Annotated in this window: 42 protein-coding genes and 1 pseudogene; 25 read left to right on the plus strand and 18 right to left on the minus strand. The window is 73.8% G+C overall.

Going from position 1 to position 45,063, the window contains the following annotated elements:
- Both LPU61_RS25530 and LPU61_RS25535 read left to right on the plus strand, forming a co-directional pair.
- Positions 1-2,237, plus strand: a 2,237-nt coding sequence (locus LPU61_RS25530; protein ID WP_229406402.1) for an ATP-binding protein, incomplete at its 5' end; no start/stop codon positions are given.
- The gene (locus tag LPU61_RS25535) at positions 2,234-2,788 is read left to right on the plus strand and encodes a two-component system response regulator (RefSeq protein WP_043961319.1); all 555 of its coding nucleotides are present in this window, start codon (positions 2,234-2,236) and stop codon (positions 2,786-2,788) included. The genes LPU61_RS25530 and LPU61_RS25535, both read left to right, overlap by 4 nt.
- A gap of 49 nt (positions 2,789-2,837) precedes the next feature.
- Here LPU61_RS25535 and LPU61_RS25540 read toward each other — a convergent pair whose 3' ends face one another.
- On the minus strand, positions 2,838-3,350 hold the full coding sequence (locus LPU61_RS25540) for a GbsR/MarR family transcriptional regulator (protein WP_229406403.1): 513 nt from the start codon (positions 3,348-3,350) through the stop codon (positions 2,838-2,840).
- 87 nt (positions 3,351-3,437) lie between these two features.
- Here LPU61_RS25540 and LPU61_RS25545 point away from each other — a divergent pair, with 87 nt between their 5' ends.
- Together LPU61_RS25545 and LPU61_RS25550 are read left to right on the plus strand one after the other, a co-directional pair.
- The gene (locus tag LPU61_RS25545; protein ID WP_043961321.1) at positions 3,438-4,355 is read left to right on the plus strand and encodes an ABC transporter ATP-binding protein; all 918 of its coding nucleotides are present in this window, start codon (positions 3,438-3,440) and stop codon (positions 4,353-4,355) included.
- Entirely contained in the window at positions 4,352-6,001 is a 1,650-nt protein-coding gene (locus LPU61_RS25550; RefSeq protein ID WP_229406404.1) for an ABC transporter permease, read from the plus strand. The genes LPU61_RS25545 and LPU61_RS25550 overlap by 4 nt, the downstream gene beginning before the upstream one ends.
- A gap of 86 nt (positions 6,002-6,087) precedes the next feature.
- Here LPU61_RS25550 and LPU61_RS25555 read toward each other — a convergent pair whose 3' ends face one another.
- Positions 6,088-6,423 carry an STAS domain-containing protein gene (locus LPU61_RS25555; protein ID WP_043961324.1) on the minus strand — a complete coding sequence of 112 codons (336 nt, stop codon included), beginning with the start codon at positions 6,421-6,423 and terminating at the stop codon, positions 6,088-6,090.
- Between the two features lie 176 nt (positions 6,424-6,599).
- On the opposite strand from LPU61_RS25555, the gene hemL reads away from it, so the two are divergent.
- From hemL to ccsB, 6 genes are read left to right on the plus strand one after another with little or no spacing between them, the layout of a single operon-like run.
- Positions 6,600-7,934 carry a glutamate-1-semialdehyde 2,1-aminomutase gene (hemL, locus tag LPU61_RS25560; protein WP_043961326.1) on the plus strand — a complete coding sequence of 445 codons (1,335 nt, stop codon included), beginning with the start codon at positions 6,600-6,602 and terminating at the stop codon, positions 7,932-7,934.
- Between the two features lie 3 nt (positions 7,935-7,937).
- Positions 7,938-8,585 carry a histidine phosphatase family protein gene (locus tag LPU61_RS25565; RefSeq protein WP_043961327.1) on the plus strand — a complete coding sequence of 216 codons (648 nt, stop codon included), beginning with the start codon at positions 7,938-7,940 and terminating at the stop codon, positions 8,583-8,585.
- Positions 8,585-9,160, plus strand: a complete 576-nt coding sequence (locus LPU61_RS25570) for a TlpA disulfide reductase family protein (protein ID WP_043961329.1) — start codon at positions 8,585-8,587, stop codon at positions 9,158-9,160. The genes LPU61_RS25565 and LPU61_RS25570 overlap by 1 nt, the downstream gene beginning before the upstream one ends.
- Positions 9,160-10,068 (plus strand): cytochrome c biogenesis CcdA family protein, encoded by a 909-nt coding sequence (locus LPU61_RS25575; RefSeq protein ID WP_229406405.1) that lies wholly within the window; start codon positions 9,160-9,162, stop codon positions 10,066-10,068. The genes LPU61_RS25570 and LPU61_RS25575 overlap by 1 nt, the downstream gene beginning before the upstream one ends.
- Entirely contained in the window at positions 10,068-11,789 is a 1,722-nt protein-coding gene (locus LPU61_RS25580; RefSeq protein ID WP_229406406.1) for a cytochrome c biogenesis protein ResB, read from the plus strand. Before LPU61_RS25575 ends, LPU61_RS25580 begins: the two co-directional genes overlap by 1 nt.
- The gene (gene ccsB, locus LPU61_RS25585) at positions 11,789-12,778 is read left to right on the plus strand and encodes a c-type cytochrome biogenesis protein CcsB (protein ID WP_229406407.1); all 990 of its coding nucleotides are present in this window, start codon (positions 11,789-11,791) and stop codon (positions 12,776-12,778) included. Before LPU61_RS25580 ends, ccsB begins: the two co-directional genes overlap by 1 nt.
- A 46-nt stretch (positions 12,779-12,824) precedes the next feature.
- On the opposite strand, the gene LPU61_RS25590 is transcribed toward ccsB, so the two are convergent.
- The 3 genes from LPU61_RS25590 to LPU61_RS25600 all read right to left on the minus strand — a co-directional run bounded on the left by LPU61_RS25590 (position 12,825) and on the right by LPU61_RS25600 (position 14,885).
- Complete coding sequence (locus LPU61_RS25590; RefSeq protein WP_229406408.1) at positions 12,825-14,186, minus strand: DNRLRE domain-containing protein; 1,362 nt, start codon at positions 14,184-14,186, stop codon at positions 12,825-12,827.
- 111 nt (positions 14,187-14,297) lie between these two features.
- Positions 14,298-14,486 carry a hypothetical protein gene (locus LPU61_RS25595; RefSeq protein WP_229406409.1) on the minus strand — a complete coding sequence of 63 codons (189 nt, stop codon included), beginning with the start codon at positions 14,484-14,486 and terminating at the stop codon, positions 14,298-14,300.
- 114 nt (positions 14,487-14,600) lie between these two features.
- Positions 14,601-14,885: a hypothetical protein gene (locus tag LPU61_RS25600; protein WP_043961339.1), complete on the minus strand. Its 285-nt coding sequence runs from the start codon at positions 14,883-14,885 to the stop codon at positions 14,601-14,603.
- A 236-nt stretch (positions 14,886-15,121) separates the two neighbouring features.
- Here LPU61_RS25600 and LPU61_RS25605 point away from each other — a divergent pair, with 236 nt between their 5' ends.
- Positions 15,122-15,910: a helix-turn-helix transcriptional regulator gene (locus LPU61_RS25605; RefSeq protein ID WP_229406410.1), complete on the plus strand. Its 789-nt coding sequence runs from the start codon at positions 15,122-15,124 to the stop codon at positions 15,908-15,910.
- A complete protein-coding gene (locus tag LPU61_RS25610; protein ID WP_229406411.1) occupies positions 15,901-16,089 on the plus strand; it encodes a DUF397 domain-containing protein in 189 nt (62 codons plus the stop codon). Before LPU61_RS25605 ends, LPU61_RS25610 begins: the two co-directional genes overlap by 10 nt.
- A 13-nt stretch (positions 16,090-16,102) precedes the next feature.
- Here LPU61_RS25610 and LPU61_RS25615 read toward each other — a convergent pair whose 3' ends face one another.
- Complete coding sequence (locus LPU61_RS25615) at positions 16,103-16,975, minus strand: alpha/beta fold hydrolase (protein ID WP_229406412.1); 873 nt, start codon at positions 16,973-16,975, stop codon at positions 16,103-16,105.
- A 191-nt stretch (positions 16,976-17,166) separates the two neighbouring features.
- Between LPU61_RS25615 and LPU61_RS25620 the strand changes: the two genes are divergently transcribed.
- Together LPU61_RS25620 and mqnP are read left to right on the plus strand one after the other, a co-directional pair.
- Positions 17,167-18,627: a menaquinone biosynthesis decarboxylase gene (locus LPU61_RS25620; protein WP_229406413.1), complete on the plus strand. Its 1,461-nt coding sequence runs from the start codon at positions 17,167-17,169 to the stop codon at positions 18,625-18,627.
- Positions 18,627-19,538 carry a menaquinone biosynthesis prenyltransferase MqnP gene (mqnP, locus tag LPU61_RS25625; RefSeq protein WP_077935625.1) on the plus strand — a complete coding sequence of 304 codons (912 nt, stop codon included), beginning with the start codon at positions 18,627-18,629 and terminating at the stop codon, positions 19,536-19,538. Before LPU61_RS25620 ends, mqnP begins: the two co-directional genes overlap by 1 nt.
- Positions 19,539-19,614: 76 nt before the next feature.
- On the opposite strand, the gene LPU61_RS25630 is transcribed toward mqnP, so the two are convergent.
- A complete protein-coding gene (locus LPU61_RS25630) occupies positions 19,615-20,622 on the minus strand; it encodes a terpene synthase (RefSeq protein ID WP_229406414.1) in 1,008 nt (335 codons plus the stop codon).
- A gap of 133 nt (positions 20,623-20,755) precedes the next feature.
- Between LPU61_RS25630 and LPU61_RS25635 the strand changes: the two genes are divergently transcribed.
- Positions 20,756-21,385, plus strand: coding sequence for a UbiX family flavin prenyltransferase (locus LPU61_RS25635; RefSeq protein WP_229406415.1), 630 nt, complete (start codon positions 20,756-20,758; stop codon positions 21,383-21,385).
- 108 nt (positions 21,386-21,493) lie between these two features.
- Here the strand turns inward: LPU61_RS25635 and LPU61_RS25640 are convergent, their stop codons facing one another.
- A complete protein-coding gene (locus LPU61_RS25640; protein ID WP_043961351.1) occupies positions 21,494-21,760 on the minus strand; it encodes a BldC family transcriptional regulator in 267 nt (88 codons plus the stop codon).
- A gap of 268 nt (positions 21,761-22,028) precedes the next feature.
- On the opposite strand from LPU61_RS25640, the gene LPU61_RS25645 reads away from it, so the two are divergent.
- Entirely contained in the window at positions 22,029-22,487 is a 459-nt protein-coding gene (locus tag LPU61_RS25645; protein ID WP_043961353.1) for an Lrp/AsnC family transcriptional regulator, read from the plus strand.
- A 43-nt stretch (positions 22,488-22,530) separates the two neighbouring features.
- The gene (locus tag LPU61_RS25650) at positions 22,531-23,622 is read left to right on the plus strand and encodes a PLP-dependent cysteine synthase family protein (RefSeq protein ID WP_043961355.1); all 1,092 of its coding nucleotides are present in this window, start codon (positions 22,531-22,533) and stop codon (positions 23,620-23,622) included.
- Between the two features lie 80 nt (positions 23,623-23,702).
- Here LPU61_RS25650 and LPU61_RS25655 read toward each other — a convergent pair whose 3' ends face one another.
- From LPU61_RS25655 to LPU61_RS25665, 3 genes are all read right to left on the minus strand, one after another.
- The gene (locus LPU61_RS25655) at positions 23,703-24,362 is read right to left on the minus strand and encodes a putative glycolipid-binding domain-containing protein (protein WP_229406416.1); all 660 of its coding nucleotides are present in this window, start codon (positions 24,360-24,362) and stop codon (positions 23,703-23,705) included.
- A 98-nt stretch (positions 24,363-24,460) separates the two neighbouring features.
- Entirely contained in the window at positions 24,461-26,707 is a 2,247-nt protein-coding gene (locus LPU61_RS25660; RefSeq protein WP_229406417.1) for a DEAD/DEAH box helicase, read from the minus strand.
- Positions 26,708-26,963: 256 nt separating this feature from the next.
- A complete protein-coding gene (locus tag LPU61_RS25665) occupies positions 26,964-27,332 on the minus strand; it encodes a hypothetical protein (RefSeq protein WP_229406418.1) in 369 nt (122 codons plus the stop codon).
- Positions 27,333-27,510: 178 nt separating this feature from the next.
- Between LPU61_RS25665 and LPU61_RS25670 the strand changes: the two genes are divergently transcribed.
- Positions 27,511-28,149 carry a hypothetical protein gene (locus LPU61_RS25670; protein WP_229406635.1) on the plus strand — a complete coding sequence of 213 codons (639 nt, stop codon included), beginning with the start codon at positions 27,511-27,513 and terminating at the stop codon, positions 28,147-28,149.
- A 713-nt stretch (positions 28,150-28,862) separates the two neighbouring features.
- On the opposite strand, the gene LPU61_RS25675 is transcribed toward LPU61_RS25670, so the two are convergent.
- Positions 28,863-30,347, minus strand: a complete 1,485-nt coding sequence (locus LPU61_RS25675) for a C40 family peptidase (RefSeq protein WP_229406419.1) — start codon at positions 30,345-30,347, stop codon at positions 28,863-28,865.
- Between the two features lie 240 nt (positions 30,348-30,587).
- Between LPU61_RS25675 and mqnE the strand changes: the two genes are divergently transcribed.
- The 3 genes from mqnE to LPU61_RS25690 all read left to right on the plus strand — a co-directional run bounded on the left by mqnE (position 30,588) and on the right by LPU61_RS25690 (position 32,550).
- Positions 30,588-31,757, plus strand: coding sequence for an aminofutalosine synthase MqnE (gene mqnE, locus LPU61_RS25680; protein ID WP_229406420.1), 1,170 nt, complete (start codon positions 30,588-30,590; stop codon positions 31,755-31,757).
- 22 nt (positions 31,758-31,779) lie between these two features.
- Positions 31,780-32,214 (plus strand): hypothetical protein, encoded by a 435-nt coding sequence (locus LPU61_RS25685; RefSeq protein ID WP_229406421.1) that lies wholly within the window; start codon positions 31,780-31,782, stop codon positions 32,212-32,214.
- A 69-nt stretch (positions 32,215-32,283) separates the two neighbouring features.
- Positions 32,284-32,550: a DUF4229 domain-containing protein gene (locus tag LPU61_RS25690; protein WP_043961364.1), complete on the plus strand. Its 267-nt coding sequence runs from the start codon at positions 32,284-32,286 to the stop codon at positions 32,548-32,550.
- 3 nt (positions 32,551-32,553) lie between these two features.
- Here LPU61_RS25690 and LPU61_RS25695 read toward each other — a convergent pair whose 3' ends face one another.
- Positions 32,554-33,894 carry a peptidase C39 family protein gene (locus tag LPU61_RS25695; RefSeq protein WP_229406422.1) on the minus strand — a complete coding sequence of 447 codons (1,341 nt, stop codon included), beginning with the start codon at positions 33,892-33,894 and terminating at the stop codon, positions 32,554-32,556.
- 217 nt (positions 33,895-34,111) lie between these two features.
- Between LPU61_RS25695 and LPU61_RS25700 the strand changes: the two are divergent.
- From LPU61_RS25700 to LPU61_RS25715, 4 genes and pseudogenes are all read left to right on the plus strand, one after another.
- Positions 34,112-35,422 (plus strand): annotated as a pseudogene (locus LPU61_RS25700) (M14 family metallopeptidase); the annotation flags it as partial.
- Positions 35,423-35,795: 373 nt separating this feature from the next.
- The gene (locus LPU61_RS25705) at positions 35,796-36,734 is read left to right on the plus strand and encodes an ABC transporter substrate-binding protein (protein ID WP_229406423.1); all 939 of its coding nucleotides are present in this window, start codon (positions 35,796-35,798) and stop codon (positions 36,732-36,734) included.
- A gap of 77 nt (positions 36,735-36,811) precedes the next feature.
- The gene (locus LPU61_RS25710) at positions 36,812-37,894 is read left to right on the plus strand and encodes an iron ABC transporter permease (RefSeq protein WP_043961370.1); all 1,083 of its coding nucleotides are present in this window, start codon (positions 36,812-36,814) and stop codon (positions 37,892-37,894) included.
- Positions 37,891-38,703, plus strand: a complete 813-nt coding sequence (locus tag LPU61_RS25715; RefSeq protein WP_229406424.1) for an ABC transporter ATP-binding protein — start codon at positions 37,891-37,893, stop codon at positions 38,701-38,703. The genes LPU61_RS25710 and LPU61_RS25715 overlap by 4 nt, the downstream gene beginning before the upstream one ends.
- Before the next feature lie 70 nt (positions 38,704-38,773).
- Here the strand turns inward: LPU61_RS25715 and LPU61_RS25720 are convergent, their stop codons facing one another.
- The 5 genes from LPU61_RS25720 to LPU61_RS25740 all read right to left on the minus strand — a co-directional run bounded on the left by LPU61_RS25720 (position 38,774) and on the right by LPU61_RS25740 (position 44,875).
- On the minus strand, positions 38,774-39,565 hold the full coding sequence (locus tag LPU61_RS25720) for a VOC family protein (protein ID WP_043961374.1): 792 nt from the start codon (positions 39,563-39,565) through the stop codon (positions 38,774-38,776).
- Positions 39,566-39,742: 177 nt separating this feature from the next.
- Positions 39,743-40,480 (minus strand): ABC transporter permease, encoded by a 738-nt coding sequence (locus tag LPU61_RS25725; RefSeq protein ID WP_043961376.1) that lies wholly within the window; start codon positions 40,478-40,480, stop codon positions 39,743-39,745.
- A gap of 13 nt (positions 40,481-40,493) precedes the next feature.
- Positions 40,494-41,414 carry an ABC transporter ATP-binding protein gene (locus LPU61_RS25730; protein WP_229406425.1) on the minus strand — a complete coding sequence of 307 codons (921 nt, stop codon included), beginning with the start codon at positions 41,412-41,414 and terminating at the stop codon, positions 40,494-40,496.
- 27 nt (positions 41,415-41,441) lie between these two features.
- Entirely contained in the window at positions 41,442-42,695 is a 1,254-nt protein-coding gene (locus tag LPU61_RS25735; RefSeq protein WP_374199719.1) for a serine hydrolase domain-containing protein, read from the minus strand.
- Between the two features lie 170 nt (positions 42,696-42,865).
- Positions 42,866-44,875: an AAA family ATPase gene (locus LPU61_RS25740; RefSeq protein ID WP_043961380.1), complete on the minus strand. Its 2,010-nt coding sequence runs from the start codon at positions 44,873-44,875 to the stop codon at positions 42,866-42,868.
- Positions 44,876-45,063: the final 188 nt, after the last annotated feature.

The following is a 45,063-nucleotide window of genomic DNA, read 5'->3' on the forward strand; positions in this document are numbered from 1 at the left end:
GGTCGTTCGCCGACGAGGTGACCCGGGTGGGCCGCGAGGTCGGCATCGAGGGCAAGCTGGGCGCGCAGGCCCAGGTGAAGGGCGTCTCGGGCACCTGGCGGGACCTCACGGAGAACGTCAACCAGCTCGCCTCGACGCTCACCACCCAGCTCCGGGCCATCGCCGAGGTGTCGACCTCGGTGACCCGGGGCGACCTGACCCAGCGGATCGCGGTCGAGGCGCAGGGCGAGGTCGCCGACCTGAAGGACAACATCAACCAGATGATCGTCACCCTCCGGGAGACGACGAAGAAGAACGCCGAGCAGGGCTGGCTGGACTCCAACCTGGCCCGCATCGGCGGCCTGCTCCAGGGGCAGCGTGACCTCGGCGAGGTCTGCCGGATGATCATGATGGAGGTGACCCCGCTGGTCGACGCGCAGCTCGGCGCGTTCTTCCTGGCGGACACCTCGGACGGCAGCATGCGGCTGCGGCTGACCGCCTCGTACGGCTACGTGGCGCGGGGGCACGACGTCACGTTCGGGCCGGGCGAGGGACTGGTCGGGCAGGCCGCGCTCTCCCGCCGGACGATCCGGGTGAGCGCCTCGCCGGACGGCCGGCTCACCCTGCGTTCCGGGCTCGCCAACACCCCGCCGGCCGACCTGGTGGTGCTCCCCGTCCTGTTCGAGGGCGAGCTGCTCGGCGTGATCGAGTTCGCCGGCGTGGCGGCCTTCCCCGACCTGCACCTGACGTTCCTGGAGCGGCTGGTGCTGACCATCGGCGTGGCCGTCAACACCATCCAGGCCAACCGGCGCACCGAGGAGCTGCTGGCGCAGTCGCAGCGGCTGGCCCACGAGCTGCAGGAGCAGTCGGCCGAGCTGCAGCGCACCAACGCCGAGCTGGAGGACAAGGCCCAGCTCCTGTCGGAGCAGAAGGCCAACATCGAGACCCAGAACCGGGAGATCGAGCTGGCCCGGCTCGGCCTGGAGGACAAGGCGCAGCAGCTCACCCGGGCGTCGGCGTACAAGTCGGAGTTCCTGGCCAACATGAGCCACGAGCTGCGTACGCCGCTGAACTCGCTGCTGCTGCTCGCGCGGCTGTTGGTGGAGAACTCGGAGCAGAACCTCACCCCGAAGCAGATCGAGTTCGCCCGGACCATCCACGGCTCCGGCTCGGACCTGCTGCGCCTGATCGACGACATCCTCGACCTGTCGAAGATCGAGGCGGGCCGGATGGACGTCGAGCCGACGGAGGTCCAGTTCACCGAGATCCGGGGGTTCGTCGAGCAGGCGTTCGCCCCGCAGGCGGAGGAGAAGGGCCTCGACTTCCAGGTGCGGCTGGCCAAGGAGCTGCCCCCGGCGCTGGTCACCGACGCGCAGCGGCTGCAGCAGATCCTGCGCAACCTGCTCTCCAACGCGGTGAAGTTCACCGACAACGGCGCGGTGACGCTGCGCATCGCCCCGGCCCCCGAGAACGTCGTGTTCGACGTCCCGGCGCTGACCAACGCCCGCCAGGTGATCGCCTTCACGGTGATCGACACGGGCATCGGCATCTCGGACGACAAGCTGTCGCTGATCTTCGAGGCGTTCCAGCAGGCGGACGGTACGACCAGCCGCCGCTACGGCGGGACGGGGCTCGGGCTGTCGATCAGCCGGGACCTGGCCCGTCTGCTCGGCGGGTCGATCACGGTCAGCTCGGCGCCCGGGGAGGGTTCGACGTTCACCCTCTACGTACCGGAGGTGCTGGCGCCGGACGCGGTGGTCGCACCCGCGCCGCCCTCGCCGGCCCGGGCGGGCCTGCCGTCGTCGCTGCTCATGCCCCCGCTGGAGCTGCCGGAGCCGGCCGAGGCGCCGGGGACCCGCCGGCTGGAGGGTGTGACCGTGCTGATCATCGATGACGACGTGCGAAACGTCTTCGCTCTGACCAGCGCATTGGAGTTGCACGGTATGACCGTGTTGTACTCGGACAACGGGGCGGACGGGGTCCGCCTGCTGGCCGAGCATCCGGAGGTGGACATCGTGCTGATGGACGCGATGATGCCCGACCAGGACGGCTACGAGACGACCCGGCAGATCCGCCGTAACCACCACTTCGCCGACCTCCCGATCGTCTTCCTGACCGCGAAGGCCATGCCGGGGGACCGCGAGTCCGCGCTCGCGGCGGGGGGCAGCGACTACATCACCAAACCGGTCGACCTGGACGAGCTGATCGAGCTGATGTCGTCCTGGGTGAGCGGCAGCCGAGGCGAGGAGAGTTCGTGAGTCAGACGGCCAAGGCGCTGCTGGTCGACGACCGGCGGGAGAATCTGATGGCCCTGGAGGCGATCCTCCAGGGGCTGCCGGTGCAGTCGGTGGCGGTGGAGAGCGGCGAGGCGGCGCTCAAGCAGCTGCTGGTGGACGACTTCGCGGTCATCCTGCTGGACGCGCAGATGCCCGACATGGACGGCTTCGAGACGGCCAGCCACATCAAGCGGCGGGAACGCACCCGGCACGTGCCGATCATCTTCCTCACCGCCGCCGACAAGGACGCCCAGCTCGCCCTGCGCGGGTATGCGGTCGGCGCGGTGGACTACCTGACCAAGCCCTTCGACCCGTGGGTGCTGCGGGCCAAGGTGTCGGTCTTCGTCGAGCTGTGGGTGAAGACCCGGCAGTTGGCCGCGCAGTCCGACCTGGTCCGCGAGCGCGAGACGCAGTGGCGGGCGCTCACCGACGCGGTCGACGAGGCCACGACGCTGCTGCGCGGCGACGCCCCGGACGGCCCCGCCCGCGCCGTGGAACTCCTCGAACAGGCCCGCTGGGGCAGCAGCCTCTAGGCAGCGGCGGGGCGGGCCGACCGGCAGGGCGGTGGCCGGCGCGGGCGGGTCACCGGTCGGCCGGGTGCCTGCCGTGCCCGATGGCGGCGCGCCGGGCCCGCCAGCGTTCGCCCAGCGAGTCGATCTCCTCCTGGACGAAGACGAAGAAGTCGCGCATCTCGGAGACCCGCTCGCCGGCCACGGTGCCGCGTCCGTTCAGGGCGGCGACCCCGCCGTCGGCGAGGTCGATGAGGTTCTTGTAGATCCCGGTCTTGGTGATGGTCCCCTCGTACCAGGGGTTGTCGGGCAGCCGGTACCGGTCGCGGCGGGAGCCCTTCACCGGCTCGCGGACCAGCATGCCGAACTGGGTCAGGTAGCGGACCGCGCCGGAGACGGCCGCCGCGCTGACGTCGAGCCGCTCGCCGATCTCGGCGGCGGTCAGCGGGTCGTCCGCGCTCATGACCGTGAACAGCACCCGGGCCGCCATCCGGGGGAAGCCGACCTCCGCGAAGGCCATGGCCATCCGCTCGACGAAGTGGTGGACCGCCTCGTCGTTGCGGCGGGGCGGATCGGCGGCGCTCATCGGGCTCTCCTCGGCGGTCGGGTATCTGATCGTGCCTCAGGTTCTACAGACTTCACAACTTTCTGAAATCACTGTAGCTTCGGAAGTGTGGAAACTCCGATAGAGATCTCCGGCCTGGTGAAGACCTTCGGCCGGACCAGGGCGCTCGACGGGCTCGACCTGACCGTCCGCGCCGGCGAGGTGCACGGGTTCCTGGGCCCCAACGGGGCCGGCAAGTCCACCGCCATCCGCGTGCTGCTCGGCCTGCTCCGCGCCGACGCGGGAGCCGTCCGGCTGCTCGGCGGCGACCCGTGGCGCGACGCCGTCGCCCTGCACCGCCGGCTCGCGTACGTGCCCGGCGACGTGACGCTGTGGCCCAACCTGACCGGCGGCGAGGTGATCGACCTGCTCGGCCGGATGCGCGGCGGCCTCGACCGCGCCCGCCGCGACGAGCTGCTCGCCGCCTTCGAGCTGGACCCGCGCAAGAAGGGCCGGGCCTACTCCAAGGGCAACCGGCAGAAGGTCGGGCTGGTCGCCGCCCTCGCCTCCGACGCCGAGCTGCTGATCCTCGACGAGCCCACCTCCGGGCTCGACCCGCTGATGGAGGAGGTCTTCCAGCACTGGGTCCGCCGGGCCCGCGCCGAGGGCCGCACCGTGCTGCTCTCCAGCCACATCCTCGGCGAGGTCGAGGCCCTCTGCGACCGGGTGACGATCATCCGCAGCGGCCGGGCCGCCGAGGCCGGCACCCTGAGCGAGCTGCGCCACCTCCAGCGCACCAGCGTCGACGCCGAGCTGGCCGGGCCGCCGCACGGGCTGGCCGGGCTGCCCGGCGTGCACGACCTGCGGGTCGACGGCGACCGCGTCCGCTTCGACGTGGACACCCCGGCCCTCGACACCGCGCTGCGCCGGCTCACCGAGATCGGCGTACGCAGCCTGGTCAGCCGGCCGCCCACGCTGGAGGAGCTGTTCCTGCGGCACTACGGGACGGCCGCGCCCGACGCCGCACCGGCCGGGGCGACGCGATGAGCCGCGCAGTCGCCGCACGGGGCGGCGCGACGAGCCGCCCGGCCACCGGGCGGGGCGGGCCGCTCACCGGCACCCGGCACCTGGTCCGGCTGATCCTGCGCCGCGACCGCGTCCTGCTGCCGATCTGGGTGCTGGTGATCGCCGTCCTCCCCGCCAGCTATGCGGCGACCTACGCCGAGCTGTACCCGACCGCCGCCCAGCGCGCCGAATACCTGGCCACCACCGCCGGCAACCCGTCGATCGTGGCGCTGCTCGGCCCCGCGTACGGCGACAGCGTCGGCGCGCTCGCCACCCAGCGGGCCGGGCTGCTGCACCTGATCGTCGGCCTGATCAGCCTGCTCGTCGTCGTCCGGCACACCCGCACCGAGGAGGAGGCGGGCCGGCGGGAGCTGCTCGGTGCCACCGTCCTCGGCCGGGCCGCGCCGCTGGCCGCCGCGTTGCTCGTCACGTACGCGGCGGACCTGCTGCTCGGGCTGCTCGTCGCCGGTGGCCTGGTCGCCTCCGACCTGCCGGCCGCCGGCTCGGTGGCGTTCGGGCTGTCGGTGACCCTCGCCGGCATGTTCTTCGCCACCGTCGGCGCGCTCGCCGCGCAGCTCACCGAGAGCGCCGGCGCCGCCCGAGGGCTGGGCCTCGCGGTCCTCGGCGTGGCGTACCTGGTCCGGCTCGCCGGGGACGCCGGCGGGGTGGAGTGGCTGAGCCGGCTCTCCCCGCTGGGCCTGGCCCAGCGCACCCACCCCTACACCTCGGAGCGGTGGTGGCCCCTGGCGGTGCTGGTCGGGCTGACCGCCCTGGTCGGGGCGCTGGCGGCGGGGCTGGCCGCCCGGCGGGACCTCGGTGCCGGCGTGCTGCCGCAGCGGCTCGGCCCGGCCACCGCCGGTGGTGCCCTCGCCGGCCCGCTGGGGCTGGCCTGGCGGCTCAACCGGGTCGCGCTGCTCGGCTGGACGGTCGGCGCGGCGGCGCTCGGGGCGGTGCTCGGCGGCGCGGCCGAGGCGGCCGGCAGCGCGGTGGAGGGCAACGAGGCCGTCGCCCGGCTGATGGAGCGCCTGGGCGGCTCCGCGTCGGTCGCCGAGGCGTACCTCGGGGCGACCCTGAGCATCACCGCCCTCGCCGCCGCCGGCTACGGCATCCAGGCCGCGCTGCGGATGCGGGCCGAGGAGACCGCCCAGCGGGCCGAGCCGGTGCTCGCCACCGGCGTGAGCAGGTCCCGCTGGCTGCTCGGCCACCTCGCCTTCGCCCTGCTCGGCCCGGCGGCCGTGCTGGTCGTCACGGGCCTGGTGACCGGGCTCGCGTACGGCCTCAGCATCGGCGACGTCGCCGGGCGGGTGCCCCGGCTGACCGGGGCGGCGCTGGCGCACGTGCCGGCGGTGTGGGTGCTGGTCGGCGTGGCGGTGCTGCTGTTCGGCCTGCTGCCGCGCGTCAGCGTCGGGGTGGCCTGGGCGGCGCTCGCGGCCTGCCTGCTGCTCGGGCAGCTCGGCGCGGTGCTGGAGCTGAGCCAGTGGCTGCTGGACCTGTCGCCGTTCACCCACACCCCGCAGGTGCTGGGCGGCCCCGTCCCCCGCACGCCGCTGCTGGCGCTCACCGCCACCGCGGCGGCCCTGTCGGCGGCGGGCCTGCTGGCGTTCCGCCGCCGCGACCTGCCGCGCTGACGGAACCTGCCAGCCTGCCGCGCTGACGCGAGCCGCCGAGCCGAGGCGGCCTGCCGAGCTGACCCGGGGTGCGACCGGCGCCCGGGTCAGTCGGCGGGCGCGCCGTTGCGGATCATGAGGGCCGAGCGTAGGCCCGTGATGTCCAGGACGCGCAGCAGGAAGTCGCCGACGTTGGTCAGGACCAGCAGGCTCTGGGCGTGGCTGGCCTTGCGGCTGAGGACGACCAGGGTGCCCAGGCCCTGTGAGTCGCAGAAGGTGACGCCGCCCAGGTCGAGGACGATGCGCGGCGGCGGGTCGGCCAGCGCCTCGTTGACGGCGGTCGAGAGCTGGGCGGCCGTGAGCATGTCGATCTCACCGGCGAGGCGAAGCACGGCTTCATCGCCCGTCCGGTGTACCGTGATGGACAGTTCGGCACGATCCACCCGGTCAGCCTATCGCGATCTCGCTCACCCGGCCCGTTGAGGCGACCAGGCGCGGCGGGTCCCGCCGCAGCGACCGTCCCAGCCCCCCGTCGAGCCCCACCGCCGGGGTGAGCCCGGTAACCCCGATCAGGGGTGGGTGCCGATTCGCCGTCCGGCGCTGACACAATGGCCGCATCGTGACCGATGACTTCTCCGCCGGATCCGGCCGCTACCCAGCCGACGCGCCGGCCTCAGAGGCCCTGTTCGACCGCGCCCGCGCCATCGTGCCGGGCGGGGTCAACTCCCCCGTGCGCGCGTTCCAGGCCGTCGGCGGGACGCCGCGCTTCATGGTCCGGGGGGAGGGTCCCTGGCTCTACGACGCGGACGGCCGGCGCTACGTCGACCTCGTCTGCTCCTGGGGGCCGCTGCTGCTCGGGCACGCCCACCCCGCGGTGGTCGACGCCGTCCAGGCCGCCGCCGCCCTGGGCACCAGCTTCGGCACCCCGACCCCCGGCGAGGTCGAGCTGGCCGCCGAGATCGTCGACCGGACCCCGGTCGAGCAGGTCCGGCTGGTCAACTCGGGCACCGAGGCCACCATGTCGGCGATCCGGCTGGCCCGGGGCCACACCGGCCGCTCCAAGATCATCAAGTTCGCCGGCTGCTACCACGGGCACGTCGACGCGCTGCTCGCCGCCGCCGGCTCCGGCGTGGCCACCCTCGGCCTGCCCGACTCGCCCGGCGTCACCGGCGCGGCGGCGGGCGAGACCATCGTGCTGCCGTACAACGACGTCGCCGCCGTCGAGGAGGCGTTCGCCGCGCAGGGGCAGCACATCGCCGCCGTCATCACCGAGGCGGCGGCCGGCAACATGGGCGTGGTCGCCCCGCGCGACGGGTTCAACGCCCAGCTCGCCCGGATCGCCCACGCGCACGGCGCGCTGCTCATCGTCGACGAGGTGATGACCGGGTTCCGGGTGTCCCGCTCCGGCTGGCACGGGCTCGACCCGGTCGACGCCGACCTGTGGACGTACGGAAAGGTCATGGGTGGCGGGCTGCCCGCCGCGGCCTTCGGCGGGCGCGCGGAGATCATGGCGCGACTCGCCCCGGCCGGGCCGGTCTACCAGGCCGGCACGCTCTCCGGAAACCCCCTCGCGTGCGCCGCCGGCCTGGCCACGCTGCGGCTGGCCGACGACGCCGTCTACCGCAGGCTCGACGACACGGCCGCCGTCGTGGGCAAGCTCGCCTCCGACGCGCTGGCCGCCGCCGGGGTCCCGCACCGCCTGTCGTACGCGGGCAGCATGTTCTCGATCTTCTTCACGGACGCCGACGTGGTCGACTACGACAGCGCGCGGACCCAGCAGGTCCCGGCGTTCCGGGCGTTCTTCCACTCGATGCTCGCCGACGGCGTCTACCTGCCGCCGAGCGCGTTCGAGTCCTGGTTCGTCTCGGCGGCGATCGACGACGCCGCCCTGGAGCGGATCGCCTCGGCCCTGCCGGCGGCGGCGAACGCGGCAGCGGCAGGCAACGGGGGGTAACCGGTGAGCAAGACGGTGGTGCATGTGCTGCGGCACGGTGAGGTGCACAACCCGGGCCAGATCCTCTACGGCCGGCTGCCCGGCTTCCGCCTGTCGGAGCTGGGCGTGCAGATGGCCAAGGCGGCGGCCCAGGGGCTCGCCGAGCGGCACGTGGTGCACGTGGTGGCCAGCCCGCTCGAACGCGCCCAGCAGACCGCCGAGCCGATCGCCGCCCAGTTCGGCCTGCCCGTCGGGGTGGACGAGCGGCTGATCGAGAGCGCCAACTGGTTCGAGGGCAAGAAGGTCTCCCCGGGCGACGGGTCGTTCCGCGACCCGCGCAACTGGTGGGTGCTGCGCGACCCGGTCACCCCGAGCTGGGGCGAGGCGTACCGGGCGATCGCCGAGCGGATGTTCGCCGCCCTGCACGCCGCCCGCGTCGCCGCCGAGGGCCGGGAGGCCGTGCTGGTCTCCCACCAGCTCCCCATCTGGACCCTGCGCCGGTACGTCGAGCGCAAGCGGCTCTGGCACGACCCGCGCAAGCGGCAGTGCGGGCTGGCCAGCCTCACCTCGTTCCACTTCGACGGCGCGAAGGTGGTGGGCATCGGCTACTCGGAGCCCGCCGCCCACCTCGTCGCCACATCGCCGACCGCCCGGACGGCCAAGGGGGCCTGATGCCAGCCCGAAGGTGGATCGCCGGACTCCTCGCGGCCGTGACGGCCACGGCGGCGCTGGCCGGCTGCTCCGGCGACAGCCAGGAGCGGCGCTGCGCCACCACCGACGGGGTCATCGAGTGCGCCCCCGACGAGCGCTCCGCCGCGCCGAAGCTCGCCGGTGAGCTGCTCACCGGCGGCAGCTACGACATCGCGAAGGACCTCGGGCAGGTCGTCGTGGTCAACTTCTGGGGCTCCTGGTGCCCGCCCTGCCGCGCCGAGGCCGACGACCTGGAGGCCACCTACCAGGCCACCAAGGGCTCCGGGGTGACGTTCCTCGGCATCAACGTGCAGGACAACCGGGACAAGGCCCTGGCGTTCGAGGAAGGTCGGGTCACCTACCCGAGCCTGTTCGACCCGCCGAGCCGGCTGGCCCTCGCCTTCGACATCGCGCCGAACACCATCCCGGCCACCGTGATCCTCGACCGGGACGGCCGGGTCGCCGTGGTCATCCGGTCGGCGGTCACCCAGGACCGGCTGCAACCGATCGTCGAGCGGATCGCCGCCGAGAAGCCCGCGCCCGACGGTTCCCGCTGATGGGCGAGACCTTCCACGACATCGCCAGCGGCGGCCCGCTGCTGCTGGCCATCGGCGCGGCGGCGCTCGCCGGGCTGGTCAGCTTCCTCTCCCCGTGCATCCTTCCCCTGGTCCCCGGCTACCTGTCCTACGTGACGGGCCTGGCCGGCACCGACCTGGAGCGTGCAAGGAAGGGCCCCCTGTCAACGCCTTCGGTAGAGCAGGGGCCCCCTGTTGACACCCCCGGGTCGGGTGAGCCGGCCGGCGGCGGGCACCCCGACGGGGGCGGGGTCGCCGTGCGGGAACGGGCGGCGGAGCGTACCCGGGAGGGCAGCCGGACCGGCGCGGCCGTGAAGGGGCGGGTGCTCGCCGGGACGCTGCTCTTCATCGCCGGCTTCACCGCCGTCTTCACCGCCACCGCGATCCTCTTCGCCAGCGTCGGCCGGGTCCTCATCCAGTACGAGCGGCAGTTGGAGATCGGCGCGGGCGCGCTGATCATCGTGCTCGGGCTGGCGTTCGTCGGGGTGCTCCCCGGCCTGCAACGGGAGTTCCGCATCCAGCGGCTGCCCGCCGCCGGCCTGCTCGGGGCCCCCGTCTTCGGCGCGGTCTTCGCGCTGAGCTGGATGCCCTGCACCGGCCCGACGCTCGCGGCGGTGCTCGGCATGGCCACCCCCGGCGGGCAGCTCGACCGAGCCGTGGTGCTCGCCGTGGCGTACTGCCTCGGGCTGGGGGTGCCGTTCGTCGTCTTCGGGCTGGCCTTCCACCGGCTGCTCGGGGTGTTCCGCGCCGTGCGGCGCAACAGCCGCTGGGTCACCCGCGTCGGCGGGGTCCTGCTGATCCTGATCGGCCTGGCGCTGGTCACCGGCGGGTGGACCAACTTCGTGATCTGGTTGCAGACCACCGTCGGCGTGGGCGAGGTGAGCATCTGATGACGGTCGTCGAGGACCGGCCGGCCCCGCCGGCCGACGCCCCCCGCCGCCGGCCCAACCCCGTGCTGGCCCTGCTGCGCAACTCGTGGCGGCAGCTCACCAGCATGCGTACGGCGCTGATCCTGCTGTTCCTGCTCGCGGTCGCCGCGATCCCCGGCTCGGTGCTGCCGCAGCGCGGGGTCAACCCGGAGAACGTCAACAAGTACTTCGTCGAGCACCCCGACCTGGCCCCGAAGCTGGACCGGATCGGCGCGTTCGAGGTGTTCGGCTCGGTCTGGTTCTCGGCGATCTACCTGCTGCTGTTCACCTCGCTGATCGGCTGCATCGTGCCCCGGCTGCGCGACCACGTGCGCGCCCTGCGGGCGAAGCCACCGGCCGCGCCGAAGCGGCTGGACCGGCTGCCCCAGCACGCCGTGCTGACCGGCGTCGCCACCTCCGGTCCCGCAACCGTCGAGGGGACCGCGGCCGTCGAGGCCATCGCCGCCGAGCTGCGCCGCCGCCGCTGGCGCGTCCAGGTGCGCGGCACCGAGGTCTCCGCCGAGAAGGGCTACCTCAAGGAGACCGGCAACCTGCTGTTCCACACCTCGCTCATCGCCGTGCTGCTCGGGGTCGCGCTCGGCTCGTGGTACGGCTGGCACGGCAACAAGCTGCTGGTGGCCGGCGCGGACAACGCGTTCTGCAACACCCGGCAGCAGTACGCCGAGGCCAAGCTCGGCCCCCGCGTCGACAGCGCCGACCTGCCGCCGTTCTGCCTGACGCTGAAGAAGTTCGACGCGACGTTCCTGGAGTCGACGCAGCCGGAGTCGTACCGGGCGACGGTCGACGTGGAGGAGGCGGGCCGGGCCACCCGCACCGCGTCCTTCTCGGTGAACGACCCGCTGCGCCTCGGCGGCGCCAACGTCTACCTGCTCGGCCACGGGTACGCGCCGGTCCTGCGCTACACCGACCGCTACGGCAAGACGCAGACCAGCAACTTCCCGTTCCTGACCACCGGGGACGCCACCCTCACCAGCGAGGGCGTGGCCGCGTTCCCCGACGTCAACGTCGACCCGGCCACGGGGAAGCGGAACGCCGACCTCCAGGTCGCCTTCGAGGGGCTCTACCTGCCCACCGCGCCGCAGCAGCCCCCGTTCACCCGGTCGGAGTTCCCGACCGAGCGCAACCCGGCGGTGGTGCTGGTCGCCTACCGGGGCAACCTGGGCATGGACGCCGGCATCCCCGGCTCGGTCTACCAGCTCGACCAGCGCCAGGTCAGCAACGGCAAGCTCAAGCAGATCGGCGACCGCAAGCTCGCCGTCGGCGAGAAGTGGACGTTGGACGACGGCAGCGTGCTGGAGTTCGTCGGCACGCAGCCGTACATCACGATCTCGGTCCGGTACGACCCCGGCTCGGCCCTGCTGCTGGTCAGCTCGACGACGCTGCTGATCGGCCTCATGGGTGCGCTGTTCGGCAAGCGTCGCCGGGTCTGGTTCCGCGTCACGCCGGCCGGGACGCCCCCGGCGACCGGGGCGACGGAGACTGCGGCGGACCCCGCCGGTGGATCTCCGACGGCCGGTAGTAGCTTGGTGGAGGCCGGTGGCCTGCCGCGCACCGACTATCCAGGGTTCGCCGACGAGTTCGCGCAGCTCGTCGCCGCCATCCGCGGCGACGGTACGCCGGGCGAGCGGGCCGGCGAGGCAACAGCGCGTGGCCCGGCCGGGACGCGAGAAGGAGCGCAGTGATGTCCGCACTCTCCGACCAACTGGTCACGTTCGCGACCCTGGCGTACCTGATCGCGATGATCAGCCACGCCGTCGAGTACGCCCTGGGCAACGCCCGCGCCGTCGCCCGGCCCGCCGCGCCCGCGCGCGAGCTGGTCGGGGCGGGGGTGGGTGCCGGGGGCAGCGTCCTTCCCGACGGTCCCGTCGCCAAGGCCGACGCCCCGCCGGTCGGCGTCGACCGTTCGACGGCCCGGGGCCGGCTCGCCGGCCGGGTGGCGGTGTGGATCACCGCGCTCGCCGCCGCGCTGCACCTCGGCGCCACGGTCACGCGCGGCATCGCCGCCGACCGGATGCCCTGGGGCAACATGTACGAGTTCGTGCTGACCGTGTCGTTCATCGGCACGGCGGCGTGGCTCGCCGTGCTGTGGAAGCGCCCCTCGCTGCGCCGCCTCGGGCTGTTCCTCACCCTCGTCATGGTGCTGCTGCTGGCGTTCGCCGAGCTGAAGCTCTATGTCGAGGTGGTGCCGCTGACCCCGGCGCTCAACTCCTACTGGTTCGTCGTGCACGTGTCGACGATCAGCTTCTCGTCGGGCATCTTCCTGCTGGGCGTCGTGCCGGCGGTCGCGTTCCTCATGCGCAACGGCTACGAGCAGGGCAAGCGCAGCTTCCCGTACACCCTGGCGAAGCGGCTGCCGGCGGCGGCCGGCCTGGAGCGGCTGACCTTCTCGCTGCACGCCTTCGCGTTCCCGGTCTTCACCTTCGCGGTGATCGCCGGTGCGATCTGGGCGGAGGCCGCGTGGGGCCGGCCGTGGGGCTGGGACCCGAAGGAGACCTGGGCGTTCATCTCCTGGGTGGTCTACGCGGGCTACCTGCACGCCCGGGCCACCCCGAGCGTGCGACGCAACGTGGCGACCTGGCTCGCCATCGTCGGCTTCCTCACCGTGCTGATGAACCTGTTCGGCGTCAACTTCTTCTTCACCGGCCTGCACTCGTACGCCGGGGTGAGCTGACCCCCACCGGGTCCGACCCGCACGAGCGGGCCGGACCCGGCCCGGGTCAGTGGCAGGTGCCGGTGCCCGAGTCGGTGAAGGTGGCGCCGACCACCGGCAGGAACTGCCAGGTGTAGCTGCCCGGCGAGAGCGTCAGCTTGAGCACCCCGAAGGTGCGTCCGTTCTTGACCTCGCTGTTGGCGGCGGGCTCGGGGAACGAACTCTGGAGCGAACGGCCCCCGGTGCCCACCACGAACTCCCGGATGCCCCGGGCCGGGTCGGCGACCCCCGACGGGTCCTGCGGGGCGAACCGCTCGTACTGGTGGTTGTGCCCGTTGATGACGATCTCGGCGCCGGCGTCGTAGAGCGCCTGGAACAGGGGCCGGACGCTAGACGATTCCCGGCCGCCGGAGCTGAACAGCGGGTGATGATATTGGGCCAGGGTGCAGCGGGTCGGGTGCGCGGCCAGGTCCGCGCGCAGCCACCGCTCCTGCGCCGAGCCGGCCTGGCAGCCGCCCACCTTCGAGCAGTTGGTGTTCAGCACGACGATGTGCCAGCCGGCCTTGTCGAAGGAGTAGTAGCCCTTGCCGGGCGGCAGCACCGGGCCGAAGTAGTCGAAGGTGGGTTTGGCGTTGGCCGTCAGATAGTCGTGGTTGCCGAGGATGGGCTTCGTCCGGTCCTTGAACCGGCCCCAGGTCGGGTCGTAGCAGTTGGCGAGCTGGTCAGCCGTGCCGCTGTCGGTCAGGTCGCCGCCGGCCATGACGGTGCCGGGCTCGCGGGCGACGATCTGCGCGGTCTGCGTGGCGCCGGTGGTGCTGCACGCGGAGATGTCCCCTGCGTTGAGCAGCACGTTGTCGCCCGTGGACGGGTTGCCGGTGCCGACGACCAGTTGCGGGGAGAAGGCACCGGACTCCCGGCTGTCGTAGAAGGCGCCGTCCGGGTTGGTGGACGACAGGGAGAAGGCGACGAGGCCGTTGCCGGTGACGGCGCTGGTGACGTCCAGCTCGTACCAGGTGTTGCTGCGCACCGTGCCGATCGACCCGAACGGTCCGCCGATCGACGGCGGCCGGGTGGCGTACGTCAGCGTGCGCTCCGACCAGTCGGTGCCGGCCTGCTGCGCGGTGCCGCCGGCCGGGCTGGGGGCGTTGGGGGTGTTCTGGACGTGCAGCCGGAGGCGGGCGCTGCTGACCGGGTCGGTCAGCCGGGTGACCGTGAACTGGAGGTACGAGATCCGGGTCGGGGCGGCACCGACCACGAGCGAGTTGGTGCTGTTGAAGTTCGTGTTCGGGCTCGACGAGCTGACGTAGGTGTCCTGGCTGGGGAGGAACGTCACGGTCGTGGTGGCCGCCGCTGCCGGCGGCGCGCCGCCGAGCAGCCCGGCCACGAGGGCGAGGGCCGCCAGCACGCTGTGGAGAGCGCGTCTGCTCATGGGGATCTCCGTCCGGGCCGGCCGACCGCCACAGGTCGCGGCGCTGCCTCCCGGCCCGCCCATGCCCGGCGAGTGGACCCCGGGGCCCGTCACCGTCGTGTCAACGGTTGGTCACCGTCGGGTCAGCACCTCGTCGACCCGGCGCGTCACCTGGTAGGCGATCTCCGGCACGTCGGCCAGCTCGATCCGGTCCGACCGCATGGCGAGTTGGGCGTGCAGCTCCCGCGCCACGGCGTCGCGGATGCGGACCAGCAGGGGCGAGAGGCCGTCCGGGTCGCCGGACACGTACGCGTCGCTCATGCCCCCATCATGCATGTCGCCGGGGTGCTCTCTCGGGGCGAGCGCCCGCTCCCCTGCCCGGTGATCAAGAGGTTTGCGTCATCGCATAGATCAACTATGACGCTTTTCTCTTGATCACCGATCCGGGAAGCGGGGGGTGCGGGGGGCTGCCCAGCCCAGGAAGCGCGCGTGCAGGGCGCCGGGATTCGGCGCGTCGTGCGGGTCGAGCCGATACAGATCGTCGACGGCGTTGTACAGCATTCCGGCGAGGTAGATCGACAGAGCGATGGGGCTGTTCCGGTAGTCGGTCAGGAGGGTCAGCCGCGCCGTTGCGCAGGGCCACGGCGCGCCGCAGGCCCGGCAGAGCCAGAGCGGGCGAAGGGGTACGTGCAGCCGCGTGGGCCGTGCACAGCCGGTCATCGCGCTCTCCTCGCTCTCGGTGGGTGGCCTGGCGGCGGGGCCGTCCGTCGCCGACGTGCCGGACGGCCCCGCGACGGTTGCGCCCGTCCTTTCGGGTCGGATCCGGGCGGTTCCGTTGTGCACAGTCTGGCGAGGACCCCGCTACCGTGAGAAGGTGACTGGTTGCCCTGTGTGTTGGCCGGGGTGCTCGGTGAATGCCGTGAGAAACGCGGAAACGACGGTGAGGGGACGCGGGGATGGACGAGCGCCTGCGGGTGTTGATCGATGAGCTACGGCACATGCGGGCCGCCCGGAGGATGACCCAGGAGGACCTGGCGAAGGCGGTCAACTATTCGCCGTCGACGGTGGCGATGGTCGAGACCGGGGCGCGCAAGCCGCCGCCGGACTTCTGGGAGTTGGTCGACGTGGCGCTCGACACGGGCGGCGCGTTCGCGCGCATGCTGGTCCGCCTCGGGTCGCTGCAGTGGATGCGGGAGTGGGAGGCCAACGAGCGGCAGGCCACCGTGCTCCGGTCGTTCGAGAACACGGTGGTGCCGGGGTTGCTCCAGACGGCGGCGTACGCCCGCGCGCTGTTCCGCAGCGTCGGCCTCTTCGACGAGCCGGAGGTGGAGCAGCGGGTGGAGGCGCGACTGGCGCGGCAGGCGGTGCTCACCGGGGAACGCCCGCCGCAGCTCGTCGCGGTGCTCGACGAGCACGTGCTGCGCCGCCCGGTCGGCGGCCCGGTGGTGATGCGCGAGCAATCGCTGCGCCTGGTGAAGCTGGCCACCGAGCATCCCCGGGTGCGGCTGCACGTCGTGCCCGGCACGGTCGGCGCGTATCCGGGTGTCGCCGGGGCCTTCGTACTGGCTACGCTGCCCACCGGGGAGGACGTCGTCTATCTCGACGATCAGCTCAAGGGCCAGGTGATCGACCACACCGGGGACGTGCTGGCGGTCCGGTCGGCCTGGGAGTCGATCCAGGGCGAGGCGCTGCCACCCCGACAGTCGATCGACCTGTTGACGGAGGTGGCAAAGTCATGGAGCTGACCGGCGCGCGGTGGCGCACCAGCACCCGGAGCAGCACCAACGGCGGCAACTGCGTCGAGGTGGCCGACAACCTCTCCGGCGTGGTCGGCGTGCGCGACAGCAAGGACCGCGACGGCGATGTGCTGACGTTCGCCCCGGCCGCCTGGCGAGCCTTCGTGGCACTGGCCCGCACCCGCTGACCGGCACGCGGCGTCAGCCGCGCAGGAAGGGGAGCAGGAGGGCGGTCAGCTCGGCCGGGCGCTCCTCGAACAGCCAGTGGCCGCAGTCCTCGACCACCCGGCCCTCGACCGTGCGGGCGTACCGGCGCACCTGGTCGGCCACCTGCCCGCCGAGGCTGGCCCCGGCCCCGACGGCGAGCACCGGCATCGGCAGCGGCCGCTTCCGGTACGCCGCGTTGTCCGCGACGTCCTGCCCGAACGCGCGGAAGTAGGCGAAGCTGGCCCGCAGGTGCGCCGGGTCCTTCAGATGCCGGGCGTACTCCTCGATGTCGTCCGCGCCGATGCTGCCCTTGTGCACCATGATCGAGTCGGTGAAGCGGTCCACCCAGAGCGACTCCCGGCCGGCGACCAGCTCCTCCGGCAGGCCGTTGGTGAGGTTGAAGAAGCCGAAGTTCCACACCGCCGGCCCGGCGGCGGTCAACGCGGGAAACGCGTAGATGCTCTCGTCGGGGATCGGTGCCTCGGTCAGCACCAGCCGGGACACCGTGCCGGGGTGCGCGGCGGCGTAGGCGTACGCGACCATGGTGCCCACGTCGTGGCCGACCAGCCGGATGTCGTCGGCCAGGCCCAGGCCGGTCAGCAGCCCGTGCAGGTCGGCGGCGACGGTCTTCTTGTCGTACCCGCCGGGCGGGGCGTCGCTGTCGCCGAAGCCGCGCAGGTCGGGGGCGATCACGTGGTACGAGTCGGCCAGCTCCGGCAGCAGCCCCCGCCACATCCGCCAGCACTGCGGGTAGCCGTGCAGCAGCACCAGGGTCGGCCCCCGGCCGCCCCGGACGTAGTTGATCGCCACCGCGCCGACCTGGGCCCGTTGCTCGGTGAACCCCGCCGGCACCCGCCCGTCGCCCATCGCCGCCCCCGTCCCGACCCCGGCGGCCCGACCACCCGTCGCACCGCCACCCGTACCAACGAGCGCCGATCGGGTGGGGAGACGCCCGCCGCCCGGGTGACCGGGCTTGTTGACAGGGGGCCCTTCCTCTGCAGGAAGCGTCAACAAGGGGCCCTTCCTTGCACCTCAGCACGGTGCGGGAGACTGGGGGCATGGCGGTTCGTGGGTTCCCGTACACCGATCTGAAGGACTTCCTCGCGGCCCTGGAGCGGGCGGGGGAGCTGCGCCGCGTCCGCGTCCCCGTGGACCCGACGCTGGAGATCAGCGAGATCGTCACCCGGACCGTGCGCGAGGGCGGCCCCGCGCTGCTGTTCGAGCGCCCCACCCGGGGTGAGCTGCCGGTGGCGATCAACCTGTTCGGCACCGAGAAGCGGATGGCGATGGCGCTGGGCGTCGACTCGCTCGACGAGATCGGCGCGCGGATCGGCGCGCTGATCAAGCCGGAGCTGCCCGTCGGCTGGTCCGGCATCCGCGAGGGCCTCGGCAAGGTCATGCAGCTCAAGTCGGTGCCGCCGCGCAAGGTCAAGACGGCCCCGTGCCAGCAGGTGGTCTACTCCGGCGACGACGTCGACCTGGGCCGGCTGCCCGGCCTCCAGGTCTGGCCCGGCGACGGCGGGATCTTCCACAACTACGGGCTCACCCACACCAAGCACCCCGAGACCGGCAAGCGCAACCTCGGCCTCTACCGGCTCCAGCAGCACTCCCGCAACACCCTCGGCATGCACTGGCAGATCCACAAGGACTCGACCGCCCACCACGCGGTGGCCGAGCGGCTCGGCCAGCGCCTGCCCGTCGCGGTCGCGATCGGCTGCGACCCGGTCGTCTCGTACGCGGCCAGCGCGCCGCTGCCCAGCGACATCGACGAGTACCTGTTCGCCGGGTTCCTGCGCGGCGAGCGGGTCGAGATGGTCGACTGCCTCACCGTCCCGCTCCAGGTGCCCGCGCACGCCCAGATCGTGCTGGAGGGCTACCTGGAGCCCGGCGAGCGGCTGCCCGAGGGGCCGTTCGGCGACCACACCGGCTTCTACACCCCGGTCGAGCCGTTCCCCGTGCTGCACATCGAGACGATGACCATGCAGCGCGACGCCGTCTACCACTCGATCGTCACCTCGAAGCCGCCGCAGGAGGACCACGGCCTCGGCAAGGCCACCGAGCGGATCTTCCAGCCGCTGCTCAAGCTGCTGATCCCCGACATCGTCGACTACGACCTGCCGGCCGCCGGGGTCTTCCACAACTGCGCGATCGTGTCGATCCGCAAGCGTTACCCGAAGCACGCCCAGAAGGTGATGAACGCGATCTGGGGCGCGCACCTGATGTCGCTGACCAAGCTGATCGTGATCGTGGACGAGGACTGCGACGTGCACGACTACCACGAGGTCGCGTTCCGGGCGTTCGGCAACGTCGACTACGCCCGCGACCTGCTGCTCACCGAGGGGCCCGTCGACCACCTCGACCACTCCTCCTACCAGCAGTTCTGGGGCGGCAAGGTCGGCGTCGACGCCACCCGCAAGCTGCCCTCCGAGGGCTACACCCGGGGCTGGCCCGAGGAGATGACCATGGCCCCCGAGGTCGTCTCCCTGGTCGACAAGCGCTGGAAGGAGTACGGGATCTGATGGCCACCGCCGCCGCTGCGCCCGCGCGGCCGGGCCGCGTCAAGTCCTTCCTCAAGCTCGTCGCGATCGAGCACTCCGTCTTCGCGCTGCCGTTCGCGTACCTGTCGGCGCTGACCGCGATGCAGGTCGACGGCGGCCGGGTGCGCTGGCTCGACCTGCTGCTGATCACCGTGGCGATGGTCGGGGCGCGGACGTTCGCCATGGCCGCCAACCGCATCCTCGACCGGCGGATCGACGCGCGGAACCCGCGTACCGCCGCCCGGGAACTGGTCACCGGGGCGGTGAGCGTGCGGACGGCCTGGACCGGCGCGGGCGTCGCGCTCGTGGTGTTCCTCGCCGCCGCCGCCCTGCTCAACCCGCTCTGCCTGGCGCTCGCGCCGCTCGCGGTGGTCCCGCTGGTCGTCTACCCGTACGGCAAGCGGTTCACCAACTGGCCGCACGCGATCCTCGCGGTCGCCCAGGCGGTCGGCCCGGTCGGCGCGTGGCTCGCCGTCACCGGCACCTTCGCCGGCTCGTGGCCGGCGTTTCTGCTCGGCGCGGCCGTCGGCCTGTGGATCGGCGGCTTCGACCTGATCTACGCCTGCCAGGACGCCGAGGTCGACCGCGAGATCGGCGTGCACAGCGTGCCCGCGCGGTACGGGCTGCGGTTCGCCCTGCACGCCTCCACCGTCGCGCACGTGGTGACGTTCGCGCTGTTCGTCTGGTTCGGGGCGCTCGTCGGGTTCGGCTGGCCGTGGTGGATCGGGCTGGCCCTCACCGCCGCCGCGTTCGGCTACCAGCACCTCGTGGTCAGCCCGACAGACCTGAGCAAGGTCAACCGGGCGTTCTTCACGGCGAACGGGTTCGTCGGCATCGCGCTGTTCGTGTTCGCGCTGGTCGACCTCGTGGCCAGGCTGGGCCTGCGCCCCTGAGCGAGCCCCCGCCGCCCGCGTCGCCGTCCCCCGGGTCGCCGCCCCCCGGCGCTGCTCCCGCCGCTGGCCAGCGTGGCTAGGAAGGGGCCCCTGCTCTACCGGAAGCGTTGAGAAGGGGCCCCTCGTTACCACCACCGCCGTAGCGGGCGCTCTCCAGCGTCCAGTCGATCGTGCCCCGGACGGCGGCGGCGACCCCGTCGAGGTGGTCGGCGACCGCCTCGTCCAGCGCCGGCCCGAACGACGGCACGCCCGCGCGCAGCTCGACGAAGCGGCGCATCGCCGTCCGCCACCACTCGGCGGCCGGGTCGAGCGCCGCCTCCACCCCGACGCCCCGCTCGGCGGCCAGCGCCAGCACCAGGTTGTGCCCGCCGGAGGTGGCCCGGTCCCGCTCCAGCGAGGCGATGTCGTTGTACCAGGAGAGCAGGTCGTTGCCGAGATCGCCGATCTCGCGCAGCAGCGGGTGGTGGTACACCGCGTCGGGCAGCGGCCGGCCCGTCACGAACTCGATCAGCGGATACGACACGTACGCCGCCGAGGTGGCCCGGCGCAGCTCGACGTACCGGGCGACGTCCGGCGGGCGGCCGGCCGCCTTCTCCACCGCCTCCAGCCACGCGCCGTGCAGGTGGTGACCGACCGCGTCCGTGAACCTCTCCCGCCAGCGCGCCGGCATCCGGCGGCGCGGTTCCCGCCACGCCCGCACCAGCAGCCGGCGCAGTGGACCCGTGAGGCCCGGGTGCCGGCCTCGGGGCCCGTCGCGCAGCAGCCGGAGCGTCCCGTCCCGCAGGGCGAGGATCTCGTCGGGGCGCAGCCGGTCCGGCCGGTCGCAGGCGTCGTCGACCAGGAAGAACCAGGTGAACAGGGCCGCGATGGCCCGCAGGTCGGGCTCGGTGGCCTCCGGGTAGAGCCGGCCCGCGTACCGGGCGAACCGGGCGCGGGACAACCGGTCCAGGGCGGGGGAGTCCAACGGCAGGCCGACCCCGGGCAGCCGGTCGTCGAGCCAGCGTTGCACCCGGTCGGCGTACGGCGACAGCCGAGGCGGAATCGGGCAGTCGGCGCGCAGCGACCGGAGGATGTCGTCGGTCATCACCGATTCCCCCTGTGGGACGTGAATCGTTTTCGGCAGCATGGCAGGTCGACCCCGTGCGATGCCCCCCTACCCTGCCCCGGGGGTGGGGGCGGTCGGCGGTCCACCGCCGTGACCAGGCAGGCTGGAGGGCATGCGGGAACCATGGGTGGTGGGAGTCTCCGGCGCATCGGGCACGCCGTACGCGGCGGCGGTCGTCCGAGGGCTGCTCGACGCCGGCGAACCGGTGGACCTGGTCGTCTCCCGGGCCGCCCGGCTGACCATCCTCGACGAGACCGGGCGGGCCTTCCGCGACGGGCACTGGGCCGAGGACCTCGCCGCCTGGCTCAGCCGCGACCTGGGCGACGCCGACGTGCGGCACTGGCCCGCCGGCGACCTCGCCGCCGGCCCCAGCAGCGGCTCCTACCGGGTACGCGGAATGGCGGTCGTGCCGGCCAGCACGGCGGCCTGCGCCGGCATCGCGATCGGCCTGTCGAAGGACCTGTTGCAGCGGGCCGCCGAGGTCAACCTCAAGGAGCGCCGGCCGGTGGTGGTCGTGCCCCGCGAGACGCCGGTGACCCGCAGCCACCTGGAGCACCTGATCGCCCTGCACGACGCCGGGGCGGTGGTGCTGCCGGCCAGCCCCGGCTTCTACGGTGCCGGGGCGTCCGCCTCCGCGCAGCAGCTCGTCGACTTCGTGGCCGGGAAGGTGCTCGACGCGCTGGGCGTGCCGCACACGCTGTTCCGCCGCTGGTCCGGCGAGCTGGGCGCCACCCGCTCCTGAACCACGTCCGGGGCCGGTGGTCGGCCCTGCCGCTGCGGGCTTCCGACGCCGGGACCGGTGGCGGGACGCGGGCCGGACTGGCCGGCCCGTGCCCGTCAGCGCACCTGCTCAGTACATCCCGGCATTGGCCGGGCCAGGGCCGGTCGACGCGGCGGGGCCGACGTTACGGGCCTTCCCCATCTCGTCCGCCTCGTCCAGCATGCCCTCCCCCTCAAGCAGGGCCCGCACCTCGGATTCCCGAAACCGGCGATGCCCGCCTGGAGTCCGGATGCTGCCGATCCGGCCGGCCGCCGCCCAGCGCGTCACAGTTTTCGGGTCAACCCGAAACAGCGCGGCGACCTCACCCGGTGTCAGCAGGCGATCTCCAGTGTCCACAGCCCCCTCCTCGCGTCGACGAAGCCCCCGGCTGAACACACTGCCCCCGGCCGGTGCGAGCCCAGAGCCGTCATGAGGGACGTATGGCAATTACAGCACCAGCGACCTGGCCTGTCCGCCAAACGCGAAAAACGCACTGAGTGGGAAGTTAGTAAACTGGGGCGCCTCTGCTCTCCCTCGACCGAAGGTCTGCGGACACTCACCTACTGTCATGTGCAACGCATGCCGGGCGACCGGCGTTACGCCCCAACGACTAGGGTCACAGTCCGTGGACGCCATCGACCTGAGCCTCGTGGAGCTGTTGCAGGGCAACGCCCGACTCTCGTACGCCGAGCTGGCCCGCCAGGTCGGGCTCTCCGCCCCGGCCGTGCACGAGCGGGTCGGCAAGCTGGAGTCGAGCGGCGTCGTGCGGGCCTACCGGGCCGAGGTCGAGCCCGAGGCCATCGGCCTCGGCGTGACCGCGCTCATCGGGATCGTCGAGGACTCCGGCGGCGACACCGACGACGTGCTGGAGGCGTTCCGGCGGATGCCCGAGATCGAGTCCTGCTACTTCATGGCGGGAGTCGAGTCGTTCCTGCTCAAGGCCCGGGTCGGCACCATCGCCGAGCTGGAGCAGCTGATCGTGCGGCTGAACCGTACCCCCGGGGTGGCCTCCACCCGGACGGGCATCGCGCTGTCCACCAAGTGGGAGAACCGCCCGCAACCGCTCGCCCGCCCCGCGACCTGACCGGGCCGCGACCAGGGCCGATCCGCTTGCTACGTTTCCGAGCATGACTCATCTCGACCGGTGCGACGAGGCCAGCCGGCGCTGGGTGACCGAGGCGATCGCCACGGTCGAGGCCGACGCCAACCGGTCCGCCGACACCCACCTCCTGCCGTTCCCGCTGCCCCGCGAGTGGGGCATCGACCTCTATCTCAAGGACGAGTCGGTGCACCCCACCGGCTCCCTCAAGCACCGGCTCGCCCGCTCCCTGTTCCTGTACGGGCTCTGCAACGGCTGGATCGGCCCCGGGACGACGATCGTCGAGGCGTCCTCCGGCTCGACGGCGGTCTCCGAGGCGTACTTCGCCCGGATGCTGGGGCTGCCGTTCATCGCGGTCATGCCGGCGTCCACCTCGCCCGAGAAGATCACCCAGATCGAGTTCCAGGGCGGGCGCTGCCACCTCGTCGACGACCCGGCCAAGGTGGTGGTCGAGGCGCGCTGGCTCGCCGAGGACTCCGGCGGGCACTTCATGGACCAGTTCACGTACGCCGAGCGGGCCACCGACTGGCGGGGCAACAACAACATCGCCGAGTCGATCTACGCCCAGCTCGCGCTGGAGCGGCACCCCGTACCGGCCTGGATCGTCGTCGGGGCCGGCACCGGCGGCACCAGCGCCACCATCGGCCGCTACACCCGGTTCCGGCGGCTGCCCACCAAGCTCTGCGTGGTCGACCCGGAGAACTCGGCGTTCTACCCCGCCTGGCAGGCCGCCGACTGGTCGGTGTGCACCGGCCGGGGCTCGCGGATCGAGGGCATCGGCCGGCCCAGCGTGGAGGCGTCGTTCCTGCCCGCCGTGGTGGACCGGATGGTCCAGGTGCCCGACGCCGCGTCCCTGGCCGCCATGCGGGCCGGCTCGGCCCTGCTCGGCCGCCGCGTCGGCGGCTCCACCGGCACCAACCTGTGGGGCGCGTTCGGCCTGATCGCCGGCATGCTCGCGGAGGGCCGCACCGGCTCGGTGGTCACCCTGATCTGCGACCCGGGGGACCGGTACGCCGACACGTACTACGCCGACGACTGGGTGGCCGGGCAGGGCCTCGACCTCGCCCCGCACCTGGCCACCGTCGACCGTTTCCTGGCGACCGGCGCCTGGCCCGCGTGACGTGCCAGGAAGGGCCCCCTGTCAACGCATTCTGTTGGACAGGGGACCCCTGCTGACACGGGGCGCGCGACCGCGAGCCCTCAGCGCGGGGCGATGCGTTCGGCCAGGCCCGGATAGCGCAGCACCCAGCCGCCCGGGTCGACGTCCAGCTCCGTGGTGAACGTTTCGCTGGCGAAGCGGACCCGGCCGGGCCCGAGCGCCGTGTAGACCTGCTCGGCGGGCAGCACCATCAGGCTGGGCACCTGCACCCACGCCACGGTGATCCGGTGCGCCGCCCCCGGCTCCGCCGCGCCCGGAGGCGAGGTCGTGGTCGCGGCCGGGGCCAGCCCGAGCCGGCGTACCGGAAGGGTGTTGAACAGCGGCGAACCGCCCAGGTCGACGTCCACCGCGCCCGCCAGCCGGTCCGGATCGTCGAGGCCGGGCAGGCCGGCCGCCGGATGCCCGGCCGCCCGCAACGCCGCGTCCAGGTCGCCCTGCTCGGCGGCGGTCACCCGCCACCGGTCACCCGCCGGCTCCAGGCGTACGCTCCGCTGCCAGCCCGCGCCCTCCGCCTCGACCTCCAGCCGGCTGGTCGCCCAGTCGGGCCCGACCGTCAGCCGGTACCGGCAGGTGTAGGGGATCGGGTCGACGGCGAGCACGACGCCCTGCGCGCCGAGCCCGGCGCCGTCGTCGAACACCACGTGCTCGCTGCCGGCGGTGTCCGTCCGGGCCCAGAACAGCGACTTCGGCATTGTCGGCATGAACCGGACGTTACGGCACGCCGGGGTCGCCGTCAGCGCAAGCGGAAACGCCGCCGCGGAGCGTGGGCTCCGCGGCGGCGTTCCGGTCGTCGTCAGAATCAGTGGGTACGCGCCGGCGGTCGCCCGCCGAAGCCGCGCCGGTCGTCACGGGGCCGGTCGTCCCGTCCGCGCCCCTCGGGGCGGAAGCCGCCCCGCCGGTCGCCGGTACGTGGGTCCCCGCCCCGCTCGCCGAAGCCCCGCTCACCGAAGCGGCGCTCGCCCGTGGGGCGGTCGCCGGTGGGCCGGTCGTCGTGGCGGCGGTCGCCGCCGGGCCGGTCGCCGTAGCGACGTTCCCCACCGGCGCGCTCGTCGAACCGACGCGGGCCGGCCGTCCGGTCGCCGAAGCGCCGCTCGCCGGTGGGCCGGTCACTGGTCGGCCGGTCGCCGTAGCGCCGCTCGCCGGTGGGCCGGTCACTGGTCGGCCGGTCGCCGTAGCGCCGCTCGCCGGTCGGCCGGTCGCCGTAGCGGCGGTCGCCACCGGAGCGGTCGTCGAACCGGCGCTCGCCGAAGCCCCGGTCGCCCTGGTCGTCGTGGCGGCGCTCGCCCGTCGGGCGGTCACCGAACCGGCGGTCCCCGCCGACGCGCTGTTCCCGATCGCCGTACCGCCGCTCGCCGAAGCCGCGTTCGCCGGTGGGCCGGTCGCTGTAGCGGCGCTCGCTGGTCGGCCGGTCGCCGTAGCCGCGTTCGCCGGTGGGCCGGTCGCTGGTCGGTCGGTCGCCGTAGCGGCGCTCGCCGAAGCTGCGTTCGCCGGTGGGCCGCTCGCCGTAGCGGCGCTCGCCCCGGCCGTCCCGGTCGCCGTAGCGGCGCTCGCCCCGCTCCTCGAACCGGCGCGGACCGGCCGGACGGTCGCCGTGCCGGCGCGGGGCGGGCGGCTCGTCGCGGACCGGCACGCCGCTGGGCTCCTGGGCGCCGGTCAGCTCGGCCAGGGCCGGGTCGCCGGCCCGGACCCGGGTCTCCGCCGGCTCGACGCCGGCCTTCTGCAACATGGCGAGGGTGGTCCGACGCTGCTTGGGCAGCACCAGCGTGGCCACCGCACCCGACTCGCCGGCCCGGGCGGTACGCCCCGCCCGGTGCAGGTAGTCCTTCGGGTCCTTCGGCGGGTCCACGTGCAGCACCAGGGAGACGCCGTCCACGTGGATGCCCCGGGCGGCGACGTCCGTGGCGACCAGCACGCTCATCCGGCCCTCGCGGAACTCGGCCAGGGTCTTGGTGCGCATCCGCTGCGTCTTGCCCCCGTGCAGCCCACCGGCCCGTACGCCGACGGCGGCGAGCTGCTCGACGAGCCGGTCCACCCCGAGCTGGGTGCGGGCGAAGAGCATCGTCCGGCCGGACCGGGCGGCGATGGACGCCGCCACGGCGAACTTGTCGTGCGGCGGGATCAGCAGCAGGTGGTGGTCCATGGTGGACACGGCGGCGGTGGCCGGGGCGGTCGAGTGGGTGACCGGGTCGGTCATGAACCGCTTGACCAGCGAGTCCACGTCACCGTCCAGGGTGGCGGAGAAGAGCAGCCGCTGGCTGCCGGCCGGCGTCTTGGCCAGCAGCTCGGTGACCTCCGGCAGGAAGCCCATGTCGGCCATCTGGTCGGCCTCGTCGAGCACGGTCACCTCGACGTCGTCGAGGTGGCAGACGCCCCGGTTGATCAGGTCGCCCAGCCGGCCGGGGGTGGCCACGACGATCTCCACGCCCCGCCGGAGCGCGTCGATCTGCCGGTCGTACGGCACGCCGCCGACGGCGGTCTTCAGGAAGATCCCGACCGCCTTGCCGAGCGGCACGAGCGCGTCGTTGACCTGCATGGCCAGCTCCCGGGTGGGCACCAGCACCAGGGCCCGGGGGTGCAGCGGGCGGGCCCGGTTGCGCTTGGCGAGCCGGGCGATCACCGGCAGGCCGAAGGCGAGGGTCTTGCCGGAGCCGGTCTGGCCCCGACCGAGGACGTCGCGCCCGGCGAGGGCGTCGGGCACGGTGGCCCGCTGGATCGGGAACGGCGTGGTGATGCCCAGCCGGTCGAGCGCCTGGACCAGCGACTCGGGCAGGCCGAGCGCGCCGAAGTCCACGGCGACGTCGGACTCGGCGTCGGGTTCGCCGGCGTCGGCCTCGGCCTCGGCGGGTTCGTCGGCGGCGGCGTCGAGCCCCGCGTCGTCGACGACGGCGGTTTCGAGCGCCGCGTTGTCGTCGACGGTGCCGCGGGGGGCGGTCCCGGCGACGTCGGCGGAGCCGGTCTCGGCGGCGGGGGCGTCGGTCGGGTCGTTCGCCTCGGCCGTGGTGTCGAGGACGGACGGGAACGTGCTGGGGTCAGCAAACGTGGTCAAGAAATGCCTTTCGAGCGGGGCGCATCTTCGCGATGGCCTGCCGCAGCTGAACGCCGCCGGATCGCCCGCAAGATCGCCCATGGGCGCGCCTCACGCGCGCCGGGTCAAGGATCACGACAAGTGTACGGCGACAAGGCAAACCCGCCACCGTGCCACGAGACCGTAGTGGGCGGGCTCACCATCCCCGGCCCGCTCAGCCGCCCTCCGGTCCGCCTCGGTGGCCTGTGCGGTCCGCTCAGGCGTCCCGCCGGCCTGCTCAGCTGTTGAGGAGGCCGCCGACCAGCCCGTCCATCGCGTCGCCGGCCAGCAGCACGACGAGCACGCCGATCGCGACGAGCAGCCCGAGCGACGCCACCAGGACGATCAGCACCTTGGCGGTGCTGGACCGCGCGGTCGGGGCGTCCGTCCAGCCCTGGGCCAGGATGTGCCCGGTCAGCGAGCCGGAATTGTCCAGTTGGCTGCCGGTGGGCAGCGCGACCGTGGCGAAGCCCGGCCCGTCGGTGCCGTACGCGGTGCTGGCGAGGTCGGCCGTCCCCGGTTCCGGGCGGGCGGTGGGGCTGCCGACGGTGGCCCGGCCGCCGGGGGCCCCGCCCGGGGGCGCGGGAGGCCCGTCCGGGGGCGCCACCGGCCAGGCGGTGGTCGGGGCCGCGCCGTACAGGCCGGACGCCGGCCGACCTGCGGCCGGCGGCCCCGATGCGGGAGCACCCGACGCCGGGACGCCCGATGCGGGAGCTGCCGAGGCGGGGACGCCCGAGACCGGGGCGGCCGGTGCCGGCGTCCTTGCCACGCCGGTGGCGGCGGGCGTGCCGTCGCGCTGGGTGGCCGGGTTGGTCGGCGGCGGCCAGACCGGGAGCGCCGGGGCCGGCACGACAGGGGACTGCGCGGCGGGCGGTGACGCCGGCTCCGTCGGGAACGGCGGTGCGGCGTGGCCCGCCGGCCAGCCCGCGGGGGCCCCGGACGACGGCGGAGCTGACGACGGCGCGGAGCCGGCCGGGCTGGCCGGTGGCCAGGCCGGGGTGGCCGGCGCGGTCAGCGGCGGTGGCGGGAACGGCGGTGCCGGCATCGGGCCGGGCGGCGGCGGGGACGGCGGCACGGCCGGGCCGGGCGGGGGGACCGGCGGGCCCGGCACGGGCGGCACCGGCCCGGGCGGATGCACGGGACCGGGCGTCGGCGGCGGCACGGCCGGGCCGGGCGGCGGGACCGGGGCGGGCGGGTACGGCCCGGGGGCCGGCGGCGTCGGCTCGGGGACCGGCGGGTTCGGCGACGGCGGTGGGGGACCCGGCACGGGCGGCGTGGGCGGGTTCGGCCCCGGAACGGGCGTGGGTGCCGGGGCAGGCTCCGGTTCCGGTGGCGAGGGCGGCCCGGCCGGCTTCGGGGGCTCGGCCGGCTCCGGGGGCCGGGCGGGCTCGGGCGGCTCGGGGCTCACCGGGGCCGACCGGTAGACCTTGGCGCTGCCGGGCTTCGCCGCGCCGGCCGCCTCCGCCCCGACGGCGCCTGCCGCCTCGTCGGCGGAGACCCGGTTCAGGCCGGGCACCGAGACGCTGGCCCGGGCGGACCCGCTGCCGCCGGCCCGCTGGCTCGGCACGCCAGCGCCGGTCCGGGCGCTGCCCGGGGCGGGTGCCACGCCGACGCCGGCGTCCGGTGTGACACGGGCGTCCGGCGTGACGCCGCCGCCTTCGGCACCCGGTGTCGGCCCGGTGGCGGCGCCCCCGGTCGCCCCGCCGGGCGGCGTCGAAGGCCGTCCCGGGACGGAATCGAGCGCCGGGGCACCCGCGCGGTACGTGGTGCCGCTGCTGCCCGCGACCGGCAACGCGGAGCTGTCGGGCGGGACGGTCACGCCGGAGACGCTCACCCGGGCCCGCGCTGTCGCGGCGGGCACCGTCGCCCGTCCGGCCGACCCGGGCTGCGACCCGTCGGCCGGCGCGGTGCCGACCGGGGTGCGTGTGGAGCCGGCCGGGCCACCGCCCGGGGCGGGTGTGGATCCGGGGTCAAGCCGGGATCCGGGGTCGGTCGTTCCCGCCGGAACCTCTTGCTCGCCCATGGTCGTCCTCCGTGCCCACGCTCGCCTCCGGGCCCGAGGCGTCGGGCCGAAAGTGTATGGGTGTCACGGTGCCACATTCCCGCCCGGCAGCACAGCCGGAGTGGACGGATGCGCTCAGTCCGCCGTGCTCGTCGAGGGGTCCGGTGCGGCGCTGTCGCTCGGTGCCAGGCTGCTGGCCTGGGCGGTTGGCGCGGGCGACGGGGACGGGGTGTCCGACGGGCTCGGCGTCGGAGTCGGCGTCGGCGTCGGGCTCGCCGTCGTCGGCTTCGGCGACGGGGTCGTGGGCTTCGGCGACGGGGTGGTCGGCTTCGGCGTCGGAGAATTCGTCGGCTTGGGGGTGCTGGTGGGCTTCGGCGTGGTCGGAGCCGGGGTGGGGGTGGGCGTCGGGGCGGGCACCGCGCCGACCACGCGGGTCGCGGCGTAGAGCCGGGACCAACCCACCGTGCTGATCTTCACCGTCTGGCCCGTGGTGGGGGACTGCACCATCTTGCCGTTGCCGATGTACATCGCGACGTGGTGGATCGTCGTCCAGCTGCTGCCGGAGGCGAAGAACAGCAGGTCGCCGGGGAGCAGCGCGCTGCGGCTCACCGTGCGGCTCCGGGTCGCGTAGTACTGGTCGCGGGAGACCCGGGGCAGCTGGTTGTAGCCGGCCGACCGGTAGGCGGCCCACATCAGCCCGGAGCAGTCGAAGGCGTCCGGGCCCTCGGCGGCCCAGACGTACGGGTCGCCGAGCTGGGCCAGGGCGTAGCGGACGGCGGCCAGCGCGGTCGGGCTCGCGGTGAGGCCGTTGCTGCTCTGCCCGTCGACGTAGCCCGCGCCGAGCTGCTGCTCGAGGGCCTCCTGCTGGCGCTCCAGCTCGATGATCTGCGCGGCGTTGTCCTTACGCAGCTTGAGCAGCTTCTTCTCCTGCTCGTGGAGCGACTTCTCCACGGCGGCGTACTGGTCCCGGACCGAACGCACCCGGGTGTCGGCGGCGAGCCACGCCTGGTAGGCGACCTGTTCGGCGGCGCGGGCGCGGGTCAGCTCGCCGGCCGCGGCGGTCGTCGCCCCCTCCGCCTCCTCGCCCCGGGTGATCTGCTGGAGCATGTTGAGCCCGTGCAGGTCCTCGGCGAACTCGCCGGGCGGCAGCGCGGCGGCGGCCTTGAGCGCGCCGGCCGCGGCGGCGTCGGCGCCCTCCTGGGCGCGGGCCAGGGCGTCGCGGGCCGCCTTCAGGTCCCGGTCGGCGGCGGCGAGCTGGGCCTCGGCGTCGGTGCGGGTCTGCCGCAGCCCGAGCAGTTGGTCGCCGAGGAGGCCCACCTGGGCCTCGGCGGCCGCGATGGCGGCGGCGAGCGGGCCGGTGCCGAGCGGCGTCACCGGCGCGCCGGCACCGGGGACGGCGGGGCCGTTCAGGCCGGGCACCGGGAGCCCGCCGACGGCGACGGGGCGGGAGCCGGTGTCGGGTACGACGTTGGGCAGCGGCGGTTCGGCGTACGCGGGGGTGGCGAGCGCGGCCGTGGCCACGGCGCTGAGCAGGGCGGACCACAGCATCGGCCGGAGCACCGGCGAGAACAGGGGCGCCCTCCGTCGCTGCCGTCGCTGTCGTCGCGTGCTCTGCACCATTCCGCTCCCCGTCCGGCGTGGGTGGGCGCCGCGCTCGGGTGGCGCGACGGCGGGGGCGGCCCCGAATGTGGCGCGCCCCACCCTGTCTTACCGCACCCGGGCAGTGATGTCGATGGCGTAACAGGTTACGAGCGGCTGAGAGTCCGGTGAGGTACGTCGCTGGGGTCGACCGCATCGGCGGTGGGTCGACGACCCGACGTAGGCTCGACGGGACCGCAGGTGGAAGGGACGTGGCTTTCGATGGACGCCGGACTCAAGCGCGAGCTCGAAGAGAAGGTGTACGCGGGCGAACGGTTGACCCGTTCCGACGGGATCGCCCTCTACGACAGCGACGACCTGACCTGGCTGGGCCGCCTGGCGCACCACCGGCGCACGGAGCTCAACGGCGACCGGGTGATGTTCAACGTCAACCGGCACCTCAACCTGACCAACGTGTGCAGCGCCTCCTGCGCGTACTGCTCGTTCCAGCGCAAGCCGGGCGAGAAGGACGCGTACACGATGCGCATCGACGAAGCGGTCCGCAAGGCCAAGGAGATGGAGGACGAGCAGCTCACCGAGCTGCACATCGTCAACGGCCTGCACCCGACGCTGCCCTGGCGCTACTACCCGAAGGTGCTGCGCGAGCTGAAGGCGGCGCTGCCGAAGGTCAACCTGAAGGCGTTCACCGCGACCGAGGTGCAGTGGTTCGAGAAGATCAGCGGCCTGAGCGCCGACGAGATCCTCGACGAGCTGATGGACGCGGGCCTGGAGTCGCTGACGGGCGGCGGCGCGGAGATCTTCGACTGGGAAATCCGCCAGCACATCGTCGACCACGCCTGCCACTGGGAGGACTGGTCGCGGATCCACCGGCTGGCGCACTCGAAGGGCATGAAGACCCCGTCGACGATGCTCTACGGCCACATCGAGGAGCCCCGGCACCGGGTCGACCACGTGCTGCGGCTGCGCGAGCTGCAGGACGAGACGGGCGGCTTCCAGGTCTTCATCCCGCTGCGCTACCAGCACGACTTCGTCGACTCGGCGGACGGCAAGATCCGCAACCGGATCCAGGCGCAGACCACGATGGCCTCGCCGGCCGAGTCGCTGAAGACGTTCGCGGTCTCCCGGCTGCTGTTCGACAACGTCCCGCACGTGAAGTGCTTCTGGGTGATGCACGGCCTGTCGGTGGCCCAGCTCTCGCTGAACTTCGGCGTGGACGACCTGGACGGCTCGGTCGTGGAATACAAGATCACCCACGACGCCGACTCGTACGGCACCCCGAACACCATGCACCGCGACGACCTGCTGCACCTGATCTGGGACGCGGGCTTCCGCCCGGTCGAGCGCAACACCCGCTACGAGATCGTCCGCGAGTACGACGCGCCGCCGTCGCTGGCGGAGCGCCGGTCCGAGCCGCAGCAGGTGTGGGCCTGAGCAGCCCGTACCCTCGTAGGTCATGAGCGAGTCGAGTCGTCAGGGTCAGGGCGGGTTCCCCCGGCGGGACGCCGAGGGGCGGATCGTCGCCCTCGGCGACCTGCTGGGCATCAGCCTCGCCGGTCTGGTGATCGGCCTGCTCGCCCTGCTGCTGTTCGACTGGGGCTTCGCCACGGTGGGCGCGGGCGACTTCGGCCGGGCCAACGGCTGGCTGGCGATCATCCTGCCGGCCTGGCTCTACTGGGAGGACTTCCGGGCCTGGGAGTTCGGCGCGGCCCGCGTGGTGGCCGCGCTGGTGGCGGCCGGGCTGGCCGTGGTCGGTGGCCTGGTGGTGGCCGGGCTGGCCGACGGGCTGCCGCCGCTGCTGGGCGGCGGGCTCGGCGCGGCGGCCTTCACCGTGGTCTACGCGGTGGTCTGGTTTACCGGGGTCCACTGGCTGGCCCGCCGGACGGGCTGAACCCCGCCCGGCGGGGACAGCCGGGGCGAACCCTACGGCCGGCCCCGCCGGCGGAGAACGGAGTGCGACGTGAGCGCGGCGGTCAAGTACACGCTGGGCCGGATCGGGCTGTTCGTGGTGGTCATGGCGGCGCTGTGGCCGGTAGACCTGAACGTCTTCCTGAAGCTCATGCTGGCGTTGGCGTTCTCCGCCGCGCTCTCGTTCTTCCTGCTGCGAAGCTGGCGGGACGAGATGGCCGGGGAGATGGCCGGGGCCGCCGAGCGCCGCCGGGCCGAGAAGGAGCGGCTGCGCTCCGCCCTGGCCGGCGACGACGAGCAGCCCGGCGACAAGAGCTGACGGCTACCAGTTGGTCGAGCCCGGGACGGCCGGCCACGGCTGGTTCGTCGGCTTGATCAGGTACGCGATGCCGCCCGAGCCGCTGGCCACCTTCCCGTCGGCGCGGTAGCGCTTGGTGCGCAGCCAGATCTGCTCGAACTGCTCCCGCTGGTAGACGTTGCGCACCTCCGCGTTCGACGACGACGCCGGGTCGTTGACGATCACGTCGCCGTCGGCGGTGAAGCCGACGACCACGAAGAGGTGCCCGGAGGTGCCGTAGTTGGACCCGTCCAGCTCGGTGTCGAGGAAGGACTGCGAGGTGATCACCGGGATGCCGGCGGCGACGAAGCGTTCCACCTCGTCGAGGGAGTGCAGCCGGGTCACCCGGGCGTCGATGTCGGGGAAGCTCGCGGCGTACGCGGTGTTGAACGGCCAGTTGCCCGCGCCCTCGTACTCGTAGTCCCAGGTCATCCGGGCGGCGTGGGCGACCTGCGGGTCGGTGTAGCCGGGGGTGACCCAGGCCAGGTCCTCGGCCGACGGACCCCGGCCGTAGTACTCCAGCACCATCGTGGTCGACGTCGGGCTGCACCAGACCTGCCCGCCGCCGCCCCACTCGGGGTAGTTGCCCTTGTGGATCATCTGGGAGCGGGCGGGGACGGGCAGTTCCTTCCCCCAGGCGATCCCGCCCCGGCTCGGGGTGACGGTGAACCGGTCCGGCACGTTCGAGCTCATCGCGCCGAGCATCCGGACCCGGGGCGAGGCCGTCTGGCCGGGCTTGCGGTAGAGGCTGAGCCGCAGCTGGTACGACCGCAGCAGCACCCCGGCGTCGGCGTCGTCGATGGCGAAGGTGTCCGTCCACACGCTCGACCACGGGTCGCCCTGACCGTCGAGGGTGGACCGTTTGACGTCGGCGTCGCCGGAGGCCCACCGGCCCATGACGTACCAGGGGGTGCGGTCGCCGGTGTTGTACGTGCCCTGGAGTTCGACCTGGAGCCAGGTGCCCGCCGGGGTGTCGGCGTTCCACGAGGCGACCAGTTCGGTGGCGTCGAAGCCGATCCGGGTGGTCGGCGAGGTCCAGGTGGCGTACTCCCAGGTGCTGGTGGTGCCGGTGTGCTCGTCGGTGAACTCGGTCGTCCCGGCGGGTCGGCCGATGGTGATGCCGGCGCGGTGGCCGGGGACCGCCCGGGTGCCCCGGTGCGTGCCGGTACGCCAGTCGGGGTGGCGGGACCACTCCTGGAACGTGATCTGCTCGTCGTGCTCGACGGGCGGGCGGTGGCCGCCGGCGTGGGCGGGGACGGCCGTGCCGGCGAGGGCGAGTGTGGCGACGCCGGTGAGCGCGATCGCGCGTAGGGCAATGCTGGCCATGGGATCTCCGCGGGGTGAGGCGGGTCGGGGCATGCTTGCCGGTCACTATCCCGCCCGTCGGGAAGTTTCGCCAGATGTTCCCGCCAGGAAAATCCTTGCCGGCATGAGGATGCGGTCGGGATGGATCGCATAGTGAAAGATATTGATCTGACCATGTGACAAGTGGTGAAGTGTTGACCACGAGACGGGATCTCCCCGTACCCCCAGGAGGTTGTCCATGGCCTTCCGCACCCCGACCCGCCTGCGTCGCGCACTGGTGCTCGCCACCGCCGCCGGCCTGGGCCTCACCGTCGCCACCGGGCCGGTCTCCGCGCGCCCCGCCCCGGAGCCCGCCGCCGAGCCGGCCGCCGCCGAATACGACGTGCTCGGCGTACGCACCCTGGCCGCCCGCACCGCCATCGCCCGCACCGGCGCCGCCGTCGACGCCGCCGAGCACGGCATCCTGCACGTCACGGCGACCGACGCCGAGGCGGCGGCGATCAGGCGGCTCGGCTACCAGGTGGAGAAGCAGGCCCCCGTCCACGCAGGCGGCGTCGGCACGACCGGCTTCCCGTCGGCCGACTCCAACTACCACGACTACGCCGAGCTGACCGCCGTGGTGAACAAGGTGGTCGCCGACCACCCGACCCTCGCCCGCAAGATCAGCATCGGCAAGTCGTACGAGGGCCGCGACCTGATGGCCGTCAAGATTTCCGACAACGTGGCCACCGACGAGGCCGAGCCGGAGATCCTGTTCAACTCGCAGCAGCACGCCCGCGAGCACCTGACCGTCGAGATGGCGATCTACCTGCTCAACCTGTTCACCGACAGCTACGGCAGCGACTCCCGGGTCACCAACATCGTCAACACCCGGGAGATCTGGATCGTCCCCACCGTCAACCCCGACGGCAGCGAGTACGACATCGCCACCGGCTCCTACCGGTCCTGGCGCAAGAACCGCCAGCCCAACAGTGGCGCGTCGGCGGTCGGCACCGACCTGAACCGCAACTGGGGCTACAACTGGGGCTGCTGCGGCGGGTCCTCCGGGCTGCCGTCGTCGTCGACCTACCGGGGACCGTCCGCCTTCTCCGCCCCCGAGACGAAGGCGCTGCGTGACTTCGTCAACAGCCGGGTCGTCGGCGGTGTCCAGCAGATCAAGGCCAACATCGACTGGCACACGTACTCGCAGCTCGTGCTCTGGCCCTTCGGCTACACGACGGCGAACACCACCACCGGCATGACGGCGGACCAGTACAACACCTTCGCCACCCTCGGTCAGCAGATGGCGGCCACCAACGGCTACACCCCCGAGCAGTCCAGCGACCTCTACATCACCGACGGCGACAGCCTCGACTGGATGTGGGCGACGCACGGCATCTGGGCGTACACCTTCGAGATGTACCCCGGCTCGTCCGGTGCCGGCGGCGGCTTCTACCCGCCCGACGAGGTCATCCCGGCCCAGACCTCGCGCAACAAGGAGGCGGTGCTGCTGCTCTCCGAGTACGCCGACTGCCCCTACCGGGTGATCGGCAAGCAGGCCCAGTACTGCGCCTGACTCGCCCGTGGTGCGGGGTCCCGTCCGGGGCCCCGCACCCGTGTCGGTGTCGTCACGCCGGGTCATAGTCCCTAGATCAACGAGGTGTCGCCGGGGCGTGCGCTACGGTGGCACCGACCAAACCGCAGCGAAGCCGGTGCGAATCCGGCGCTGTCCCGCAACTGTGATGCCCCACCCGCGGCGTCCGGCCCCCGGCCGCCGTCGACCAGGCGTCGGCCGGCCGGCCGACGCCGACGTGTGTGGGGCGAGCCAGGTCGCCTGCGGCACGGTCGCGACACGCGCTCTCGAGGAAGGGCGCCTCGCGGACGGGCACCCCACCAGGCTCCTGTCGGCGAAGCACCACGCTCCTCGACCGACAGGAGGTCCAGTGTTCCGACGTACCCCCCGGCTCTTCGCCGCGACCCTCGCGGTGGCCGCGCTCGCGCTCGGCGCGTGCGCCGAGAAGAGCCCCGACGACGCCCCCACCCCCGGTGGCACCTCGGCCACCGCCGCCTTCCCGGTCACCGTCGGCAATCTCACGCTCGACAAGCGCCCCGAGAAGATCGTCTCGCTCTCGCCGACCGCGACCGAGATGCTCTTCGCCATCGGCGCCGGCAAGCAGGTCGCCGCCGTCGACGACCAGTCCAACTACCCGCCGGACGCGCCGAAGAGCGACCTGTCCGGCTTCCAGCCGAACGCCGAGGCCATCGCCGGCAAGAGCCCCGACCTGGTGGTGCTCTCCAACGACACCAACAAGATCGTCGAGCAGCTCACCACCCTGAAGATCCCGGTGCTGCTCACCCCGGCGGCGACCACCCTGGAGGACACCTACCGGCAGCTCATCGAGCTCGGCACGCTGACCGGCCACCCGGACGAGGCCGCCGACGTCAACAACCGGATCAAGGACGACATCGCCAAGCTCACCAAGGACCTGCCGCAGCGGTCGGCGAAGCTGACCTACTACCACGAGCTGGGCCCGGAGCTGTACAGCGCGACCAGCAAGACGTTCATCGGCTCGATCTACGCCCTCGCCGGCCTGGAGAACATCGCCGACGCCTCCGACGCCGACGGTAAGAACGGCGGGTACCCGCAGCTCTCCCAGGAGATCATCGTCAAGGCGAACCCCGACTTCGTCTTCCTGGCCGACACCAAGTGCTGCAAGCAGAGCCCGGAGACGGTCAAGGCGCGCAGCGGCTGGGCCGGCGTCACCGCCGTCAAGAACAACCAGGTCGTCGCGCTCGACGACGACATCGCCTCCCGCTGGGGCCCCCGGGTCGTCGACCTGCTCCGGGCCGTCGTCGACGCCGTCGCCAAGGTGCCGGCGTGACCCTCGCTGTATGGCGCGTCGCGCGCGGTGCGGTGCGTGCTGCGCGCGGTGCGGGGCGTTGAGAAGGGGCCCCTGCTGTGCAGAAAGCGTTAGCAAGGGGCCCCTCCTTCGCGCAGCGGCCGGCCGGGCTGCGGCCCGGCTGGCTCGCTGCGGGGGTCGCCGCCGTGCTCGTCGCGCTCGTCGCCGGAGTCTCCCTCGGCCCGGTCAGCCTGCCCCCCGGCAGCGTCGCCGCCGAACTGCTCAACCTGCTGCCCGGCGTACGCCTCGACAGCGGGCTGAGCGAACGCGAGATCGCCATCGTCACCGAGCTGCGGCTGCCCCGGGTCGTGCTCGGGCTGCTCGTCGGCGGGCTGCTCGCCCTGGCCGGCGGCTGCTACCAGGGCGTGTTCCGCAACCCGCTGGCCGACCCGTACCTGCTCGGGGTGGCGGCCGGGGCCGGGCTCGCCGTCACCGCCGTGATCTCCCTCGGGGCCGGGGCGGGCGGCGCTCTGACCGGGCTCCCGCTCACCATCCCCCTCGCCGCGTTCGTCGGCTCGCTCGGCGCGGTCGCCATGACGTACCTGCTCGGGGTGGCCGGCGGGCGGGGGCGCTCCACGGCCACGCTGATCCTGGCCGGGGTGGCCGTGTCCGCGTTCCTCTCCGCCGGGCAGACGTACCTGCTCCAGCGCAACTCCGACAGCATCCAGCAGGTCTACTCGTGGCTGCTCGGCCGGCTGGCCACCGCCGGCTGGCACGACGTCCGGCTCGTCCTGCCGTACTTCCTGCTCACCACCGTCGTGGTGCTGCTGCACCGGCGCGAGCTGGACGTCCTCTCCGTCGGCGACGACGAGGCCAGCAGCCTCGGCCTGCACCCGCAGCGCTCCCGCTACCTGCTGATCGCCGCCGCGTCGCTCGGCACCGCCGCCGCCGTCTCCGCGTCCGGGCTGATCGGCTTCGTCGGGATCATCGTCCCGCACACCGTGCGGCTGCTCGCCGGCTCCAGCTACCGGGTGATCCTGCCGCTGTCCCTGCTGTTCGGCGGGGCGTTCCTGGCGCTGACCGACGTGGTCGCCCGGACCGCCGCCGCCCCCGCCGAGGTGCCCATCGGCGTGGTCACCGCGCTGCTGGGCGGCCCGTTCTTCGTCCTGGTGCTGCGCACCGCCCGCCGGGTGCTGACGTGAGCGCCCCGTCGGCCGACGCCCCGCCGCCGGGTGCCGCGCCTGCCGTCGAGGTGCGGGGCCTGCGGGTCAGCCTGGACGGCGCGCCGATCCTGGCCGGCGTCGACCTGACCGTCGAGCGGGGCGAGTGGGTCACCGTGATCGGCCCGAACGGCGCCGGCAAGTCGACCCTGCTGCGTGCGCTCGGCGGCCTGCTGCCCGCGCCGGGCACGATCCGCATCTTCGGTACGCCGAGCGAGGCGCTGCGCCGCCGCGAGCGGGCCCGGGTGGTGGCCACCGTCGCGCAGTCCCCGGTCGTCCCGGCCGGCATGACCGTCTTCGACTACGTGCTCCTCGGCCGCAGCCCGTACGTTCCGCCGCTGGGCCGGGAGTCCGCCGCCGACCTGGCCGCCGTGCGGGACGTGCTGGACCGCCTCGACCTCGGCGGCTTCGGCCGCCGCGAGCTGGCCACCCTCTCCGGCGGCGAGCGGCAGCGGGTCTTCCTGGCCCGGGCGCTGGCGCAGGGGGCGACCCTGCTGCTGCTCGACGAGCCGACCAGCGCCCTCGACATCGGCCATCAGCAGGAGGTGCTCGAACTGGTCGACCAGCTCCGCCGCGAGCACGGCCTCACCGTCCTCGCCACCATGCACGACCTCTCCCTGGCCGGCGAGTACGCCGACCGGATGGTCCTGCTCGCGGCGGGCCGGGTGGCCGCCGCCGGCCCGCCGCGCGACGTGCTCACCGAGGACCTGCTGGCGACGCACTACCGTGCCTCCGTCCGTGTCCTGCCCGGCGAGCACGGTCCGCTGGTGGTCCCGGTCCGCCCCCGCTGAGGCGCAAGGAAGGGCCCCCTGTCAACGCTTTCTCTACAGCAAGGGGCCCCTGCAAACGAGCCGCTGGCCGTCAGCCGCCCGCGGGTCGGGCGATGACGGAGAACAGCGCGCCCTGGGGGTCGCGCAGCGCGGCGAGGCGGCCCTGCGGGGTGTCGTGGGGCGGCACCAGGACGGAACCGCCCAGCTCGGCGGCCCGCGCGGCGGTGGCGTCGGCGTCGGCCACGGCGAAGTACACGGTCCAGTACGCCGGCAGGTCGGCCGGGAAGTCGTCGGCCAGCGGCGGCATCATCCCGCCGACGATCCGCTCGCCGCACCGCCAGCCGGTGTAGGGGGAGTCGCCCATCTCCGGCGGGACCGGCCCCGCCGGCTGTTCCTCCGGGTGCCAGCCGAAGACCAGCTCGTAGAAGACCTTCGCGCCTTCCGGGTCGGGGGTGACCAGCTCGTTCCAGCTCATCGCCCCGGGGGTGTCGAAGAGTTCCGCCCCGGGGTGGGCCATCGGCTGCCAGACGCTGAACACCGCGCCGGCCGGGTCGGCGAAGACCGCCATCCGTCCCTGGTCGAACACGTCGAACGGGGCGACCAGCACCTGCCCGCCGGCCGCCTCGACCCGGGTCGTGACCAGGTCCGCGTGGTCGGTCGCCACGTACGTCGACCAGATCGGCACCTGGTCCGGCGCGGCCGGCGGACCGGCCCCGGCCACGGCGCGCCCGTCGAGCAGGAACGTGGTGTAGCCGGCGGCCTCCGGCTGCGGGGCGATCCGGGTGGTCCAGCCGAACAGTTCCGGGTAGAAGCGCCGGGCGTCCGCCAGGCCCGGGGTGGCCAGGTCGGCCCAGCACGGCGTGCCCGGCGGGACGCTGCTCACGCTGACCCCTCTCCACAGGTGGCGGCCCGGCGGGACGCCCTGCCCGCATCCTGGCACCGCAACCCGATGGAACGGGCTCAAACGGGACGAATAACCCCAGCCGGGCGGCGCTCGCCGGCCCCGGCCCGCGCCCCACGGCCGATCGCCGGCCCGAACAGCGCCCCACGGCGCGGGTCGTCAGCGGAAGCGACGGCCCTCGTCGCGCCGGTACGCCCAACCGGCGAGCGCCGCCAGCGCCACCACCCAGACGCCGAGCATCACCACCGACACCGGCGCGGGACGCCAGTCGCCGACCGCCGCCCACATCAGCTCGACCGCGCCCCGCGTCGGCAGGTACGGCGCGATCGCCCTGACGAAGGCGGGCGCGGCGTCCGGCGCGGAGAGCAGGCCGCCCCCGAACGCCAGCGGGAAGAAGACGATCTGGGCCACCACGATCGCCGCCTTGCTCGGCAGCGCGTACCCGATGGCGAGGCCCATCAGCGTGAACGGCACAGAGATCAGCCCGACCACGACGACGGCCAGGACGAACGCCCCGGGGCTGATCCGGGCGTCGGTGAACAGCGCCGCGATCACCACCACCGGGAGCAGGGAGAGGAAGGTCAGCGCCAGGCCCGCGAGCACCCGTCCGGCGAAGGCCGGCGCGGCCCCGGCCGGCAGGGTTCGGGTGTACGGGTTCCAGGGCTGGTCGCGGTCCTCGGCGACGCCCACGCCGTACTGGAAGATGTTGGCGCTCATCACCGCGAACGTGACCATCGCGGCGGTGGCGTAGGTGGCGCCCGTCGGGTCGTCCCCGGCGAACGGGACCACGAAGAAGAGCATCGCCACGGCCGGGAAGAAGGCGCTGCCGAAGACCGCCACCGGGATGCGGACCGTCTGCAACAGCTGGTAGCGGGCGTGCACGAGGGCGAGTCTCACGGGGTCGGTCTCCTCACGCGGCGGTCGGGGTGGCGGTGCCCTGCCCGCCCGGGGTGGCGGTGCCCTGCCCACCGGGGGAGGTGATGGCCAGGAACGCCTCCTCCAGCGAGGTGGGGCGCACCTCCAGGTCGCGGAAGGACACCCCGCTGGCCACCAGCTCCCGGACCAGCCGGTCGGCGTCGGTGGTGAGCAGGTGGGTGCGGTCGTCGACCTGCTCGACGCGGACCACGCCCGGCAGGTCCGGCAGGTCGCCCGCGACCAGGCTGACCCGGCGTACGCCGACCACCGAGCGGATCGCCGCCGTGGTGTCGTCGGCCAGCACCCGGCCCTGCCCGATCACCACCACCCGGTGTGCGAGCGCCTCCACCTCCTCCAGGTAGTGGCTGCTCAACAGCACGGTGCCGCCGTCGGCGTGGAAGCCGCGGATCGCCTCCCACAGGGTGTGCCGGGCCTCGACGTCGAGCCCGGTGGTCGGCTCGTCGAGGAGCACCAGCCGGGGCCGGCCGACGAAGGCGAGCGCCACGGCCAGCCGCCGCCGCTGGCCGCCGGAGAGCCCGCCGGCCTGCCGGCGTGCCTGGTCGGTGAGGCCGAACCGGTCGAGCAGCTCGCCCCGGGGGACCGGGTCCGGGTAGTGCGCGGCGACGAAGTCGACCACCTCGCCGACCCGCAGGGTGGCCGGCAGCCCGGTCTCCTGCGGGGTCACCCCGACCTGCAGGCGGTGGGCGGGGTCGCGCGGGTCGCCGCCGAACAGCTCGACCCGGCCGGCGGTGGGCCGGCGCAGCCCGACGAGCAGGTTGAGCAGGGTGCTCTTGCCGGCGCCGTTCGGCCCGAGCAGGCCGACCAGCTCACCCGCGCGCACGTCGAGGTCGACCCGGTCGAGGGCGAGCACGTCGCCGTACCGGCGGGTGGCCTGGTCGGCGCGGGCGAGGATCATGAACGCTCCTTGGGCTGGGGCGGCGGCTCAGCGGGGCAGGGGGCGGACCAGCGCCGGGCCGCCCGGCGACGGGGCCGCCGGGAGTTTCCCGGTCGCGCCCGCCGACCGCGCGGCGGCCGGGCCGGACAGGGCGGTGACCAGGAACGCGCCGGTGGCGGCCCCGATCGGGTCGGGCTGGCCGGGCACCTGGTAGTGGGTGACGTTCGTGCCGAGCGTCACCTGGCGGGAGCCGTCGGGGGCGTGCAGCGAGATCGTGGCGTGCCCGAAGACCACCCCGTCGTGCCCCCAGAACCGCCCGCCGGGCAGCGCCAGCCACAGCAGGCCGAGGCCGTACCCGCCGGCCTCCGGCTGCGCCGGGTCCAGCGGCACCGTGGTCCGCATCCGGGCCAGCTCGGCCGGGCGCAGCAGCCGGCCCCCGAGCAGCGCGCGGAAGAACCGGTTGAGGTCGGCCGCCGTGGAGACCAGCGCGCCGGCCGTCCACGCCCACGACGTGTTCGTCACGCTGAAGTCGCGGAGCTGGCCGTCGTACCAGGGCAGGTACGCCTCGCTGTGCGGCCCGGCGATCCGGGTCCGCCGCCCCGGGAAGTACGTCTGGTGCAGCCCCAGCGGCCGGATGACCCGCCGGTGCACCTCGTCGGCCGCGCTGCGGCCGGTCACCCGCTCGACGACCAGGCCGGCCAGGATGTAGTTGGTGTTCGAGTACGCGAACGCCGCCCCCGGTGCCCCGGTGCGGGGCTCGCCGAGCCCGATCCGGACGAGCTGGTCCGGGGTGAACGTGGTGAACCGGAGCCGCTCGACGTCGTATCCGCTGGTGAACAGCACGGTGTCGTAGTCGCCGATGCCGCTGGTGTGGTTGAGCAGCATCTCGACGGTGACCCCGGGCACGGCGTACTCCGGGAGGTAGTGGCCGAGCGGGGCGTCCAGCGCCACCCGGCCCTCGCCGGCCAGGCGCAGCAGCGTGGCGGCCACGAACGTCTTCGTGATGCTGCCGACCCGGTGCTGGAAGCCGGGCCGCATCGGTCGCCCGGTGTCGAGGTCGGCGACGCCGCTCGCGCCGCGCCACCGGTCCCGGCCGTCGCGGGCCTCGGCGAACACCCCCACCATGCCGGCGTCGGTGATCGCGCCGATCCCGGCGTCGAGCGCGTCCGCCGGCAGCCGCCCCGCCGCCGCTCCCGGCCCGGTGGCCGCGCCCGATCCATCGGCTGCGGCCGACCCGCCGGGCGTGGTGGTCCCGCCGGGCGCGGCCGTCGCCGGGGCGGCCAGCAGGGGCGTGGCCGCCAGCGCGGTGCCGGCCCCGGCGAGCAGGAGATCGCGCCGCGACAGGTGCATGCTGCCTCCCAAGTGGACGAGGTGCACCCATCATCACCGATCGACACAACCCCCGCCGATGGTGAATCGCCCGGTAAGAAGGGGACCCTTCTCGACCGTATGCGTCAACAGAGGGCCCCTCCTTACAGCGGGGCGGGGAGCGGTGCGGTGTGCAGCACCGTCAGGCGGGAGACCGCCCGGGTCAGCACCACGTACAGCCGGTGCAGCCCGCGCGGCTCGGCCGCCACGATCGCCGCCGGCTCCACGGTCACCACGTGGTCGTACTCCAGGCCCTTGACCAGCGTCGCCGGGACCACCGTGACCCGCGCCGGGGCCGCCACGTCGTCGGCGGTCGCGGTGTCGATCCCGGCGTCGGCCAGCGCCGCCCGCAGCCCGCCGACCGCGTCGTCGGCGGCGATCACCCCGACCGAGCCGTCGTGGGCCAGCGCCGCCCGCACCTCGGCCACCGTCGCCGCCACCAGGTCGTCCACGGTACGCACGTCCAGCGCGCCGTCGCGGCGCAGCGACTCGGCCGGGGGTACGTCCACCGCCAGCGCCGGCAGCAGCCGGTTGGCGAACGCCACCACGGCGGCGGGCACCCGGAAGCCGACGCTCAGCGGCACCACCGTCGCGTCCGGCTTGCCCAGGTGGGCCAGGGACTCCCGCCAGTCGCGGGCGGCCCACGGGGCGGTGCCCTGCGCCAGGTCGCCGAGCAGCGTGATCGACCCGTGCTCGCTGCGGCGGGCGATGGCCCGGCACTGCATCGGGGAGAGGTCCTGCGCCTCGTCGACCACCACGTGCCCGAAGCCGGCGGGGCGCTCCAGCAGCCCGGCGGCCTCGTCGACGAGCACCGCGTCGGCGGCCGTCCACTTCGTCGCCTTCGGGGTGCGCGGCGGCTTCGCCCAGGTCAGCAGCGCCTGCTCGGCCTCGGTGAGCACGCCGTCGGCGGCTGCCGCGAGCACCGCCGGGTCGGCGAGCAGCCCGTGCACCAGCCCCTCCGGGGTGAGCGCCGGCCAGACCGCGTCGAGGAAGTCGGCGACCGGGCGGATCTTGCCCATCCGGCGCAGCCAGGCGTCGCCGGGTGACTCGGCGCGGCGGGCCTCGGCCTGGCGTTGCAGCAGGCCCACCACCCGGGCCCGCACCCGCTCCCGGCCGGTGGCGTACGGCAGCCCCTCCCGGCGGGTCTCCTCGACGACGCGGTGCAGCGGGTCGAGGCCGATCCGCCAGCGGAACGACCCGTCGGAGACCATGATCGGCTCGGCCGGGGCGGCGATCCGGGCCTCGACGGCCCGCCGCAGCACCTCGGCCATCCGCGCGTCGTGCTTGAGCGCCGCCACGGCCGGGTCCTCCACCGTCCGCACCGGCACCCGGGCGATCAGGTCCTCCACAGTCGCCTGCTCGACCTCGACCTCGCCGAGCGCCGGCAGCACCGCCGCGATGTAGGACAGGAACGCCCGGTTCGGCCCCACGATCAGCACCCCGGACCGGCGCAGCCGCTCCCGGTGCAGATAGAGCAGGTACGCCGCCCGGTGCAGCCCGACGGCCGTCTTCCCGGTGCCGGGCGCCCCCTGTACGCAGATCGAGGCGGCCAGGTCGGCGCGGACCAGCTCGTCCTGCTCCGGCTGGATGGTGGCGACGATGTCGCGCATCGGGCCGACGCGGGGGCGCTCGATCTCGGCGGTGAGGATGCGGCTGGCCGTCCCCAGCTCCTCGCCCCGGTCCAGGTGTTCGTCCTCGAAGCTGGTCAGCGCCCCGGCGCTGAAGCCGAACCGGCGGCGCACGGTCACGCCCTGCGGGTCGCGGGCGCTGGCCCGGTAGAACGACCGGGAGACCGGGGCACGCCAGTCGAGCACCATGGGCTCGCCGAGATCGTCGGTGACGTGCCGGCGACCGATGTGGTGCTCCTCGTCGCCGAACGTGAGCCGGCCGAAGAACAGCGGGGTGTCGGGCTGGTCGGCCAGCTCGGCGACGCGGCGGGACAGGGTGCGCCCCAGGGTCTCCGCCGTGTACGCGTCGCCGGCGACGTTGTGGCCGGTGGCGAAGAGGGCCTCGGTGCGTTCGCGCATGCGGGCCAGCGCGGCGCGGGACGCGTCCAGGTGGGCCCGTTCGGCGGCCAGCTCGGTGTCCAGGGACATGGGGGCGTGCGGGGTCATCCGACCTACTCCTCGGCGCGGGGGACAACACTGCCGCTCGCGTTTCCGGCAACGGGGGCCGGCGCGGGGACGTCCGCTGCGGTGCTGGACACCTCGGCCGTCGGCGGGGCCAAAAACTCTACTCTCCCCACCCACCCCCACCCACCCCCACCCACCCCCGCCCCCACCCCCGCCCCCACCCCGCCCCC

The organism is Micromonospora sp. NBRC 110038, assembly GCF_020884815.1.
GTDB lineage: Bacteria > Actinomycetota > Actinomycetes > Mycobacteriales > Micromonosporaceae > Micromonospora > Micromonospora haikouensis.

Excerpts from the sequence above, each read along its gene's own strand:
- LPU61_RS25630 (WP_229406414.1), bottom strand. The coding sequence starts at position 20,622 with ATGACCGACGACATCCTCCGGTCGCTGCGCGCCGACTGCCCGATTCCG.
- LPU61_RS25580 (WP_229406406.1), top strand. The coding sequence starts at position 10,068 with ATGACGGTCGTCGAGGACCGGCCGGCCCCGCCGGCCGACGCCCCCCGC.
- LPU61_RS25605 (WP_229406410.1), top strand. The coding sequence starts at position 15,122 with ATGGACGAGCGCCTGCGGGTGTTGATCGATGAGCTACGGCACATGCGG.
- LPU61_RS25570 (WP_043961329.1), top strand. The coding sequence starts at position 8,585 with ATGCCAGCCCGAAGGTGGATCGCCGGACTCCTCGCGGCCGTGACGGCC.
- mqnP (WP_077935625.1), top strand. The coding sequence starts at position 18,627 with ATGGCCACCGCCGCCGCTGCGCCCGCGCGGCCGGGCCGCGTCAAGTCC.
- LPU61_RS25635 (WP_229406415.1), top strand. The coding sequence starts at position 20,756 with ATGCGGGAACCATGGGTGGTGGGAGTCTCCGGCGCATCGGGCACGCCG.
- LPU61_RS25695 (WP_229406422.1), bottom strand. The coding sequence starts at position 33,894 with ATGGCCAGCATTGCCCTACGCGCGATCGCGCTCACCGGCGTCGCCACA.
- LPU61_RS25730 (WP_229406425.1), bottom strand. The coding sequence starts at position 41,414 with ATGATCCTCGCCCGCGCCGACCAGGCCACCCGCCGGTACGGCGACGTG.
- LPU61_RS25685 (WP_229406421.1), top strand. The coding sequence starts at position 31,780 with ATGAGCGAGTCGAGTCGTCAGGGTCAGGGCGGGTTCCCCCGGCGGGAC.
- LPU61_RS25740 (WP_043961380.1), bottom strand. The coding sequence starts at position 44,875 with ATGACCCCGCACGCCCCCATGTCCCTGGACACCGAGCTGGCCGCCGAA.
- LPU61_RS25540 (WP_229406403.1), bottom strand. The coding sequence starts at position 3,350 with ATGAGCGCCGCCGATCCGCCCCGCCGCAACGACGAGGCGGTCCACCAC.
- LPU61_RS25575 (WP_229406405.1), top strand. The coding sequence starts at position 9,160 with ATGGGCGAGACCTTCCACGACATCGCCAGCGGCGGCCCGCTGCTGCTG.
- mqnE (WP_229406420.1), top strand. The coding sequence starts at position 30,588 with ATGGACGCCGGACTCAAGCGCGAGCTCGAAGAGAAGGTGTACGCGGGC.
- LPU61_RS25620 (WP_229406413.1), top strand. The coding sequence starts at position 17,167 with ATGGCGGTTCGTGGGTTCCCGTACACCGATCTGAAGGACTTCCTCGCG.
- LPU61_RS25600 (WP_043961339.1), bottom strand. The coding sequence starts at position 14,885 with ATGACCGGCTGTGCACGGCCCACGCGGCTGCACGTACCCCTTCGCCCG.
- ccsB (WP_229406407.1), top strand. The coding sequence starts at position 11,789 with ATGTCCGCACTCTCCGACCAACTGGTCACGTTCGCGACCCTGGCGTAC.
- LPU61_RS25675 (WP_229406419.1), bottom strand. The coding sequence starts at position 30,347 with ATGGTGCAGAGCACGCGACGACAGCGACGGCAGCGACGGAGGGCGCCC.
- LPU61_RS25615 (WP_229406412.1), bottom strand. The coding sequence starts at position 16,975 with ATGGGCGACGGGCGGGTGCCGGCGGGGTTCACCGAGCAACGGGCCCAG.
- LPU61_RS25650 (WP_043961355.1), top strand. The coding sequence starts at position 22,531 with ATGACTCATCTCGACCGGTGCGACGAGGCCAGCCGGCGCTGGGTGACC.
- LPU61_RS25610 (WP_229406411.1), top strand. The coding sequence starts at position 15,901 with ATGGAGCTGACCGGCGCGCGGTGGCGCACCAGCACCCGGAGCAGCACC.
- LPU61_RS25590 (WP_229406408.1), bottom strand. The coding sequence starts at position 14,186 with ATGAGCAGACGCGCTCTCCACAGCGTGCTGGCGGCCCTCGCCCTCGTG.
- LPU61_RS25550 (WP_229406404.1), top strand. The coding sequence starts at position 4,352 with ATGAGCCGCGCAGTCGCCGCACGGGGCGGCGCGACGAGCCGCCCGGCC.
- LPU61_RS25655 (WP_229406416.1), bottom strand. The coding sequence starts at position 24,362 with ATGCCGACAATGCCGAAGTCGCTGTTCTGGGCCCGGACGGACACCGCC.
- LPU61_RS25595 (WP_229406409.1), bottom strand. The coding sequence starts at position 14,486 with ATGAGCGACGCGTACGTGTCCGGCGACCCGGACGGCCTCTCGCCCCTG.